Source organism: Bacillus sp. PS95 (assembly GCF_037963565.1).
Lineage (GTDB): Bacteria > Bacillota > Bacilli > Bacillales > Bacillaceae > Bacillus > Bacillus subtilis.
Genome location: NZ_CP150160.1, coordinates 567133 through 623858, shown reverse-complemented (window position 1 = coordinate 623858; position 56726 = coordinate 567133). Strand labels below are relative to the sequence as shown.

The following is a 56726-nucleotide window of genomic DNA, read 5'->3' as shown; positions in this document are numbered from 1 at the left end:
GTCAGCTCAAAATCCTCACCGCCAAACAAAGCCCATTCTTTCCAGTTAGGATGAAGCTTAGGTAAATCAGAATGAATTGGAAGCATGCTTTCATCAATTTCAATTGAAACACAGCTGGCTTCTGCAATCTCGTTCAGTTCACTAGCCAATCCGTCACTAACATCATTTAAAGCTGCCCGTTCAAGACTCGAGCATAATCTGCCGACACTTACTCTTGGCTCAGGCCGTTTATGCCTGTGGATAAAGTAATCCGTGTCAATAGAAGAATTTTGAGGATGAGTCTCCTCTAATAATAAAGAAAGTCCTGCTGCAGAAGAACCGATTTCACCGGTTACAAACACAATATCATTCGGTTTTGCTAAGCTGCGCAAACAGGCCTGTCCCTTTTCAATTTCACCGATCACAGTGACTGTAACGACTAATTTGTCAGCGGTAGAAACTGTATCGCCGCCAATCAGATCCATATGATATAGTTTCGCCAGTTCATTCATTCCTTCATACATCGCCTTGATTTCAGATTCAGTCCATTTTGAAGGTACCGCAAGTGATACCAAATAAAATTTCGGAATGCCTCCCATCGCGGCAATATCACTTATATTAACGGCTAACGCCTTATACCCGATATCTTCAGGTGAGGAATAGTGTAATTTGAAGTGCACGTCTTCTACCATAGTATCAACACAAACAATTTCCTGAACGCCGTGTTTCGCAGTGTAGAGCGCTGCATCATCACCTATTCCTACATCAACGGAAGAATGGTGAATGGTCCGCGGAGTAATGCTATGTATCAAATCAAATTCATCCATGAACCAAAATCTCCTTTCACCCCTGCATATGCCTATATGTGCTCTTCCTAGTTTATCGAATTTTGCTGGAATATCCAAGATGTTCCCGATATAAAGAAAGCTTGGCTATGACACCAAGCAGAAGATACAGTAAAAGAAAACACAAAAAAAACGAAAACATGATCGTTTCGTTTACATTAATGGCGGTCCGGACGGGACTCGAACCCGCGACCTCCTGCGTGACAGGCAGGCATTCTAACCAACTGAACTACCGGACCATATTTGTATAAGATTATTTTAGTTGTACCCTTAGGGCACTCCTTATTTAATCATATATTTGGTTGCGGGGGCAGGATTTGAACCTGCGACCTTCGGGTTATGAGCCCGACGAGCTACCGAACTGCTCCACCCCGCGATGATAAAAGTAATGCTTGGCGGCGTCCTACTCTCACAGGGGGAAACCCCCGACTACCATCGGCGCTGAAGAGCTTAACTTCCGTGTTCGGTATGGGAACGGGTGTGACCTCTTCGCTATCGCCACCAAACAAATTGAGAGTGTTCTCTCAAAACTAGATAACAGGTGTGACATCATTCAAAAATATGGTTAAGTCCTCGATCGATTAGTATCTGTCAGCTCCATGTGTCGCCACACTTCCACCTCAGACCTATCAACCTGATCATCTTTCAGGGATCTTACTTCCTTGCGGAATGGGAAATCTCATCTTGAGGGGGGCTTCATGCTTAGATGCTTTCAGCACTTATCCCGTCCGCACATAGCTACCCAGCGATGCCCTTGGCAGAACAACTGGTACACCAGCGGTGCGTCCATCCCGGTCCTCTCGTACTAAGGACAGCTCCTCTCAAATTTCCTGCGCCCGCGACGGATAGGGACCGAACTGTCTCACGACGTTCTGAACCCAGCTCGCGTACCGCTTTAATGGGCGAACAGCCCAACCCTTGGGACCGACTACAGCCCCAGGATGCGATGAGCCGACATCGAGGTGCCAAACCTCCCCGTCGATGTGGACTCTTGGGGGAGATAAGCCTGTTATCCCCGGGGTAGCTTTTATCCGTTGAGCGATGGCCCTTCCATGCGGAACCACCGGATCACTAAGCCCGACTTTCGTCCCTGCTCGACTTGTAGGTCTCGCAGTCAAGCTCCCTTGTGCCTTTACACTCTGCGAATGATTTCCAACCATTCTGAGGGAACCTTTGGGCGCCTCCGTTACCTTTTAGGAGGCGACCGCCCCAGTCAAACTGCCCACCTGACACTGTCTCCCCGCCCGATAAGGGCGGCGGGTTAGAAGGTCAATACAGCCAGGGTAGTATCCCACCGATGCCTCCACCGAAGCTGGCGCTCCGGTTTCCAAGGCTCCTACCTATCCTGTACAAGCTGTACCAACATTCAATATCAGGCTGCAGTAAAGCTCCACGGGGTCTTTCCGTCCTGTCGCGGGTAACCTGCATCTTCACAGGTACTATAATTTCACCGAGTCTCTCGTTGAGACAGTGCCCAGATCGTTGCGCCTTTCGTGCGGGTCGGAACTTACCCGACAAGGAATTTCGCTACCTTAGGACCGTTATAGTTACGGCCGCCGTTTACTGGGGCTTCAATTCGCACCTTCGCTTACGCTAAGCGCTCCTCTTAACCTTCCAGCACCGGGCAGGCGTCAGCCCCTATACTTCGCCTTACGGCTTCGCAGAGACCTGTGTTTTTGCTAAACAGTCGCCTGGGCCTATTCACTGCGGCTCTCTCGGGCTTGCACCCTAACAGAGCACCCCTTCTCCCGAAGTTACGGGGTCATTTTGCCGAGTTCCTTAACGAGAGTTCTCTCGATCACCTTAGGATTCTCTCCTCGCCTACCTGTGTCGGTTTGCGGTACGGGCACCTCTCACCTCGCTAGAGGCTTTTCTTGGCAGTGTGGAATCAGGAACTTCGCTACTATATTTCGCTCGCCATCACAGCTCAGCCTTATGGGAAACGGATTTGCCTATTTCCCAGCCTAACTGCTTGGACGCGGATATCCAATACCGCGCTTACCCTATCCTCCTGCGTCCCCCCATTGCTCAAATGGTGAGGAGGTGGTACAGGAATATCAACCTGTTGTCCATCGCCTACGCCTTTCGGCCTCGGCTTAGGTCCCGACTAACCCTGAGCGGACGAGCCTTCCTCAGGAAACCTTAGGCATTCGGTGGAGGGGATTCTCACCCCTCTTTCGCTACTCATACCGGCATTCTCACTTCTAAGCGCTCCACCAGTCCTTCCGGTCTGGCTTCACAGCCCTTAGAACGCTCTCCTACCACTGTTCGAAGAACAGTCCGCAGCTTCGGTGATACGTTTAGCCCCGGTACATTTTCGGCGCAGAGTCACTCGACCAGTGAGCTATTACGCACTCTTTAAATGGTGGCTGCTTCTAAGCCAACATCCTGGTTGTCTAAGCAACTCCACATCCTTTTCCACTTAACGTATACTTTGGGACCTTAGCTGGCGGTCTGGGCTGTTTCCCTTTCGACTACGGATCTTATCACTCGCAGTCTGACTCCCAAGGATAAGTCATTGGCATTCGGAGTTTGACTGAATTCGGTAACCCGGTAGGGGCCCCTAGTCCAATCAGTGCTCTACCTCCAAGACTCTTACCTTGAGGCTAGCCCTAAAGCTATTTCGGAGAGAACCAGCTATCTCCAGGTTCGATTGGCATTTCACCCCTACCCACACCTCATCCCCGCACTTTTCAACGTGCGTGGGTTCGGGCCTCCATTCAGTGTTACCTGAACTTCACCCTGGACATGGGTAGATCACCTGGTTTCGGGTCTACGACCACGTACTCATGCGCCCTATTCAGACTCGCTTTCGCTGCGGCTCCGCATCTTCTGCTTAACCTTGCACGGGATCGTAACTCGCCGGTTCATTCTACAAAAGGCACGCCATCACCCGTTAACGGGCTCTGACTACTTGTAGGCACACGGTTTCAGGATCTCTTTCACTCCCCTTCCGGGGTGCTTTTCACCTTTCCCTCACGGTACTGGTTCACTATCGGTCACTAGGGAGTATTTAGCCTTGGGAGATGGTCCTCCCGGATTCCGACGGAATTTCACGTGTTCCGCCGTACTCAGGATCCACTCAGGAGAGAACGAAGTTTTGACTACAGGGCTGTTACCTCCTATGGCGGGCCTTTCCAGACCTCTTCATCTACCTCGTTCTTTTGTAACTCCGTACAGAGTGTCCTACAACCCCAAGAGGCAAGCCTCTTGGTTTGGGCTAATCCCGTTTCGCTCGCCGCTACTCAGGGAATCGCATTTGCTTTCTCTTCCTCCGGGTACTTAGATGTTTCAGTTCCCCGGGTCTGCCTTCTCATATCCTATGAATTCAGATATGGATACCACTCCATTACGAGTGGTGGGTTTCCCCATTCGGAAATCTCCGGATCAAAGCTTGCTTACAGCTCCCCGAAGCATATCGGTGTTCGTCCCGTCCTTCATCGGCTCCTAGTGCCAAGGCATCCACCGTGCGCCCTTTCTAACTTAACCGTTAAAAAGAATCACTATGTGATATCTTGTGTTACTAATTGAATGTGATGTCTACTGTTATCTAGTTTTCAAAGAACACGTTTCGAAGGAATGATCCTTCAAAACTAAACAAGACAGGGAACGTTCTGTTTATAAGACCCAAGGTCTTATATTCCGTATAATATCCTTAGAAAGGAGGTGATCCAGCCGCACCTTCCGATACGGCTACCTTGTTACGACTTCACCCCAATCATCTGTCCCACCTTCGGCGGCTGGCTCCTAAAAGGTTACCTCACCGACTTCGGGTGTTACAAACTCTCGTGGTGTGACGGGCGGTGTGTACAAGGCCCGGGAACGTATTCACCGCGGCATGCTGATCCGCGATTACTAGCGATTCCAGCTTCACGCAGTCGAGTTGCAGACTGCGATCCGAACTGAGAACAGATTTGTGGGATTGGCTTAACCTCGCGGTTTCGCTGCCCTTTGTTCTGTCCATTGTAGCACGTGTGTAGCCCAGGTCATAAGGGGCATGATGATTTGACGTCATCCCCACCTTCCTCCGGTTTGTCACCGGCAGTCACCTTAGAGTGCCCAACTGAATGCTGGCAACTAAGATCAAGGGTTGCGCTCGTTGCGGGACTTAACCCAACATCTCACGACACGAGCTGACGACAACCATGCACCACCTGTCACTCTGCCCCCGAAGGGGACGTCCTATCTCTAGGATTGTCAGAGGATGTCAAGACCTGGTAAGGTTCTTCGCGTTGCTTCGAATTAAACCACATGCTCCACCGCTTGTGCGGGCCCCCGTCAATTCCTTTGAGTTTCAGTCTTGCGACCGTACTCCCCAGGCGGAGTGCTTAATGCGTTAGCTGCAGCACTAAGGGGCGGAAACCCCCTAACACTTAGCACTCATCGTTTACGGCGTGGACTACCAGGGTATCTAATCCTGTTCGCTCCCCACGCTTTCGCTCCTCAGCGTCAGTTACAGACCAGAGAGTCGCCTTCGCCACTGGTGTTCCTCCACATCTCTACGCATTTCACCGCTACACGTGGAATTCCACTCTCCTCTTCTGCACTCAAGTTCCCCAGTTTCCAATGACCCTCCCCGGTTGAGCCGGGGGCTTTCACATCAGACTTAAGAAACCGCCTGCGAGCCCTTTACGCCCAATAATTCCGGACAACGCTTGCCACCTACGTATTACCGCGGCTGCTGGCACGTAGTTAGCCGTGGCTTTCTGGTTAGGTACCGTCAAGGTACCGCCCTATTCGAACGGTACTTGTTCTTCCCTAACAACAGAGCTTTACGATCCGAAAACCTTCATCACTCACGCGGCGTTGCTCCGTCAGACTTTCGTCCATTGCGGAAGATTCCCTACTGCTGCCTCCCGTAGGAGTCTGGGCCGTGTCTCAGTCCCAGTGTGGCCGATCACCCTCTCAGGTCGGCTACGCATCGTTGCCTTGGTGAGCCGTTACCTCACCAACTAGCTAATGCGCCGCGGGTCCATCTGTAAGTGGTAGCCGAAGCCACCTTTTATGTTTGAACCATGCGGTTCAAACAACCATCCGGTATTAGCCCCGGTTTCCCGGAGTTATCCCAGTCTTACAGGCAGGTTACCCACGTGTTACTCACCCGTCCGCCGCTAACATCAGGGAGCAAGCTCCCATCTGTCCGCTCGACTTGCATGTATTAGGCACGCCGCCAGCGTTCGTCCTGAGCCAGGATCAAACTCTCCGATAAATGGATCACAGGTTAAGTTCACCGCATCCTGCGGCGACACCTGTGTGACCTGCGTCGTGCAGACCCTAGTTTGACTGACTACGCACATCGCTGTGCGATTTATAAAAATGAATTAACAGGTACGTTTTGTCTTGTTTAGTTTTCAAAGATCATTCAATAATGGAGCGGGTGATGAGAATCGAACTCACGACATCAGCTTGGAAGGCTGAGGTTTTACCACTAAACTACACCCGCGTAGTATCTTATATTGGCGCGCCCGAGAGGAGTCGAACCCCTAACCTTTTGATCCGTAGTCAAACGCTCTATCCAATTGAGCTACGGGCGCTTATCAAGCGACTTAACTATCATACTATCATTTGATGGTGAAGTCAAGAAGTTTTTTTAAAATGTTTTTTCGAATCTTTTTCAATTCGACTTTTCTTATTATACACATTTTTAAAATCTTGTAAACACCTTAGAAAAACTTTTTTGTTTTTCGTTTTGTTTCACGCTGTTCATCAGCGACGTTTAATAATATACCATGCCTATTTTATTTGGTCAACACTTTTCCTGTATTTTTTATTCTCTTCTTTCACCCCTTCTCATGTATATATTTTATCTCATCTTACAAATAATATAAGAAAATCTCTTAAGAAGAAATGAGGCGTGTTATGTATTACTACAAAGAGGAACTGATTAATATCATTAAACCGGACAAGCCAGACCCGGCAGCTGCTAAGGTCCTGCAGGAGATACTAGGCGGTCATTACGGAGAAATGCGTACAATGATGCAGTTTTTTTTCCAAAGCTCTAATTTCAGAGGAAAGCAGAAACAGTACCGCGATCTGCTTCGCGGCATTTTTTTAGAGGAGATTGCCCACGTTGAACTGGTTCAAAACACAATCAATGCTTTATTAGATGAATCAGGCGGTGAAGGTGTCGGCAGTCAAGGTGCAGATCAAGCACCACTTAATGAAGCCGTTAAACATGCTAATCCTCATCATTATATTATTGGTGCGCAAAGTTCCCTTCCCGTTGATGCAGGGGGCAATCCGTGGAACGGGTCGTGGGTGTATAACCACGGAAACTTAATTACTGACCTGCTGGATAACCTGCTTCTTGAGTCGACAGGTGTGCTGCAAAAAACAAGAATTTATGAAATGAGCTCTAATCAGACGTTCCGCGAAACACTTGCTTTTCTGATTGTACGCGACAATGCTCACCAGAATGCATTCGCGAAAGCGCTCGAGACATTGGGCGTTGAGTGGGCGAAGCTCCTCCCTGTACCGAATTATGACATTAATAAATATCCTGAGTGCAGAAAGTATGTCGAATTAGGCTACCATAATGCACAGTTTAACTTTAGGTTGGATGAAACGAGAATCGGTGAAATCTATCAAGGGAAATCTCCAAGCCGAAATGGCGGAGAGTTACAAGTAATAGATCCTCCGGCAGGGTTTCCCGTACCAGTGCTTCCTGAAATACCGAATGAACACAGTCCTGGGTTAGGCGATATGAATGCTTAATCCAGTGGGAAGGTGCTCAAGAAACTTCTTGAGCACCTTCTTATTGTACATTACTGATTCATTCAACGATTGGCGTTAAAGAATCGCCGTTCCATATTTCTCCCTTGTTGAGTGTCCAGCTGTCATGATATAAAGCCGAAGCACCCTTGTTTACAGCTGGGCTCCATTCATCATTCCATGCCAGAAAGTAAATGGTTTTAGGATATTTTTGTTTTATAGCATTGATAAATAGGCTGTAATCAAAGCTGCCGTTTGCTGGTTGCGGGCCGACTTCTGTAAAAGCAAATGGTTTATTAAGCGCTGTTAGCTGATCGTATCCATTGATCGAGTAGGCATCTTGAAAATACGCATCTAATCCGACAATATCCACGTAAGACGCTCCCGGGTAAAAATCAGTTTTAAAATCTCGGTTGGCGTCGGGTGAGTAAACCCAAATCAAATGATCAAGTCCTCTTGTGTCGGTCATATAATGATAGATTTTCTTGTAGAGCTGTTTATATAGAGAGATTCTTTCATTATCCTTTTGGTTATATGATGTAAGTCCCCACCAAAACCATTCGCCGTTCATTTCATGCAGTGGCCTGAACAGAACAGGCACACCTTGGTTCTCCAGCTCTTGAAGTCCGTCAGCAATTTTGCTGAGCATGGCATTTAGCCGCTTTCCTTCTGCTGTTGAAGAATCTAGTATTTTTTTATACTGATCGTTTGTAATCGGTGTTTTAAAATGCCCTGACTGAAAAGCAGGGTTCGCCAGGTGCAAACTGATTTGCGGAATTCCGCCATTTTTCCAATACGAAATTAAATCACCGTTGCAGCTTACATCTATTGAATCTTCAATTTTAGCTGTTTCAAGCCACCCTCTGGCATAATCGCAGCCGTAAATAGCAGGCGATTGCCCGGTGGCGCTTCGGATTCTATCAGCCTCAGCCACAGAAAATGTGTCATGACTGTAACCTCCGAACGCTCCGGAAAGGACTCTGTTTTCCGTTCGGTTCGGCAGGTGTGCAAGCCAGTTCATCACTGCTTTTGTTGTCTGCTGGGCATTAGGATTCACAGGCGACACAGTATGCGCTTCAATTGGTTTTGCTAAAACAGCAGACGCAAGTAAAAATATAATGAGCAAAGAGATCGTATGTTTCTTAAACAAATGCAACTCCCCCATTCATTAAGGATGAGATATCATGAATTCACATGTGCCTTCTATTGAAAACTCGCCAAAATGCGCAGGCAAGACAAAGTGTGAGCCTGCATTGCATTCATACTGAATACCATTATTTATGATTCGTCCTGATCCGCTCAGAACACTCCCCAGCAAATAGGTTTGATGTGAAGGAAAAGCAGCTCGGCCGCTAATCTTCCATTTGTACACTGAGAAATAATCTGATTGCACATAAACAATGATCTCAGCGTTACCAACTTCTTTTACTTCCGGTGTATGCACTTTATCGATATGCGGTATCGTTATGACTTCCATGGCTTTTTCTATATGAAGAGTTCTTTTTTGGCCCTGGTCATTACAGCGGTCATAATCGTATACGCGATACGTTGTATCAGAGTTTTGCTGGATTTCAAGGACAAGGGTTCCCTCACATAATGCATGGAGTGTACCGCTTGGCACATAAAAGAAATCTCCGGGCTTGATTTTGATTCGCCTCAGCAGCCCGTTCCAATCACCGCTTTCTATTCGTTGTTTGAATTCCTCCTTTGTGCTTGCGTGATGTCCCAAAATCAGTTCGGCGTCATCTTTGCAATCAATGATATACCAGCACTCCGTTTTACCAAGGTCGCCATTTTCATGCAGTTTTGCATAATCATCATCAGGATGGACTTGCACGGAGAGATCCATATTGGCGTCCAGCAGCTTTACCAGCAGCGGAAACACCTTACCATCCGGAAACCCGAATATCTCTGGGTGATCTTGCCATACTTGATCTAGTGTCTTTCCTGCCAGCGGGCCGTTCTTTACAGCCGACGGGCCATGGGCATGTGCAGAAACGGCCCAGCACTCACCTGTTTTTTGTGAGGGTATTGCGTAGCCAAAAGCGTCACGAAGCTTCGTCCCTCCCCATAGTCTTTCTTTAAAGACAGGCTCTAAAAATAATGGATGCGTCATGATCGCACCTCCCCGGATGCTGCCTCTGCTTGTAAGGCCTGATGCGCTAAAACTAGCGTGCCGATGATTCCGGCGTTACTGCCTAAACGTGGAGGTACAATATAATCACTTATATCATCTGACAATTCAGAAAAATCTAAGTAGTTGTTCATGATTTTCGGTACATATTGATAGATATAAGAAAACACTTGTTTCTGTTGCATGACGCCGCCGCCAAGAATGATTTTTTTAGGTGCAAGGATCAAAATATACTGAGCCAGTGCTTGGGCAATATAGTACCCTTCCAGTTCCCAGACTTGTGCTATACCTGATAAATCCGCGGCTTTTTTTCCCCAGCGCGCTTCAATGGCGGGACCGGAAGCCAAGCCTTCAAAGCAATCTCCATGATAAGGACACTTCCCTTGGTATGCGTCATCCGGGTGCCTCCGGATATAAATATGGCCCATCTCTGGGTGCGACAGCCCCTGAAGGAGCCTGCCCCCTACAATTGCGCCCGCACCGATGCCAGTACCAATCGTTATATACAGGCAGCTGTCGAGACCCTTCGCTTCACCGAAAAGGAATTCACCCAGCGCCGCAGCGTTGACATCTGTACTAAATCCGACTGGGATTTTCATTTCGTTCTTAACGGTTTGCAAAAAGGGGTAGTGTCTCCAGCCCGCTTTCGGCGTGGCCATAATGGTACCGTATGTTTGACTGGTTTTATCGTTATCAACGGGGCCAAAGGAGCCGATGCCGATCGCCTGTAATGAAAATTGGCGAAAATATTGAATCACTTTCTCTATCGTTTCATCCGGCATCTTTGTAGGGAATTCTATTCGGTCAATGATTGTTCCATCTTCTTTACCGACAGCACAAATAACCTTTGTGCCGCCTGCTTCAATACCGCCAAGCATGCAGATGGCCTCCTTGTTGTCTCCGCAATCAGCGCCGTATGTTTACAGAAGTCACAACAAACTTGTCATGCCGATGACGTGAAAAGGAATATTCAAATGGAATCCCGGTATCTAAGAAGCCCACATGTTCCACTTCAAGAATTGGATCATCCTGTTTACAGCCCAGATGCTGCTGGTCAATATGATCAGATTTGCAGGCTCTGATTTTCCGATGCGTTCCGGCGATTTTGAGCTGTAGCACATTTGTAATGTGATTGTAGATCGAATCATGAAGGACATCGTCATTAATGCCCGGTATTAAATGAGTCGGCATATATGTTTTTTCTAATACATAGGGTTCACCTTCTACAATTCGCAGCCGAACGACATAATAAACCGGTGTTTTCTGATCAATAGACAAATGGGCGGCCACTTCCTCAGTGGGAAATTGCACTTCAAACTGAATGACCTTGCTTTGGATTTTTTTATCTTTCAGCAAGTTGGTCAATCCGAGAATCTCATTGCTGACTACATGTACATGGTCATCCTGTATTGCAGATTGAATAATAAACGTGCCATGGCCTCGTTTTCTGAACAGCAGACCCTCGGCAACTAAATTATCCAAGGCTCTCTTCATCGTCATGCGGCTTGAGTTAAATTCTTTTGCAAGAGATACTTCATCAGGAATGGGCTGATCGATCGGATATACGTTATTTTTAATTCTATTTCTCATTTCATTTGCAATAATTTCGTATTTATTCATTGGCATCCTCCGGCAGCTGTTAGAGTCTGATATCACATAAGCTTTTACGGATATCATAAGTTCTTTTCCCTATTTCATCAATGTTGCGGATTTTCGTCATCTCTATTCGTTATGATGATTGCCGGAAGATCTTGGCCTTTAGGAAAATCTAGAAACCGCTATGTTCAGCAACCTTTTTGAACCATTTTCCGCTCTTTTTGACGGTTCTTTCTCCGTCTTTCTCAAGATTGACTGATACAAACCCGTATCGGTTTTTATAGGCATTTGTCCAAGACCAGTTGTCCATGAACGTCCATAAGTGATAGCCTTTTACGTTTGAGCCTTCCTGTATGGCGCGGTGAATCCATTTGAGGTGCTCTTTTATAAATTCAATCCGGTAATCATCTTGAATGATGCCTTGTTCATCTCTGAAGCGCTCTTCACCTTCAACCCCCATGCCGTTTTCAGAGATAAAACACTCGATGTTGCCGTAGTTTTCTTTTAAATTGATCAAAATATCATAAACGCCTTTTTCATAGATCTCCCAGCCGCGATGCGGATTCATTTTGCGGCCCGGCATGACGTAGGGGTCAAAATATCTGTCCGGTAAAAAAGGAGCGTCGGGATTCGGAAGATGTTCTTTCGCTTTCACACGTCTCGGCTGGTAATAATTCACTCCCAACAGGTCAACCGTGTTCTTTTTGATAATGTCAAGATCTTCAGCGTTGTAATCAGGCATAAAGCCTTCATGCTTCAAAATGTCAACCAGCTCTTTTGGAAATTCGCCTTTGACAGATGGGTCTAAAAAGGATCTGTTAAAAAACGCGTCTGCGATTTCCCCGGCTTTCACATCCGCCGGATGGCTGCTTCTCGGGTATGATGGGGTCAAATTTAAAATGATTCCGATTTTTCCGTCCTGCTCCATCTCCCTGTAAGCCTGAATCGCACGGGCACTTGACAGCATCGTATGAAATCCAACCTGGACAGCCTCTTTAAAGTCGACCTTGTTTGGATAATGAAAATCATATAAGTAGCCGCCTTCTACGGGAACGATTGGTTCATTATGCGTGAACCATTTTTTCACTCTGCCGCCAAACAAACGGAAGCACGTTCTCGCATAGTTTTCATACGCGTCAACCGTCTCTCTGTTTACCCAGCCGCCGATTTTTTGAAGCGCCATCGGCATATCGAAATGAAACAAATTGACAAAAGGTTCAATTCCGTTAGCGATTAACTCATCAATGACATTGTTATAGAAATTTACGGCTTTATCGTTGATCTCGCCTGTTCCGTCTGGTATTAAACGCGACCAGGAAATCGACATCCGGAACGAGTTGTGGCCAAGCTCCTTCATCAGCCTGATATCTTCTTTATAATTGTCGTAAAATTGGGATGTGTCTGCGGGGCCGACATGATCAAAAAAACGATGCGGTTCTTTTTCAAACCAATAATCCCATATATTCTGGCCTTTTCCGTCTCTGTCGGCGGCACCCTCCATTTGTGTTGCTGAAGCGGATGATCCCCACCAAAAATCCTTTGGAAAGCGATATTGTTCTGTATGTGCCAAGTCTCTCTCCCCTTATGTCACATTTTTATGCTGTTATCATTTTGCTGAGCAGCTGTCTCCTGCACAGCCTGTTCTTTTTCTTTTGCCAGATTTAATTTATCCATTGCTTTTAGGAACGGAAACCAGATCACGAAGACAATCAGCAGATTGATAAGCTGCATCACGCCCCCCATGATTGAGTTCGTCGCCATGATGCCATTAATGAATAATGGAACCGTCCACGGCACTGTCACACCAGTCGGAGGCGGAACGAGCCCGGCTGACATAGCCAGATAGGTGACGAGCGTAACAACCATCGGTGCCAGCACCCAAGGCACAATAATGATCGGATTCATGACAATCGGAAGCCCGAAGATAATCGGTTCGTTGACGTTAAAAATACCGGGAGCAAGGCCAAGTTTTGATACTTGCTTCATCTGCCTGCTTTTCATGAATATGAGAATGGTAAACACAATCGCAAGCGTCATCCCTGTTCCGCCCATCCCTACTGTATAAATCTCCATAAACGGTTTTGAAATAATATGAGGGATTTCTTTTCCCGCCGTGTAAGCAGAAAGGTTTTCTACCTGCAGTGTATTCCAAATCGGGTCCATCACGGAGTTGATAATGATCTGTCCATGCAGTCCGAAAAACCAAAGAATTTGAATGAAAAACACGGCAATCAGCGTTGGGATGATACCGCTTCCAAGTCCGACAAGCGGAGCCTGAATCGCGTGATAAATGACGTCGTGCATATTTGTTTTAAAAAATAGAGTCACCATTACGTTAATCAGCAAAAATACGGTCAATGTGATAAAAGCCGGAATAAGTGCGGCAAATGATTTTGCTACAGCAGGCGGAACGCCGGCTGGCATTTTGATTGTCAGGTTTTTTTGAACGATTCTTCTGTAAATTTCGCCAGAAAGAAATGCCGTAATCATCCCAAGAAACATCCCTTTTGCACCGAGACGGTCGACCGGAATAACCCCTGTAACGGCATCTCCTGTTTCTGGCTGAACGATAAATGGCGTTAAGAGCAAAAAGGAGACCAAAGCGATCGCTCCGCCAAATACAGCTTCGACCTGATAGCTTTTTGACAGGTAATAGCCTATCCCGAACACAACAAAGACAGACATAATGCCCATAGTCGCCGTGGAGGCAATGCCGAAATGAGACTGAAACGATGTAAGCATTGAGGCGTTCATGATTTTGTTTAGAAACGGCAAATTCGTTAACACGACAAAAATGGACCCGAATATCGTAAGCGGGAAAGCCAGCATAAACGCATCACGCAGCACTTGCAAATAACGGTTATTGTTTAACCTCCCTGCAATTGGAACAAGGAATTGGCTGATTTTCTCGAACACCCTATCCACCCCGATTATTTATAGATTCTTGGTTTTAAAAATATCAAGCATCTCTTTCACTAATTCTTTCATGGATAATGTTGACATCAGGTGATCCTCCGCATGCATAAGCAACAATGAGAAAGCTTGTGCTTCTCCACCGGATTCCTTTTGTATCATTTGAAAGTGAATGTCATGGGCCGCGGATAAATCCTGCTCAGCCTTGGCAATGAGGGCATCCGCCTCATCCTTGTTCCCTTCTTTGTAGGCGCGCAGTGATTGTATAATGCAGCTGCGGGCATTGCCGCTGTGCAGGATAAGCTGAAAACTGATTTGTTCGTCTGTTAAATTCGTGATTTTCACCTGTTCCATTATTGATTCTCCATTAAGGACAATGCCTGCTCATACGCTTTTTTCCCATCTGCCATTCCGTAGGCCATCATGTCAATGACTTCAACCCGAATGTTGTATTGATCCGCTTCTTTTTGGAGTTCGCTTTTCAGAAAGCTCATTTGCGGACCGATCAAAACGGCATCCGCTTTTCTCATGTCTTCTTTTGCTTTATCCTGGCCAACAGCCCAAATCTCTGCTTCCTCACCGATAGACTGTGCGTATTCCTTCATTTTTGTCACCAATAAACTGGTAGACATTCCTGAACTGCACGCGAGTAATATTTTTTTCAACTGCTATCCCCCCTTGTTATTAAAACGCTTACGTGGATTATTATAGTCATTTATTTTTAAATGTCTATACTTTTGTAAAATAAATATAATCATATACCTGTCCGGTTCATTACTTTGTAAATTTTTCTATGGAAGATTCATTCATAATGTGGTACACTCATCAACGGAAACGAATCAATTAAATAGCTATTAACACTTGTATAACCTCAATAATATGGTTTGAGGGTGTCTACCAGGAACCGTAAAATCCTGATTACAAAATTTGTTTATGACATTTTTTGTAATCAGGATTTTTTTTATTTATCAAAACATTTAAGTAAAGGAGTTTGTTATGAATTTCAAAGTTTTCCTGCTTGCAGCTTCTACGATTGCAGTCGGATTGGTTGAGTTAATTGTGGGGGGAATTCTTCCTCAGATCGCAAATGATTTAGACATTTCCATTGTTTCAGCCGGACAGCTGATCAGTGTGTTTGCGCTGGGATATGCAGTATCTGGGCCGCTGCTTTTGGCATTGACTGCGAAGATTGAGCGGAAGCGCTTATATCTAATTGCTTTATTTGTTTTCTTCCTTAGCAATCTTGTCGCCTATTTCAGCCCTAATTTCGCAACACTGATGGTATCTAGGGTATTGGCAGCAATGAGTACAGGGCTGATTGTTGTGCTTTCTTTAACAATTGCCCCGAAAATTGTAGCGCCTGAATACAGAGCCCGCGCAATTGGAATTATTTTTATGGGATTCAGCTCTGCTATCGCATTAGGCGTGCCGCTCGGAATCTTAATCAGCGATTCCTTCGGGTGGCGGATTTTGTTCCTTGGCATCGGCCTGTTGGCACTGATCTCCATGCTGATTATTTCAATCTTCTTTGAAAGAATACCGGCGGAGAAAATGATTCCTTTCCGGGAACAACTCAAGACGATCGGTAATCTGAAAATCGCGAGTTCACACCTCGTCACGATGTTTACATTAGCTGGCCACTACACGCTTTACGCTTACTTTGCGCCGTTTTTAGAAGAGACTCTTCACCTGAGCTCTTTCTGGGTCAGCATTTGTTATTTCCTTTTCGGGATATCTGCTGTATGCGGAGGCCCTTTCGGAGGAGCGCTATCTGACCGGCTTGGTTCCTTTAAGAGCATTTTGCTGGTGACCGGTTCCTTTGCCATCATTATGTTCTTACTGCCGCTGTCTACATCGTCTATGATTTTCTTTTTGCCTGTCATGGTGATTTGGGGTCTTCTGAGCTGGAGCCTCGCCCCGGCTCAACAAAGCTATTTAATTGAAATTGCACCTGATTCGTCTGACATTCAGCAAAGCTTTAACACATCGGCCCTCCAAGTCGGAATTGCCCTTGGCTCAGCCATTGGCGGTGTTGTTTTGGATCAGACGGGTACTGTGGTGTCAACGGCATGGTGCGGCGGATCGATTGTGATCATCGCTGTCCTGTTTGCTTTCATTTCTTTAACAAGACCTGTTCAGACAGCAAAAAAATCCTCCTTGTAAAAGGAGGATTTTTTATGATTTAGCTGAAAGCTCATCTTCTGTGACCCATTTGTGGTTTTTCACTTTTTCGCCGCTTGTTGTCGATGTATAGTCAACCATGTATACAGTTGTTTTTTCCGCGGAGTTGATCTCGACTGTTGCTCCTTTCATGCCTTTCATATGAGAAGCCTCTAAAATCACCTGATCTCCGGGTTGTAACGTTTTATCTCCGGCATCTTTGATTTCTTCTTGGATCACCCATTTATGATGATCCACACGCTGTCCCCCATTAGTCGGAGTATAAGAAACCACATACGCCGTTGTATCATAGGCGCCTGTTACCGTAGCTTCGGCACCTTTCATGCCTTTCATATGAGAAGTATTGATGATTACTTGGCTGCCTACTTTGTATTTCGGATTTTTAGATTCCTGTAATCCCTCTGGAACGTCAGCTGATCCGGAATGGTCCATCTCTTCATGTGATGAGGAGTCTGAATGATTGTCATGTGTGCTTTCTTTCGTACTGTTGTTATTGCCGCATGCTGATAAAACAAAAACAAGAGATAACATCAGAATTCCCAGTGCATTTTTAGAGATTTTCATGTACATTCTCCTTTGCTTCATTTTTTTCCTGTAACTTTTGCCCGCAGACAACGAAAACATGCCCTCTCGATAATACTATACCCCCGAACGGTATGTAAATACGCTGATATTCTCATAAAGCATTCCCGCAGTTTGTCCTATTCCCCTTTGATTGCAAAGCCAAACATGAAAAAAGCCGCTGTCAGGCGGCAATTACTGATTTAAGATTTTTATATACACACCTTTTTTTGCTTTTTGATAAGCGGCCTCACCCATTTTCCTCACCTTTTCAGAAGCATCTGAGGATTTGATCCATTCGTCATCAAGAAAAATGGATGGATCGATTAGGCGCATTTTCTTCTTTTGATGGAAATCGTACTGGATGTCATCCTCTATTACTTGTATGCCGGGATGAATAGATGTAAGCAAGCTCAGAACTTCTTCATTTTTTGATGCACGCAGGATGTTCAGTACCTCTTGGTCCGTTTTCAGCAGATCCTCTGCGGATATGACATCATGCCGCAGCGCTGCCTTCAATGCTCGCGCTAAATATTCATATCCATATACATTCACAGGATTCAAAAAGAAATCAATCACTTCCTTGTAGTACACACTGACAAACCATTCGGCAGCTTCAATACTATCAAGAAACATCCTTCCGTTTCTCACAATAAGATGATCCAAAAAGGTTTGCGCTTCGTGCAGGCTAATGTGTCCATATCGGTACATATCACGCAGCGTATAGTCTGTCCGATCAGCACACAGCTCCGGTGCGGGCTGTTCGAGCAATGTCCACTTTGAATCGTCAGATAAAAGTTCTTCAGTATGATAGCCGTGTTTTTGTAGAATGTCCGGGATTTCAGAGTGAACAATGACTTGTTGAAAGATGTTTTCATGATAGTCTTCTGCTTGATTTTCAAAGACAACGTCAACCACATGAGAAAAAGCTGTGTGTGATACGTCGTGGAGCAGACCTGCAATCTGTTCTTCTATCGTTCCTCCGAGCTTTTTGATGAGGAGCATCACGCCGATGGAGTGCTCATACCTGGTCACATTCCACCTTCGATTGACTAAAAAGCTTGCTCCGCCTTGATAGATCCCTTTTAATCTTTGCACAGGAGCGCTTTTGACAATCTCTTCCAGCACACCGTCTAAATGGTGGTGCCCGTAAATAACATCGCTGATTTCCATGCCGTCACCTCAACATCTATTTTTTTTGTTATATATTGTTTATATTGATAGTACATATGCAATCTTTCAATAGAGGAGTGTTATGATGATCATCATCCCAAACAATGAGATAGCGAAACATATGTTGACCGATTTTTTTGCCAAGCATTGGGGTACACCCGAGATGGCGATTTCCAGCGGCATTTTTCGGTGTGATGAATTAGATGGATTTGCCGCAGTAAATGAAAGCGGCGAAATCATTGGCTGTATTACATACACAATAGATGGGAAAGATTGTGAAATTATTTCATTAGATAGTATGATTGAAAATAAAGGAATCGGCACAGCTTTACTTCAGCAGGTTGAAGAGAAGGCTAAACATGCACATTGTCAACGAATAAAGCTTATCACAACGAATGATAATGTAAATGCGATAGCGTTTTATCAAAAGAGAGGCTATCAATTCGCCGCAGTGTTTCCGAACGCAGTTGAAAAAGCGCGCCGACTCAAGCCGGAGATTCCCGAGGTGGCTGAAAACGGCATTTTGATTCGGGATGAAATTCTATTTTCGAAGGTAATTGATTAAACGAATAGGAGTCTTTTATGTCCAGTCATTATAAATACCCTCTCATTTTCACGGCATTCCTATTAATCGCTTTCTGCTTGATCTTTTTTTCCTATCACCTGATTCATCATGTTCGTTTGGAGTATCCGAATTGGCAGGGAGAAAGCAAAGATCAGAATTGGGAAGCTGTTTTCACAAAAAATGAAGATGCACCGAATGAATACAGCGGCAAACTTTATTGGATCGGTGATACAATTGAAATAGACAACACTTATCTGGAATCACTGATTGTAAAAAAGGATGATGAAGTTCTGCTGAGTTCTGACACGGAAATCCCGATGCATGATTATGCTGGAGGCACTTTTTCTGATGGAAGCGCAAAAGAAAAGTCCGTTTCTTTTTTAGAGCGGTTAGATGAACATGAGCTTGAAGGCCATGATATTACGATTGAAGTGAAATGGAAACAAGGTAATCATTATTCTGCGAGTCAGCTTACGCTCAATGAAAAGACCTTGTTTGATGAAAAGCAGCAATAGATGATCAAAACGAAAAATAGACAAATGAAAAGGCGTAACATATTTTATACAGCTCATATGTTATGCCTTTTTCTTCATTTCCGCCAAAAAGTGGAGCAGTCCGCCTTGTCCAGAATATTAAACGCAATCATTTTCTCAAGTAGCGTATAATCAACTGGACCGTTCCAAGGGATACGTATCAGCTGCTCGGTGTAATCATATCCGGCCTTCACAATATCATCCTCTACGTGCGCTATCGTTACTTTTTCAGGAGCGACAGCTAAATGCTTTTTAGAAACACTAAAGCCAATAATAAATGTACCGTGATCCGTAAACATCGGCTGATTCCATTTTATTTCTGTATGTAAATTTGGATATTTATTTTTTATCCAAGTTAACACCTCTTCCGTTCTTTCTCGGTGGAACGGGTCAGCAATCCCCGCTAAGTACTCAGAAAAAACGTCCATGTTGTTCCCTCCTAAAATAAAATGATGCCACTCCATATGAACTGCTCAGACATGTGCTTACACAATACCTCTTTCCAACGTAATACTTTAAATTGTTCAAGATGTAAGCGGGTTGCTTCTATGCGACTATAGCAGATTTCAGTCCGCCTATCCACGGCCAGTATCTATTCCTCTAATTTATTTCTTTAGTACTATCACTCTTTCCTTCTTTTGATAGCAGTTCATTATTCTTGTAAATCCAATCTTTAAAATCGATTAATACTAGCTTAACAGTTTAAAAATATAATTGGGTTGTCATTGAGATTTATCTATATTTAGGAGGTTATCCAGTTGAAAAAATTCCCGAAGAAATTACTGCCTATCGCGGTTTTATCATCAATTGCGTTCAGCAGCTTAGCCAGCGGCAGTGTGCCTGAAGCCAGCGCCCAGGAAAAGAAAAAGGGGAACCACGACGAAATTAAGAATGTTATTGTTCTGATTGGTGATGGTATGGGTGTGTCTTATACGTCTGCTTATCGATACTTAAAGGATAATAAAAAGACAAAAGTTGTGGAGCCTACGGCTTTTGATCAGTATCTTGTCGGCCAGCAAACAACTTACCCCGATGATCCTGAACAAAATGTAACGGATTCTGCAGCGGCGGCAACGGCTATGTCTGCGGGAATTAAAACATACAATAATGCCATAGCGGTGGATAACGACGGATCAGAAGCCAAAACGGTGCTTGAAGCTGCGAAAGAAAAAGGAAAAGCAACAGGACTTGTGGCCACTTCAGAAATTACACACGCCACTCCGGCCTCTTTCGGTTCACACGACCACAGCCGAAAAAATATGAACTCAATTGCGGATGATTATTTTGATGAGATGGTCAACGGCAAGCACAAAATTGATGTCCTTTTAGGCGGGGGAAAGAGCAATTTTGACCGTAAGGACCGTAATTTGATTAAGGAATTCAAAAAGGCGGGGTACAGCTATGTGGATAACCGCAAGGACATGCTGAAAAACAAAGACAGCCAAGTTCTCGGCCTATTCGCTGACGGCGGCCTGCCTAAAAAAATTGACCGGACGAAGGATATTCCATCACTTAAAGATATGACAAACACAGCCATTAAAAAATTAAACAAGGATAAAGACGGATTCTTCCTCATGGTGGAAGGCAGCCAAATTGACTGGGCGGGCCATGACAATGATATCGTCGGCGCCATGAGCGAGATGGAAGACTTCGAACAAGCTTATAAGGCGGCTATTGATTTCGCTAAAAAAGACAAGCACACATTGGTTGTCGCAACGGCTGACCACTCAACCGGCGGATATTCCATCGGTGCGGACGGCATCTACAATTGGTTCAGTGAACCCATTAAAGCCGCAAAACGCACACCAGACTTTATGGCAGAAAAGATCGCTGACGGCGCGGATGTTGAAAAAACGTTGAAAACATATATCGATCAAAAGAAATTGGCTTTAACAAAAGCCGAAATTCAATCTGTTGAAGAAGCGGCAAAATCGAAGGAAGTACTGGATATCGATAACGCAATCGAGAACATCTTTAATAAACGCTCTCACACTGGATGGACAACAGGCGGACATACCGGTGAAGATGTTCCCGTCTATGCATACGGTCCGTCTAGTGAGACATTTGCCGGCCAAATCGACAATACAGAAATCGCCAAAAATGTTTTCAAGGCTTTACATTACAACATTAAGATTAACGATAAGTAAAAGAATACAAGGTGTCCCGTTGCTTGTATGAAGTAACGGGATCTCTTTTTAATGGAGGAATCATCATGAGAAGAATTCTTTCAATTTTCGTTTTTGCTATCATGCTTGCGGGCTGCTCATCAAACGCCAGTACTGAAAAACAGCATGCAGGCGGGGAGAAAACAGTAAAAGCTGAGCCGCAAAGCACTTCATCCCAGAAGGACAGCACAGATAATTATCAACCTAATTCCCAGGTAACTGATGACCGGTCATTGCTTAAGGTCGGCCAAACGTTTTCAGATGATAAAGGAAAAGCTGTCTTAAAAGATATCAAACAAGTGAACAAAACCTATAAGATTGGCGACGTGGAGTTAACAGTAAAAGAAATGAAGCTGATCCACTTGCGCCCGGACTACAGCATGATTGATTACTTTCATGAGTTAACACATGATGAAGAGTTTGATTTCGTTAAGGTTTTCGTTGATATCAAGAACACCTCTACAAAAAAAGTAAATGTTGCGCCGATTGCATTGATGAAAACAAATACGGGTGAAACCTTTGATTGGAACAAAGATATTTATCTTGAAGAGTTAAACGGCGAATTGGAAGGCGGCGCCGAAAAGTCCGGAAATCTCGGCTTTATTGTGAACGCATCAAGCGGCCATGCTCATGATAAGGCCGCGGATGCTGAGAAGAAAACAAAAGAGATCAAGTGGATCGAAATCACGACAAGTGACGTCTTTGACCATAACCATAAGAAAATCAATGATGCTCAAAAAATCAAAATCAAGTTTTAAATCAAGAACTCCCGTACAAGGTACGGGAGTTCTTTTTCTTATTTGTTTTTTTGGCGAATCAACTCATCAATCCGCTCCATCACTTCTTCCATGTCCATACATTCTTTGAAGCTTTGATTGATTTTTTTAATGCCTGCTGTATACTGATCGTTGCGCAAAACCTCATCTACGGCCTGTTTTAATATTTGGGCATTGACTTCATCTTTAGAGATGACATAGCCTGCATGGAGTTCAGAGAGACGCTGCGCCACCATCGGCTGATCCTTGTCATGAGGCATGACAACCAGTGGCACGCTGAAATGAATGCCTTCGTTAACGCTGTTCATTCCGCCGTGTGTAATGAAAACATCCGATTGCTCCAGCACTTCCAGCTGAGGGACATACGGAGCAATGATAAAGTTTTCCGGCGCCTGCTTTAATTTGGTCAGGTCCGCTTTTTCTCCGGCAGCGATGACGACTTTTCCGTTAAAGCTTGAAAATGCATCAATACAAAGGTTGAAGAAATCCTCTGTATGATCCAGTACAGTCCCCATTGAAATATAAATGACCTTCTCATCTTTTAGCTGTTCAATCGGGAAATCTGTTTTTTCCGCTCTCTTTGGAAAGCTCGGCCCGATAAATAGACATTCATCCCCGAAACGATCACTTTCTGGCTGAAAATAACGGCTTGTATACACTACGTTCAATTCCCCTTTATTGTTCATGAATTGAACCAGGTTTTTCGGGGCAACACCGTACGTTTCTTTCATTTTTGCCAAAAGATCTTCGCACTCTTGATCCAATTCAAGCGGCGCTCCAGACTCCGGATGCAGCGGCAGGATTTTCAGATGCTCCTCGCCAAACAGGAAAGACGCCGATGAAGAGACCCCTGAAATATCTAAGTAATCCCTCACCAATTCCCCCGCGCCGAATTTATCATAATAAACAAAATCAAATTGAATGCTCTTAGATAAGTCTTTGACAATCTGTAAAATGTCCAATGACGTTTTGATATGGATTTTCACGAAATCAAGAATGCCATTGGGCGAACCGACATGAATAGGTGTTGTTCGCAGCAGATCCCGGTGAAGATGAACCGTTGCTCCCGCTGCTTCTAATCGTTTTTTATATTTTTCAGTGGATATATAATGGACATCATATCCCTTATCGGAAAACGCTTTTGTAATGCCTAAGGTAGGATTCACATGGCCTTCCGCAGGAAAATTCAAAATCAATACTGTCTTCATGTAGACAACTCCCTCTCAAATCGTATTCTGACTCTTTGTTTGATCAGACTACTACTAATCGTAAAATGGGAACACAACCCATGCAAGGTACAAATGAATGAACTATTCTGCTGCTCTGGACTTAATCAAAAAAAAGACACCCAAGCTCTGGTGTCTTTTTTTACACTTTTCTGATCGTAAAAAATTTCCGCAGAAGCCATGGGCCCGGTGTAAAGCCCAGCGTTAACTGCCAAGCGCCAATAGCCTGCAATCTGTATTCGCGGACGATCTGCATCTTCCGGCTCATGCTCCTGACATCCTCAAACCATACCTCATGCGTCCGCCCCTGCTGATCACTGTACCGGAAAAACGGTGATTGATATTCGGCTGAATATTGTATCGGGGCTTGGTACCTCATCGCTCTTTCGATTGCGTTTTGATTTGAAATCGCTGAAGCAACTGTGCCCGGCTGGTACGGGATGATCCAGTCGTACCCGTAGAGCGGGACTCCAATAATGATTTTTCTGCTCGGCACCTGCGCAATCGTAAACTCAATGGTTCTCCTTATTTCAGTAATCGGCGCTACAGGACCCGGCTCACTTCCGGCATGATGCCAATCATAAGCCATGATAAACATATAATTGACAACCGCTCCTATCCCCCCGTAATCGTAGCCCCTCAGCCATGGAATATTATCACTTGTTTTTGCAGGAACAGCTATCGTCAGCACATACCCTCCCGCCTGAAGGCGATCTCTCAGCTGGCGTAAAAACCCAGTGAAAAGATCGCGATCCGCGGCGCTCACCTGCTCAAAATCGATTGTGACACCGCCATATCCCCTTGTGGAAACTAAGTCATAAATGTTGTTGACCAGATTGGTTCTCGCTGTCGGATTGTTTAGCACTTGGTGAACAATCTCCGTACTGAAGCCTCCTGATGTAAGGTTCGTTATTGTTGCCAGCGGCGTGACCCGTCTTTGCCAAGTTGTCTCAATAGCAGCCGCATCATTCAATTGGTTTGCAATGTCGCCGTTCGGTGCAATATGGTATTCGAAAATCGAAATCGAAGACGAGTATGGCGCATAATCATTGATCAGCTCCCGATCGAGGTCAGGATTCCGGAGCACGTAAAAACTCAATGTCCCCGCAATGTAATTTGAGATCGAAGGAATCGTTATTTTTGCTCCCGCTTGTAAAGCATTTGGGCTGATGCCCGGATTGGCCGCTCGCAGTCGCTCTAATGGCACAAACGCTTTAGCTGCAATGGCGGTAAGCGTATCTCTCGGCTGGACTGTATATACATAAAGAGGGATAAGCAGAGCCTGCCCCGGCACGATATTCGTTTCATCTAAACCATTCACACCCCGTATTTGATCAACAGAAGCACCGTATCTTCTGCCTATCGAAAACAAAGAATCACCAGGCCCGACGATATGGATAAACATGTTTAACCCCCATTATTCGTTAGTCAAACCATCATAAAATCTTATTAACGGGGCCTCTTAGATATGTGGTGAATACATAAAAAAATACCAAGGGTTCTGCTCTCCCTTGGTACCGGATCATACAAATCAATTCTCTTTACCTTCTTCAAGCACATGCTTCAAATGCTCACAGTCATGATTGAAATGAGCCAGCACATGCTGTTTGGCTGCTTCTTTGTTTTTCTTTTTCACTTCTTCAAATATCCTGCGGTGCTCACGCAGTATCGTTTCTGCACGGTGGTCGCCGGTATAATTAAGGATTCTGCAAAAATGAATCAGGTCATTTACATGCTCAAGCAAATTTTTCAAATGTCTGTTATGGCTGAAATCAACCAGCAGCTCATGAAATTTTTGGTTTAAACGAATGATTTCCGTATCTTCCGTGCCGTTGTGAATGGCTTTCTCTGTTTCTTCAAGCTGTTTTTCGAGTATGGTCAGCTCTTCTTCGTCCGCTTCGTCTATGACTAATTCGACTGCCAGCTGCTCCAGCGGAATTCTGATTTTATAAATCTCATCTACATCTTTTGCCGTTAATGACGTGATCGAAAACCCATTTCGGTCATCCGCTTTTAACAAACCATCTTTCTCAAGCAATCGCATGGCTTCCCTTATCGGAGAGCGGCTGACGCCAAAGCTTTTCGCCAGCTGTGTTTCGTTTATCCGTTCCCCAGGCTTAAAAGTCCCGTTGAAGATCATTTTTTTTAGCTGGTTATAAAATTGCAGGTAGTAGGGAGTCGGCTTATCTAATTTAAAATCGTCCATATGTAATACCTCTTTTGAATATATTCAAGGGCTTTTCTTCATCAAAATCATATAACAGATGGTAATGGGAAGCAACAAACTGCCTTGTCAGATCCCAGAATTTGAGGTACGATATGTTTGCTGAACGACGGTCGACGGACTACTGGCAACTGAAAAAACGGCGTGTTTTTCTTCGTCAATAGGACACCATACCTCCGCCAGAATAGCGCACGATTACATTTTTTACATCTTTTCAATGGAGGAAAAAATATGCTCATTATTCTTGTTATGTTTCTTCTAGGAATTATTTTAGGCTTTATTGGCGCCGGTGGAGCCGGCTTTGTCATTGCCCTTTTAACGCTTCTTTTCCATATCCCGATTCATACGGCTTTAGGCACTTCGCTTGCCGGCATGGCTTTTACAAGCTTATCAGGGGCATACAGCCACTATCGCGAGGGTAACATTCAAATGAAAATCGGCTTAATAGTCGGAGGCTTTGCTGCGGTTGGCTCATTTTTCGGCGCCAAGCTGACATCTTTTATTCCGGCTGATTTGCTTCATTATTTGACGGCTGGAATGTTATTTTTATCAGCAATTCTCATTTTAATCAGATTATTTATTTTAAAAGAGAAGGCTCAAGTGAATCAAAGCACTCTTTCAACGTATACGAGAGCGGTCATCTTAGGAATTGCAGCCGGCGTTCTTTCCGGCACATTCGGCATCGGGTCGGCACCTTTTATTCAAATCGGTTTAATGATTATGCTGAATCTGTCCATTCGTCATTCTGTCGGAACGACGATGCTTGTGATCATCCCTCTGGCTGTAGGTGGAGGCATCGGATATATCACAGAAGGTTTTGTTGATTACGTTTTGCTTGTCAAAGTTCTGGTCGGGACAATGTGCGGTGCCTATGTAGGCGCGAAATTCACCAACCTCATGCCAAAGGTGGTTTTGAAATCAGCCATCTTTTTGACTCCGGCGATTGCAGGCCTGCTGTTGTTATTCTAAATAAAACAAAAAACCTGACGTCATGTCAGGTTTTTTTATGAATTCTGCCCTACTCGTTCTTTCGTTAATCCAAAAAACGCCAGTGAGCCGATGACAGCTGTCACAAACATGATGGCTCCCATCGGAACGGCTGTTGTCTCATTAATGCCTACAAGCGGTGACACGATTGAACCGAGGAGCAGCGGGAGCATCCCAAGCAGCGCACTTGCACTTCCGGCGCGGTGCCCCTGCTTTTCCATGGCTAGGGTAAACGTGCTGGTCAGAACCATGCCGATCGTAATCATGTAAATGAAAATGGATATGACTAATGTAGCAAGAGGACCGTGAATCATGGTCATGGTTAATAGCACAGCCGTCGCAATCATAGCCGTAATGACCGCTATACGAAGCAGGCTTTTTTCATGAATGATTCCGCCAAAGCGTCCGATGATAAAGCTGCCCGATATAATCGCCAGCCCGTTAATGCCAAAAAGAATACTAAATACCTGCGGAGACACCCCGTAGATATCCTGGTATACAAAAGGCGTACCAGACACATATGCAAAGCTTCCCCCGTGAATAAATCCGACAGTTAACGCGTACCCCATAAAGGATCGATCCTTCAGCAGGCTGCCCATCGTTTTGACGGATGTTCCGATTGAGCTTGGAATCCGTTTTTCCGGCGGAAGCGTTTCTTTTAACCTCAATGCAATCAGAAGAACTAGTAAAAATCCGATGATCATGAGGACGTGAAAAATTGTATGCCACGTTGCGAACGGCAAAAGCAAAATGGCACCGCCTGTCATAGGCGCAACCATTGGCGCCACCGAGGTAATGACCATTAACAGCGAGAAAAATTTAGAAAGCTCTCTTCCGGTAAACACATCGCGGACGATTGCGCGAGACAGCACAAGCCCTGCAGAAGCAGTGAAGCCTTGTAAAAAACGCGCAGCCACTAAAGTTGTTATATTGGGCGACAGTGCACAAAACAGAGAAGATAACGCAAATAAAAATATACAGATTAATAGCGGTTTTCGTCTTCCCTGCGCATCGCTGACCGGCCCGACAATCAGCTGGCCGATCGTAAGCCCGACCAGACAGGCTGTTAAACTTAACTGAACAAGTGAAGCACTTGCTGATAAATCTTTCGCGATTTCAGGAAAACTTGGCAAATACATATCTATATTAAGCGGGCCCAATATAGCAAGCATGCCGAGCAGAAACGCTAGTGCCAAGCGTTCTTTTCCAGTTGGATTGTGCAGCATGTTATCAAACCTTCCCTTCAACCTAGTCCCTTATATAATGGATGTCAGCTCCAACTATGGATTGAAGCTGTGAAACATTTGTATATTGTATCATAACTTTCAGCCTGTGAAAGCCGCTTGAGCACGGGCTCGGCAAAGTGATATTCCGAACACCTATAAATGGGAATGATGCAGGGAATCATCGTGACCAGCATCATCTGAAGAAGCGGCCAGCTTTTTTTGCTAAGTTCTAGCCTAGCGAATTTTATGCGCTGGGAGGTTGTTCAAAAGTGCAAATGGCTTGCAAGATGAAATCAATCGTTGTATATTAATTGACGTGTCAATCATTGATATATCAATTAATAGTTTTGACAGGAAAGAAGGGATGGGTTTTGGCGTCATTTTGTTCAGAGGAAGCCGAGATTTTATATCAGCTGCAAGGCGTGAACAAGGTGATTGGCGTGAAGTTCGAGGCATGCACGGGCATCAGCCAATCTCGTTTGGAATTGCTGACATTGCTTTATCATGCAGATGAGATCAGTCAAAGCGACCTTCAAAAGAAAGTAAATATCGATAGCGCAGCCGTTACCAGACACCTGAAACAGCTGGAAGCTAAAGGCATGGTATCAAGGCGGCGCAAGCCTGAGGACAACCGCATCACCCTTGTTCGGTTAACAGACCAAGGAAGAGAGCGAATTGAGTCTTCTAAGAAGGAAAAGGAGCGTTTCATGAAGGAAATGCTCGCAAATGTAAGCGCAGAAGAACGCCGCCTGCTCATTGATGTGCTGGCGCGCATGCGAAACAATATAAATAATATCGAAGCTTAAGAGGAGTGTATCAACATGATCAAAACAAACGATTTTATGGAAATTATGAAAGGCCGCCGTTCTATCCGCAACTATGATCCGGCAGTAAAAATCAGCAAAGAAGAAATGACAGAGATCTTAGAGGAAGCAACAACTGCCCCATCTTCTGTTAACGCGCAGCCATGGCGTTTTCTTGTCATTGACAGCCCGGAAGGAAAAGAAAAGCTCGCACCGCTTGCAAGCTTTAACCAAACACAGGTCACAACATCATCTGCTGTCATCGCTGTATTTGCAGACATGAACAATGCAGACTACTTAGAAGAAATCTATTCAAAAGCCGTGGAACTCGGTTACATGCCGCAGGAGGTCAAAGACAGACAAATCGCCGCGCTGACCGCACATTTTGAAAAGCTTCCGGCACAGGTCAACCGTGAAACGATCCTGATTGATGGAGGTCTTGTTTCCATGCAGCTGATGCTGACTGCACGCGCGCATGGCTACGATACAAACCCGATCGGCGGATACGATAAAGAAAACATCGCGGAAACCTTCGGATTAGATAAAGAACGTTATGTACCGGTTATGCTACTTTCTATCGGAAAAGCAGCAGACGAAGGCTATGCTTCCTACCGTCTGCCGATTGATACAATTGCAGAATGGAAATAAAACAAAGAGCCCGGGAATGTTTTCCGGGCTCTTTGTTTTTAAGTACAGCCGCCGTTTGATCGTCTGATCTTTTTGGGTAACACGTCTGAAGTTAGTCGTTTAGTCATGAAAAAAGAGTGATGACCATTCATCACTCTTCTCTCGATTACTCTTTTCCTTTCTTCCTGCCGAACGGCCACCAGTTTCCTTCTCCAAAGGTCGCAATGATTGCCGGGATGAAGAGCGGAAGTATGACAAGGCCGTAAAGCAAGAGCCCGATGATGATAACACTTGCCACCTGCATCAGTGTATTAACACCTGAAGGCATCATCGCCGCGAACGTACCGGCCAATATAATGGCAGCTGTAATAATGACAGATCCCATTTTGCTCATTGACCTGACGACACCTTGCTCAATGCCAAGGTGCACCTCTTCCTTAAATCGATCCAGCAAGAAGATCGAATAATCTACCCCTAACGCGATCAAGATGACAAAGCTGAAGAATGGCACTGCCCAGCTGACACCCGCGTTTCCTAAGCCGTTTACAAAAATTAATTCTGTTATGGATATCGACGTATAGTACGTCAGCAGCAAAGACGCGATCATATAAATCGGCATGATCATTGAGCGGAACAAAATGGTTAACACGATAAACAGGCCTATAATCATAATCACCATTGTTCTGGAGAAGTCCGTTGTGGACAGCTCTTTTAAGTCCGCATTCATACTCGTGACCCCGCCGTATACGATCTGTGCATCCTCCAAAGGAGTGCCGTCAACTTCGTTTGCGACAGCTTTTTTGATTTGGTTTATTGTCGCAATAGCTTGTTCTGAGTACGGATTTGAATCCAGAACGACACTTAATTGAACACCTTTGCCGTCTGCAAAGGAATACTGGTCAATTGACTTCTTAAAGTCTTTGTCCTTCATTACTTGATCAGGAATGAATATGCCTGTATCTCTTACAGTTGGACTTTTGCTCATGTCTTCTAACATATCACTGGAAGCTGTAATACCGTCAGAGACTTTCGTCAGGCCCTCATTTGCGCTTTTTACGCCTTCGGACAGCTTCTTCAGGCTTTCTGTCAGGGTTCCAGCTTGTGCCTGCTGGCCTGAGAGCTGTTGGTTCGCTTGTTCAAGGCCGGTTTGAATCTGGCCAAGCTGTCCGCTTATTGCCGTAAGCTGCTGCACGGTCTGTGCGGTATTGCCGGTTTGGGAAATCTGTTTGCTCACAAGCTGCAGCTGCTGATTGATTTTGCCCAAGCCATCTGCCGCATCGCCCAGTGAACCGCCAGACCCTCCATTTGAGGCCGAGCCGGTTTGCCCTGCCATTTGATTCAATCCGTTTTCTATATCCGTTAATCCGCTTTGGACATCGGCAATCCCTTTTACCGTCTTATCCAGCCCGTCTGATACCGATCCTAGCTGGTTATCAATATATAAATCTTTGATTTTTTCACCAGTCGGCTGCGTAATGGTCATAACAGAGTCAACATGATCAACTTTCTCGATCGCTTTGCTGATATTTCCTAGATAGGGGATTGTATCAGCTGTTGTAAGATCTTTGTCTCCTTTTACGACAACATTGATCGGGAACGCTTTTCCTTCCCCGAATCCATCCTTAATGGCCTCGAGAGCTTTTATAGATTTATAATCGCTGCTGATTTCCGCAGTTGAGTCGAATGAAATCTGGTCATCATAGGTCAAGATGAACGGAAGCGTAATCACCATCGTGATGACAATGAACAGAAACGGACGCGCAACGGAGTGTCTGCCGAGAAACGCCCATAGTTTGTTATCACTGTGTGACAGCACTTTCTTAGAAGGCCAGAATAATTTTTCTCCCAGCGTCACCATAAATAATGGCAGCAGTGTGTAGAGGATGATCATTAAAATTCCCACACCGACTGCTACCCCTACTGCGGATTGGAAAATCGCAAACTTCGCAAATCCTAAGGCAGAAAATCCGATCAATACCGCAAATCCGCTGATAAATAAGGTTTTTCCCCCTGTGTGGTAAGCGGTAAGCGCCGCTTCTTTTTTATCATGCCCGTTTGCCAATTCTTCACGGAATCGTGTAAGAAGCAGTATGCAGTAATCTGTTCCAATGCCGAACAAGATCGCGACTAAGAAGGTTTGCGTAAACGTCGAGATAGGAAAATCAACATTGTATACAAGGATGCCCAGTATGGATTGACTGATCAGATAAGAAAAACCGACAACCACAATCGGGATAAAAGGCGTCACAACAGATCGGAACACGATCAACAGTAAACCGATGATCAGGCAGACTGTTATCACTTCCGTTTTCTTAAGCCCTTCCTCTGAGCTGTGAGCGAAATCCTGGTTGATAAGGGAAGCTCCCGTAATATATGCCGTCAAATCATCAGGAACGATTTGATAAATCTCGTCCGCAATTTTTTCCGCCTTTTTATCAGAACCTGTAATCGTGACAGGCATGAGAACGGTTTTCTTGTCTTTCGACATCAACTGGTCTTTGACTTCTTTTTCCGCTGACAGAGGAGATGTTACCTCTTCTACACCGTCGATCTTTTTGATTTTATCGATCATTACCCGAAGCTGATTCTCTGTTTCTTTCTTTAGAGCATGGTCTAATGTAAAGACGACACTGATCGAATTATTGTCTTCTCCCGCTTGTTTTAAAATGGCGTTTGCCCTTTCTGAAACAGCATCAGCGGGAAGCTGGGCCTGCCCCTTTTGATTGGCCAGCTCCGTTAAGTTCGGAGAAAACAAACTCAAAACGACGGTAAGTGCTAATACTATGGCTGCAATTGCCCACTTGAATTTGATGATTGCTCTCATTCGGCAGAATCTCCTCCTTTAAATTTGCTTTTTAAAATGGTGAATATCTCGATGATGGAATGTAAGTGTTCTTCATCTATATCATCAATCAGCGGTTTGAGCGCGTTAAAGATGGCAGAATCTAATTCTTCTAGTATGTGTTCACCACTGGGTGTAATGTTAATAAGCTTAGAGCGCCTATCACTTTTTTCCGGACCGTCGTCCCATTGAACCAATCCCTTTTCGAGCAGCTTTTTCAGTCTGTTAGAGATCGCGCTTTTATGTACATTTTGGTACATGGCCAGGCTGCCGGGAGAGGTTGGGCCCTTGACTTTTAAAATTTTCAACAGGTCTGCCTGTTCCCTTGAGATATGCTTGAAGACATCCTGATTGATTTCACGATGCACAAATTCTGTCCCTTCAAGCAGGACTTCCACAAACAGGTTTATCGCCTGACATAGCTTTTGTTCATTCAATATCTTCCCCTCCTCATTATAGTTTACCCCGCTAAACTTTATGTTCAATGTCAATTAGTTTATTCCCCTAAACTATATATGTCAACAAATTTTATTCACGAGCACTCTACACAAGAACACACGTTCGTGTATAATAGAAGCTATACACACGAAAGGGGGAATTTTAACATGTCAGATTTGGCATTCAAATTGTATGAATATAACGTCTGGGCCAATCAACAAATATTCAACCGATTAAAAGAGCTTCCAAAAGAGATATACCATCAAGAAATTCAAAGCGTGTTTCCGTCAATATCCCATGTATTGTCTCATGTTTATCTTTCTGATCTCGGCTGGATTGAAGTGTTTTCCGGCAAAACCTTGAGCGATGCGTTGGCTTTAGCTGAACAGCTTAAAGAACAGACAGAGGCTAAAGAAATAGAGGAAATGGAAGACCTTTTTCTGAGGTTATCCGAGCGCTATATACTATTTTTACAGCAAAAAGAACAGCTCAATAAGCCACTCCAGATTCAAAATCCCTCAAGCGGAATCATGAAAACAACTGTTTCCGAACTGCTTCCCCACGTTGTCAACCACGGGACATACCACCGCGGCAATATCACAGCAATGCTGCGGCAGGCAGGCTACGCATCCGCACCGACAGATTACGGGCTCTACCTGTTTATGAAAAAAACTGAAAAAGCATAAAAAAGCGGCTCCCTAAATGGAGCCGCTTTTTTCGGGAAATAGTCCAAATCACATTAAAATTCTTTTCATCAATCCTTTTTTAGTAAAAAAGATAGAAATTTTAGTGTTATAATAATCATTAAAAATAGATTGCTGACTCAATAAACAATTTTCAATGGAGGAACACATAAAGTGACAGACGACATGACGAAAGACAATATAAATCAGCAAACGTTGCAGAGAGGCTTGAAAAACAGGCATATCCAGCTCATCGCCATCGGCGGAGCCATTGGGACAGGCTTATTTCTCGGCTCGGGCAAATCGATTCATTTTGCCGGACCTTCGATTTTATTTGCTTATATGATCACAGGGATCATTTGCTTTTTAATTATGAGATCGCTGGGTGAACTGCTGTTATCAAACTTGAACTATCACTCTTTTGTGGATTTTGTACAAGACTACCTAGGCGATATGGCAGCATTTATCACCGGCTGGACATATTGGTTCTGCTGGATTTCCATTGCGATGGCTGATCTGACAGCAGTCGGGCTCTACACTCAATATTGGCTCCCGGGTGTGCCGCAATGGGTGCCTGGCTTAATCGCTCTAATTATTTTACTGATTATGAACCTGGCGACAGTCAAGCTGTTTGGAGAATTAGAATTTTGGTTTGCTTTGATTAAAGTCATTGCTATTTTGGCGTTAATCGTCATTGGCCTTGTGATGATTTTCAAAGGCTTTTCCACAAGCTCAGGAGTGTCCAGCTTCACAAATCTCTGGAGCCACGGAGGCCTGTTCCCGAATGGCATGCACGGGTTTATCCTCTCGTTCCAGATGGTTGTGTTTGCTTTTGTCGGCATTGAGCTTGTCGGGCTTACAGCCGGTGAAACAGAAAATCCTGAAAAAGTAATCCCTAAGGCGATCAACAATATTCCTGTCCGTGTGTTGCTTTTTTATATCGGGGCTCTTCTCGTGATTATGAGCATCTATCCTTGGGATGTCATCAATCCCAGCGAAAGCCCATTCGTACAAGTATTTGTCGCGGTTGGCATCGTCGGGGCTGCAAGTATTATCAACTTTGTTGTATTGACTTCCGCTGCTTCAGCATGCAACAGCGCTGTATTCAGTACAAGCCGTATGGTCTATTCCCTGGCGAAAGATCACAATGCGCCTGAGTCAATGGCGAAACTGACTCAGCGTAAAGTGCCAAGAAATGCTTTATTCTTTTCAGCTATCGTGATTTTAATCGGTGTTACGTTAAACTACATCATGCCAGAAGGCGTATTCACCCTGATCACAAGTATTTCAACCGTATGCTTTATCTACATTTGGGGAATTACGGTCATCTGCCATATGAAATACCGCAAAACAAGACCTGAATTAGCGAAAACAAACAAGTTTAAGCTTCCGCTTTATCCGTTTACAAATTACCTGATTCTTGCGTTCCTGGCGTTTGTTCTGGTTGTGCTGGCACTGGCACAGGATACTCGTGTTTCCTTATTTGTCACACCGGTTTGGTTTATTTTGCTGATTGTGATTTATAAAGTGAGAAAAGCGAAGCATCAATAACACTCGAAACTCCTGCCTCAAAAATGAGAGCAGGAGTTTTTTTGATGAAAATGACCTTTGCTTTTGAATTTGAAGGTATGCTATAGTGTTTGTAATCAAAACAAGAAGGGATGATGGGTGGACAATGATTAACTAATCTTATTTTTACCGTTTGAAATCAATATTTCAAATCAAAAAATAGGATTAGTCTGCCCATTTTCTATATATACGACCTGCTATTTATAAAAAATAGCTTATTTGATCATGCACAGGCACGGCTAATCCTTCCAACACATTTGGGAGGATTTTTTTATTCTCCCTTTAAAGCGAGGGATATGGATGAAAGAGATCGTAACATTAACAAACGTTAGCTATGAAGTGAAGGATCTGACTGTTTTTAAAAATATAAATGCCAGTGTTCAGCAAGGAGATATCATTGGAATTATCGGCAAAAACGGCGCTGGGAAATCTACGCTGCTGCACCTCATTCACAATGACTTAGCCCCTGCACAAGGTCAAATCCTTCGAAAGGATATAAAACTGGCTTTGGTTGAACAGGAAACAGCGGCATATTCCTTTGCGGATCAGACACCTGCCGAAAAGAAGTTACTGGAGAAATGGCATGTGCCTCTTCGTGATTTTCATCAGTTAAGCGGCGGTGAAAAACTAAAAGCGCGGCTGGCGAAAGGACTATCAGAGGATGCAGATCTGCTGCTGTTAGATGAACCGACAAACCACCTTGATGAAAAAAGCCTGCAATTTCTCATCCAACAGCTGAAACATTATAACGGCACTGTGATTCTCGTTTCTCACGATCGATATTTTTTAGACGAAGCCGCAACAAAAATATGGTCGCTTGAGGATCAGACGCTGATTGAATTCAAAGGGAATTACTCCGGGTATATGAAGTTCCGGGAGAAGAAAAGACTCACCCAGCAGCGTGAATATGAAAAGCAGCAAAAAATGGTTGAACGGATTGAAGCACAAATGAATGAGCTCGCTTCTTGGTCGGAAAAAGCCCATGCTCAATCGACGAAAAAGGAAGGGTTTAAAGAATATCACCGGGTAAAAGCGAAGCGTACGGATGCCCAGATAAAATCCAAGCAGAAGCGGCTTGAAAAAGAGCTGGAAAAAGCAAAGGCGGAACCCGTCACCCCAGAATATACAGTCCGCTTTTCAATCGATACAACCCACAAAACAGGAAAACGTTTTTTAGAAGTTCAGAATGTAACGAAAACGTTTGGAGAAAGGATCCTCTTTAAAAACGCAAACTTTACGATTCAGCACGGCGAAAAGGTTGCGATCATAGGCCCCAATGGCAGCGGAAAAACGACATTACTGAACATCATTCTGGGACAGGAAACAGCAGAAGGAAGCGTATGGGTGTCGCCGTCCGCAAACATCGGCTATTTAACGCAGGAGGTGTTTGATTTGCCTTTAGAACAAACACCGGAAGAGTTATTTGAGAATGAAACATTCAAAGCAAGGGGGCACGTTCAAAATCTGATGAGGCACTTAGGTTTTACAGCCGCCCAATGGACTGAACCGATCAAGCATATGAGTATGGGTGAGCGTGTAAAGATCAAGCTGATGGCATATATTCTGGAGGAAAAAGACGTGCTGATTTTAGATGAGCCGACAAACCATCTCGACCTGCCGTCACGCGAACAGCTGGAAGAAACACTGTCACAATACAGCGGCACATTGCTGGCGGTTTCACATGACCGATACTTTCTCGAAAAAACAACAAACAGTAAACTCGTCATCTCGAACAACGGCATCGAAAAGCAGTTAAACGACGCTCCTTCAGAAAGAAATGAGCGGGAGGAGCTTCGGTTAAAGCTTGAGACAGAAAGACAAGAAGTGCTGGGAAAGCTCAGTTTTATGACGCCAAATGATAAAGGGTATAAGGAGCTTGATCAGGCTTTCAATGAGCTTACGAAACGAATAAAAGAGCTGGATCATCAAGACAAAAATGACTGAGGGAGAAAGTTCAAGCGGCATTGCAAAGGACAACAGCTGTTGTCCTTTTTCTTTATATTTTCAAGCCTTCCCATGACCATAATGTTTCTAATGATGACTTATAGTACCCTGCCACTGCTTCCGGATAGGCATGTTGTGTTTGGGTAACGTAAGCGACTTTTCAGCATAGCTGTTTCCGCATACGTATATTGGTCATGGCATAACCCATCTTCTGATAAAGATAGACGGCTGTCTCGTTGTGCGCAAATACATGTAGAGCCAGCCTTTCCGCACCAAGCTCTCTTGCTCTTTCATCAAGCGTTTGAAGCGCCAATTGAGCAAGTCCTTTTCCGCGAAAGGCTTCATACAATCCAAAGGAATAGATAAACGCTTCCTTTTGCGGATGAAACGGATCAGCATACAGCCAGAGCCAGCCCATTCTTTCCCCTTGGTCATTTGTGATGTTCCAAAAATAATGATTGCTGCTGTCTCGCCCATTCGGAATCATGTTCTCATATGCCTGCTCCGATTTCTCAAATGCCTCTTTTTCCGTCCAAGTTCCTGACGTTATGTTTTGTTTCGCATAATTTTGCACGGACATCACTCGAAAGGCTTCGAACTCTTCCTCAGTCATGTCTTCCAAAGTGCTTGCCATCCTGTATTCCTCCTTTATAAAAAAAGCCCAGCTGATGCCGGACGAATAACGCAGAAATGGATCTCTATTTTACTGCTTCAGTTAATTCCTGGACTTTCTATTATTCGATAAGAACAGGAGATTTCCTGCAAATGGGCTTGTTCTTAAACATTAGTGAAAAGCTTACGTGTAACTCCCCATGATGATCATGATAGAAACAATCAAACAGATCATCGCTGGTATCGCCATGATGGCCGATTGTCTTGCTCGAAACATATGCGCATGAATGGCTCCCGCCATGAGAACGACAAACAGAACACCTGCTCCAATCGCTGCATTCCGATTCCAAATTCCCGCTGTCATAGCAAGTGCCCCGGCTATTTCAAGAATGCCAGTAACAGTCAGAAACCATAATGGATATTGATAATGCCGCCAATGCTCAACTTGAAAGGGAACGCGGCTTACCTTTATGATGCCTCCCGCAAGCATAAAAACTGCCAAACTGACTTTCAGAATAATAGATATCATCTTACATCATTCCCTTTCGGAAGCATCCCGTATATCAAAAGATTCACAACCTCTGCTGCGAGGCTTGCCGGATCTTTGATTCCGGTTAACAAAAATGAATCGGTTAAATGTTCAATCATGCCGACCAAACACTCAGCGACAGTTTCCATATCCAGTTCAGAGTGAAAATAGCCAAGCCGCTGTTCTGCTTCTAAGTTCTCTTTCAAAACCATCGCCAAGTCTTTTTTCATTTGTTTTGCTTCCGGGTTGAGAAAAAAGCCGATCTTGGTTAAATCCTTGTCCTCAGCCAGACATTGAAAAACAGATTCCACAGCAGACAGCACCCGTTTTGTCACATCCTCCGTGTTTAATCCGTTTTCCAGAAGAAGTGACTCTGTCAGCTTTCTTACTCGGAAGTGAAAATCGGTGATTAACTCCTCAAAGATGGCTTCTTTGCTTTGAAAGTACAGGTAAAATGAAGGCTGTGTGAACCCAGCTTTTTTTACAATCTCACTTATCTTCGTGTCATGGAATCCCCGAATCGAAAATTCATTAGCGGCAGCTTTGAGTAACCGTTTCCGGCTTTCTTCTCCTTTACGTCCTTTTTTACTTTTCAACGAGGACCACCCCCAAAAATAATACTCGAAAGTAATGTTACTCACGAGTATTATTTCATGGCATTAGCTTCATTGTCAATGATTTCAAACTGATCCTGTTTGCCAGCTTCCTTTATTAAAAGGTCTCATGCATTTCGAATAACCGAATCAATTCATTGCTTCCTATATCAATGGCTTTTCATTCACTGATAATTGAGCATCACTCCGGGGCCAGATAGAGTTTTGCCCGTAAATGCAAGGAACAATTGGGTGCAGCGGCGCATAATGTACTGTACAGAAAGATGGAAGGGTGTGATGGGATGCCGTCTACAGTAATCAACCTATATTATTTGAAGATCAACAGTATTTCGGGCAATGGTTCAATTACAATAGGCGAAGCTGCTTATAACAGCCCTACCAACAATCAAAAATCTCAAGGGACCAACTCTTCTTTCGGTGATACATCACCTACAGAATCCGTAATGGAAAACTTCTTAAACGATCCTGATGTAAATGACCAGACATCTATCGGCAACTCTGATACATCCAACGTTAATGCTCCTCCGATTGCACCACCGCCAATTTTAGATTAAAGGGGTTTCGTCTATGCCATATCAAATTAATATCGCAAATATTAAGATCAACGGCGTCACGCAAAACGGAAATATAGATGTCGGTCCGACTGTGCACAACAGCCATACTGCGAACAGCAAATATTTTGGAGCAAACTTTTCCTTAGGGGATCTTTCGCCTACGTCTTCACTTTTGAACACTGGAAATATTGATTCAGACGTTAGTGACCAAGACCAAATCGGAAACCCTTCTGCGCCGATTTCAAATCAAATTTAAGGAGAATCTCATATGGATTTCGAAAAAATTCGAAAGTGGCTTGAGATTACGAATGAATATAAACAAAGTGACTTTTGGACAAATGTGCTCAAATATAAAGCCCCGGAACATTTTTTTGATTCCGAAGCTTCTACGTTTGTTTACGACTTTTATCAAGATGAGGAATATAATTTTATCATTGTGGAAATGCCCGGTGTGTATGAGGAAGAATTAACGATCCGTTTACTGTCTAAAACCCAGCTGCTGATCAAAGGAACGATCACGCCTGTTTTTCCAGCCGAAATGGAAGTGCTGCGTGAACGGTATTACGGAGAAATTGAGCGAATCATTCAGCTTCCCGAAGCCGCTGAAACTCATTTGTTACAGATTCAGCTGTTAAACGGGCTTCTGCACATTTCGTACCCAAGACAAGTTGAAACCATTGCGTTCAATAAGGGGCTTTAAGATTGATTGTTCCTTCATTCCTTATCCATAGGGACTGATATATGGTCTTTATATTGATCCACATAAATATCCCCATTACCCAGCAGCACTGCGTACACGGTCTCTTTCACCTTTATGTCTCTTTTTCGCAATTCTTCCAAAAGCCAGGATTCCGTCAAACGATTCTGCTTTAAATTATTCTCAATGATTTCTCCGTCCATAATAAGTTCTATCGGAAGCCTTTGTTCTTGGTTTACCGCAATCATTAAATCCTGTTTGGTCACATGCCGGAATTGCGGTTTTCTTAACACAGTCAGCTGACCATTCGTTTCAAGAATGGCAAAAAGAACTTCTTCGATATTAAATATTTCTTTTTCCCGTAATTGCTGATTTAAATAATCAAGTGTGTAACGCATTTTCCTCATATTTGATTCAAGTATCTTCCCGTTTTGAATCAGCACTGTTGGATCTCCGGCAAAAAATTTCCTCAGCTTCCTGTTCTTTATCGACAGAAACGAAATTAGAAAAATGGTTAGCACAAAAATACTAAACGAAATGGCCATATTGTGCGGTTTTATTGAAGTATTGTAAGCTAATCCGGCAGCAATCGCCCCTAGTGTGATCGCCGCAATAAAATCAAAAATCGTCATTTGAGAGATTGTCTGTTTGCCTAAAATTCGTTCTGCGATTAACAGCAAGCCAAAGCTGGCAACCGTTCTAATGACAACTTCAAGTTCAATCATGTTATGGCGCTCCCCGCTTCCCAGATTGTTTCGGCCAAAAAACTCCTGTTGCTATCATTGTTTGGCTTAATATATCCATCTATACCAAAAATATTGTTCGGTTCAGGACAGAATGAACCGACTGCCTTTCGGATATATTAAATTGCGATTGGCCGGAAGAAAAGCCAATCCCATGACAAATCTAATTCATCATTGGTCAGGTGGTAGCATGAATTTCACTTGGGAATCTCTTGTTCTCATTGTAGCCGGGGTCATTTTGCTGAGAATTTCAGGAAGGAAATCAATCGCACAAATGACGTCAACTCAAACGGTTGTCATGATTTCGATCGGAACTATTATCGTTCAGCCAATCATCGAGTACAGCCTCTTCAAAACATTAATTGCAGCGGCAATTTTCACAAGCACACTCATCGTTATGGAATGGATCCAAATGAAATCGAACACCATTGAAAAGATGTTAACCGGAAAAGCAAAAATCGTCATTGAAAACGGACAGCTTCATATCGAAAACTTAAAGAAGATGAGACTTACAGCTGACCAGCTTGAAATGCAGCTAAGGCTTCACGGCGTTACGGCTATACAAGATGTCAAAATTGCGACATTAGAGGCAAACGGGCAATTAGGAATAGAATTAACTGATGACGCCAAGCCTTTAACAGTCAGGGATCTGAAAAAACTCATTCACCCCGATTTCATAAATAAGGATGGACAAGCCCAGTCTGGCAATCAGAATATTTTTGATGAAGTTGGTAAAAAAAATAAAAAAAACGTCCCTAAAAAGCTGCATTAACAAAAGGCGCTTGTGGCATTTTGCAGGTTTTTGTCTCTTACTGAAAGTTTTTGCCGTTTTGTTTAAGCAACTGCTGCTCACACACCATATTGTATAAACAGTCATAACAGAGAGGAGAGATGAATGATGAAATTCCCAGTTTATATTCATTCGATATCCGGGAACAGCGTTTTTAATAACGGATTTGCAGTTTCCATCAGCCCGTTCTCTGTGTCTAAAACAACAGAGGGTTCCGGTGGGAGTAATACAGGTTTGGTTTTTGAATCCAATACTTTAAGCCAAACAAGCTCCGCCAATCAAGCCCAAAATGTAACATATGCGATCCAAGAGCTGCTTTCCAAGCTTTTAGCGTAAAAATTAAGAAATAAACACTTCATGAGGTGCCGTATGGCTTTTCCAATTATTCACACGAACTTTTGGGATGCTGTGATAGCTGTTCCAATCATCATATTGATAACCCAAATCCTCAAAATATTATTGAAAATCCCCAAAACTTTTGTACCGTCAGTTGCCTTAATAACAGGCCTTGTCATTTCTGTTTTCATAAGCCATCGACACAGCCTCTTTTCTGGCGTATTTATGGGCTGGTTTTATGGCTACGCTGCTATAGGCTCCTACTCATCATTAAAAACGACCATCTTATCCTTCAGGCAAACGAAAAACGATACATCAAATTCATAGATGACATATAACGATCTGCCGCCTCTTTATCAGGCGGCTTTATTTCTGCTGATAGGTTGATCATCTTCAAAAGAGATGCTCATTCACTCGCTATTATTTTTACCATTATGTTGATGCAATGATATAAAAACGCAATATCATAGAAGTAAATAGACTGCCAGCGTCCTCTATGACGGCTACTTCTGAGTGAAAGGAGTTTTTGAAGCATGCGATCTCAAATCAACATCTCAAATCTCACGATAAATGGAATGACACAAAACGCCAATACAGATATCGGACAAAACTTGCAAAACAGCCATACTGCGAACAGCAAAAATTACGGAGTGAATTTCACATTAGGAGATTACTCTCCTTCTCATTCAATTATTATTTCAGCAAGTTGTGATAATGATACAAGTGATCAAGGGCAGGTTGATAACCCTTCTTCGCCTAGTGAAGAATAAAAAAAGAACTCATTTGAGTTCTTTTTTTGCCTTATTTCTTTATTCACCTTCATATAATCGATAAACCCTTTTCAGCTTTTGTTCAAGCTGTTCAAAATGAACAAAACGGGCTTCTCTTAGAAACTCAGTCCCATCAATGAACAAAAGAAGCACAGGAACGGTGAAAACTGAAAATCTGCCAGCGACCTCTGCTACATCGTCAGCATTGATATGCCCCAATTTGATGTTTGGAAACTGATCCAATACTATTCTGAGCTGGGGCAGGACTGCGTGACATACTGTACAGGCAGGCCTTGATATATAAATAAAACTGAATTTGTGCTGTTTGATAAAATTATCTATAGAATCTAATGAATGTAATTCTGTCATCTCTTTCATCCATTTACTCCTTCAAATAGGTCTGTCTTTTATAACCAAGCTCATCAATACGTATCATTCACTATACTGATTTATATTTATTATATCCGCTTTTTTACTTTGCAGAGTACCTGCAAGCTTGCCGAAAATGTCAAAATAAAAGAACAGTTACTGACAAGCAGCAACTGTTCTTACATACTTTCGTATTAAAAATGCAAAGCGTAAGCTCCTGAACCGATGAGTGCAACCCCTATGGAAACTGCAATGAGCACCAGGTTATATTCAAAACCTCCGGCGCCATTCGCAAAACCTTTCGCTCCATGGACTTTTACGATAGCACCTAACATGATGATCGTTATGATAGCAGCTCCAAGCGGGAGGAATACGCCTAAAATAAATAGAATTCCGCTTACTAACTCCCCAAGACCTGATAGAGCGGCCGCAACGTTTCCTGGTTTCACCCCAATTGATTCGAACCATTGTCCGGTTCCTTTAATCCCGTATCCGCCAAACCAGCCGAATAATTTTTGTGTGCCATAAAACAAAAACACCACACCAATCATTATACGAATAAGCAACAGTCCTGCATCTTCCATTTGTATCTCTCCTCATCTTTAATTTTATCTAATTCTTTGCTGACGGTATCCAGCAATCATCAATTGAATATATGTTTCTTTATTTTTTATGTGTCAAATCAATCTAACTCTCTTACTTCAAACGGCAGCAGCCCTTGTTCAATTTGTGTGCGATGCGGTTCATATTGCACAGGCAGCATCAGTTTTTCGCCCATTGTTTCCTGTGTTTCATCATGTGCAAAGCCTGGGGGATCAGTTGCGATTTCAAACAGGATTTCCCCGTGTTCCCTGAAGTAAATGGCATTAAAGTAGTTTCTATCCCGAACAGGAGTTACACCATATCCGTGCGAAGCAATATATCTTTGCCAATCTAACTGATCTTCATCATCGTTAGCCCGCCAAGCGATGTGATGCACCGTTCCGGCCCCCATTTGCCCGCGGCCAATAGGCGTTAACTTAAGGTCAATCACATTTCCGATATCACCGGCGGAACGATAACGAACGAAGTCTCCTTCTTTGCCGACTCGCTCCAGCCCCATGATGTTTTCTAAAAGGTCAGCGGTTTTGTCAGGCTGCGCTGATAATAGGGTTGCACCCCCAAAACCTTTAATGGCAACATCGGGCGTTACATCTCCGAAAGTCCACGTATTAGCCTCTCCTTCTTCTCTTTCCACGATTTCTAAGTGCAGTCCATGAGGATCATCAAATTCTACATATTGTTCCCCAAAGCGCTCGATTTTGGTGTATAGAACGTTGAACTTTTCTAGTCTCTTTTCCCAAAATGCCATAGCCCCTTTCGGCACGACATACGAAGTCACGCCAACTTGACCGTCTCCAATGACGCCTTGGCGGGCTCCGGCCCACGGAAAGAAGGTAATGATTGTTCCCGGCTTCCCGCCTTCATTCCCAAAATAAAGATGATACGTACCTGGGTCATCAAAATTGACAGTTTGCTTGACCAAACGAAGCCCAAGCACTCCTGCGTAGAAATCTGTGTTCTCTTGAGGGTGACCGACAATCGCTGTAATATGATGAATTCCCATCGTTTTTTTAGCCATTTTTATCCGCTCCTTTTACATATACTCAACAAACTCATTCACAGGCTTCCGGTAGCCGCGCGGTCTTCTGCTCTCTGTTTTTTCTTTTCCAATCGTAATCATCATGACAACTTCAAATTGGTCGTCTATGTTCAAAATCCGTTTTACGGCTTCCGCATCAAAGCCGATCATCGGGCAGGTATCCCAGCCTTTTTCCTTAGCACTCAGCATAAACATCATCGCAGAAAGTGAAGCATTCCTTATCGCCTCATCTCTTTTAAATTGTTCTCCCCTGTTTTCATAAAACGAAACGGTGTCGTGCACCATGTGGTCATACTCTTGCTTATTTAATATCCCCAATACCTTTAAACCTTCATAGATATCAGCCGCTTGTTGATATGCCTGCTTATCCCCTAATACCAAGAGAACGGCAGAAGAGCTAACCACTTTATATTGTCCGTTTGCGGCCTGCTTCAGTTTTTCTTTTACGTCCTGGTCAAGAACCGTCACATATTTTGTATGCTGCAAATTAAAAGCCGATGGCGCCAATGCAACCAATTCAAACATTTCATTGAGGTCTTCTTTTGTGATTGGATGACCTGAAAGAAAATTGCTTGCAGATCGTCTTTCATTGACTAACTGTATAAATTCAGCCATTACGATACACTCCCTTTTATCTCGAATTCGAGATATTTTATTATAAAAAATCCATATTGAATATTGTGTAAAAGAAATGACAACGGATTGAACACTTAGAGATGCGCTTGATCGCTGATCTTTCCGACCAAATATCTCAAATTAAAATATCTTGAATATGAGATAATAGTAAAATACAGATCTTCTCATGTCAATAGGTTTTTGAAAATTAGGTGGAAATTTTTCACTGACGGCAGCATTTTAATAGCGAATCATCACTGTTGTTACATAAGAACTCATTTGTTTGCTGTATGACCTTTTTAGCATAGCTCCAACTTTTTTTCTGTCACCTTATTTATTAGTAAACAGGAAACAACGTTGCTATAGACCCACTCGAAATTGAATTGGTATGATAAACGATAAACAAAGTGATTACACAGGAAAGGATACGGAGAGCGTATATAGAGCACTCCTATTTTTTTGTGCAGTTTTATAGGAGGAAAAAATGGCAAGTGAAAGAGAACAAATAAGCAGAAAAGTTGCTTTGATTGCATTGATCGCCAATCTGATCTTAATGGCAGGAAAGGTCTTTTTTGGGCTGGTAGGCGATAGTGAAGCCGTGTTTGCAGACGGAATACATTCCGCGGCAGATGTCGTTGCTTCGATTGCAGTCTTGGCAGTGATCGGAATTTCCAATAAACCGCCCGATCAAGACCATCCTTTTGGTCACGGAAAAGCTGAAGTCATTAGTGAGGCGATTGTAGGAATTATCTTAGTGATCGTATCCGTTTATATCCTCATAGAAGCGATTCTGTCCTTTGTTAAAGGGCCAAGCGTTCCCCAATACAGCGCATTGTTTGCGGCTCTGATTTCGTACGTGGCTAAGGAAATCTTATATCGTTATTCTATAAAGCAAGGGGAAAAATGGAACAGCAAAGCGATTATAGCGATTGCGTACGATCATAAAGGCGATATCGTTGCCTCTCTTGCCGCTTTTATCGGCGTCCTGTTGGCTATCATCGGAAACACCCGCGGATGGTCCTATCTGTTGTACGCCGATGCCATTGCCAGTGCAATCGTTGCTTACCTCATTTTTAAGATTTCAATGGAATTAATCAGGCCGTCTGTTGATGTGCTCATGGAAAAGAGTGTTGATCCCGAGCTGATAGAGGAATATAAAGCTGTTATTTTTCAATGTGATCAAGTAAAACGAATTGATAGAATCCGCGCGCGAGAACATGGCCACTATAAATTGCTTGATGTCCGTTTATCTTTGGATCATGATTTGACAATTAAGCAGGGACACGACATCGCCCGCGAAATTCGAAATGAAATCAAAAGACAGTTTTCAGATGTAGAAGAAGTGCTCATCCATGTAAATCCTTATTTCGAAGAGTGAAAAGCTCCTTTTTAGAAGGAGCTTTTTCTTTATGATGCAAACTTTACCTTTAGAACTCGCCGTACTATATAATGTGTGTATATCAATCATAGGCACAGAAAGGTTGTTAGAATGAAGGAATTTTTTTCGATTGGAGAAGTGTCAAAGTTATTCAATGTGAAAATCTCTGCTCTTAGGTATTATGATGAAATCGGTCTTTTGAAGCCGGAATATAAAGACGAGAAAACGAACTATCGATATTATTCCACCCAACAGTTTGAGCGGCTGGATACTATCAAGTATTTGAGGGCCTTAGGTCTGCCAATCCATAAGCTGCTTGATTTTTATAACTCTCAAAATACAAATACCCTTCTTCATCTACTAAAAAGCCAGCAAGCTGAAATTGATCGCAAAAAGAAAGAATTGGAACGCATCGAACGAAAGATCTCCCGACGCATCACACATATAGAAGATGCCGTTAACATGCCGTTACATCAAATTTCAAAAATCAAACTTCCCGCAATGCGTGTGGCTTACTTGCAGCATGAATATGTTCTCGGCCATGATATCGAACATTCGTTAGCTGAATTGAGAACCCACCTGAATGTAAACGAAGATATATTCATAGGCAAGATCGGTTTATCCATTTCTGCAGCAAATGTGAAAGCAAAACAGTTTGACAAATATTCCAGTATATTTATGATTCTTGAAGATGAAAATGAAAAAACTTCTTCAGAAATCATCTTTCCTTCAAGAGAATATCTGCAAATTAGGTTTAAAGGGTCACATCCAGAAGCCGAACCATACTACAAAAAATTACTGGCATATATGAAAGAACATCATTATGAAGTAGCAGGGGACTCAATCGAAATCACACTCATTGATTATGGCATTACGAATAACCTAGATAATTACGTGACTGAAATCCTGCTGCCCATCAAATAATCTCATGAATATGTTTTGATCTCCCTTGACTCTCTACTAACTAGAGGGTTTATTTTTTATGCAGGAATGATTTTTGGAGGAGAAAGCTGATGTTTGGAACGATTTTTAACACAGTGATGATCATTGCAGGAAGCATAATCGGGGGGATATTCAAAAAAGGCATTAAAGATGAATACCAGGATATTTTGATGCAGGCAATGGGATTCGCTGCAGTCGCGCTGGGGATCAACGCCATTACACAGCATTTGCCTGATAGTAAATATCCCATTCTATTCATCGTGAGTTTAGCCATTGGAGGTTTGCTAGGCCAGATCATCAATTTAGAATTACGATTCAACAAGCTGGTGAACAAATTTTCTAAAAGTAATTTAGCAGAGGGCTTATCTACTGCGGTCTTATTATTTTGTATAGGTTCGCTGTCAATATTGGGCCCTGTTGAAGCCGCTTTGCATGGAGATTATACATACCTCCTGACAAACGGGATGTTAGATGGGATCACCTCCATTGTGCTCGCTTCAACTTTTGGTTTTGGAATAGCGGCTGCAGCCATTGTATTATTTGCCTGGCAAGGCTCCATCTATTTATTTGCTAAAGTAATGGAGAGCGCAATCAATACAGACCTTATTAATGAAATCACAATTGTGGGAGGCATACTCATCCTCAGTTCAGGTCTAAGCATTCTTGGAATCAAGAAGTTCAAAACATTGAATTTGCTGCCTTCCCTCTTGATCCCTCCTGTTGTGATTTTTGTGATTCATGCATTTGGATTGCGGTTTTAATGAAGCGGCCCCACAAAGGAGGTTAATATTCTGTTATATTGATTTTCAATAATCTGTTCCAATCGTTTTATTTCCTTTTCATCTTGGATTTGACGTCTAATAACAACTGTATTATATTGTAAATAAAGTCTGTTATATCAAAATCAGATTCCCCATCACGAAACGGCACATTCATTTAAACAATGTTGGGAGGGGCATTTGTATGTCAAACCATTCATCTAGTATTCCCGAATTAAGTGACAACGGTATCCGCTATTATCAAACTTATAATGAAAGCCTTAGTCTTTGGCCGGTCCGTTGTAAATCATTCTATATATCTACTCGTTTTGGTCAAACACATGTGATTGCAAGCGGCCCAGAGGATGCCCCGCCGCTTGTATTACTCCACGGAGCATTATTCAGCTCGACGATGTGGTATCCCAACATCGCCGATTGGAGCAGTAAATACAGAACTTATGCAGTTGATATCATAGGTGATAAAAACAAGAGTATTCCTGAGAATGTAAGCGGTACAAGAACGGATTACGCCAATTGGCTTCTTGATGTGTTTGACAATCTGGGGATCGAAAAGTCCCACATGATCGGACTTTCGCTTGGCGGTCTCCATACGATGAATTTCCTTTTACGTATGCCTGAGAGAGTAAAAAGCGCAGCTATACTGAGTCCGGCAGAAACGTTTTTGCCATTTCATCACGATTTCTACAAATACGCTCTTGGCCTTACAGCGTCAAATGGAGTTGAAACATTCTTAAATTGGATGATGAATGATCAGAATGTGCTGCACCCGATTTTTGTGAAGCAGTTTAAGGCAGGGGTAATGTGGCAGGATGGATCAAGAAATCCAAATCCTAATGCCGACGGATTTCCGTATGTTTTTACCGATGAGGAATTACGTTCAGCAAGAGTTCCTATCCTATTATTACTTGGTGAACATGAAGTCATCTATGATCCCCACTCAGCCCTGCACCGAGCCTCTTCATTCGTTCCTGATATTGAGGTGGAAGTCATTAAAAATGCCGGACATGTTTTATCGATAGAACAACCCGCTTACGTAAATGAACGTGTAATGCGTTTTTTCAATGCAGAAACAGGCATTTCACGGTAAGGGCTTATAAGATAGTGATTTGCATTCATAAAGTCCTGCAATATGCTTCTAGCCGGGCATTTCAAAAAATAGAGTCCCTCTTACGGACTCTATTTTTCTTGGACAAAACCCACAGCTGGTTTTGTGTGTTTGTTTCTTTAGGTTTCTTATATGATCAGTTGGTTTATTCTTAGAATTATCAAGAACCTAGGCATCACGGAGAGAAGGCAGCGTCAAAAAAATCATTTGATGTGCTTTATCACTTCTCCTGGAATGCCTGCTAGTATAATGCAGCTTCTGCCAATATGAAACAAAGTTCCATCCATATCGAAAATGAGTGATTGCGCCATAAGCGTCTCCTTTTAACTGCCGACTTCATCTTCTAAATACTACCATAAGCAAAAGAGCAGATCATAAAAGATCTGCTTTTTCTATTACACACTGATTTGTTTCTTTTGTTCATGATCTATTTCTGGCTGTATTTCCTTTGTCAGTTGATGCCCTTCTATATCCACGTTCGGAATAATCTTGTCTAACCATTTCGGCAAATACCAGGCTGCATTCCCCATCAGCTTCATGACACTTGGAATCAGTGTCATTCTTACAATAAAGGCATCAAAGAGCACACCAAAGGAAAGTGCTAATCCGTTGGCTTTAATAGAAGCTTCGCCTGCAAAGATAAATCCTGCAAAAACGAAGATCATGATCAAGCCGGCTGCTGTAACAACAGGACCACTGTGTTTTAATCCAGCCTGAATGGCTTGTACTGGATTCTTTGTTTTTACATATTCTTCACGCATTCTGCTGACAAGGAATACTTGATAATCCATGGCTAACCCGAACAGAATCCCAATAGATAAAATCGGCAGGAACGCGAGTATCGGCCCTCTTTCAGGTATTTTGAAAAAGTCGATGAGATTCCCGTCTTGCAAGACAAATACACAAATCCCAAGAGTGGCTGTCATCGTCAACATGAAACCTGCAACAGCAACAAGCGGCACAAGCAGCGAACGGAAAACGATGGTCAGCAATACAAACGCAAATCCAACAATAAGTACAGCAAACACCGGTATCGCATCATTCAGGCGATCTGAAATGTCAATATTCACTGCAGTCGATCCAGTAACAAGCAAATCTACTCCGTTTTTATCTGACAAACTGCGTACATCGTGTACCAAATCTTTCGTTGTGACATCATTTGGACCTGTTTCCGGAACGACCGTAATGATGGCAAAGTTCCCTTCTTTATTAGGCATTGCAGGGGTGACACTTGCTACATGGTCTAAACCCTTTATTTCTTTCACTGCATCTGCGAAAGCCTCCGCCTTATTTTCTGTAGCATTTGTGGCATCCGCTACGATTGTTAATTGGCCATTAAACCCTTCTCCAAAGCCTTCGGCAAGCAAGTCATATGCCCGGCGATCCGGATTATCCTTAGCTTTCATCCCAGCATCAGGCAAGCCCAGTTCCAAATGCATAGATGGGATACTAATGACGATCAAAATCAGAATGCTGCATACACTTAGCATGATAGGATTTTTGGTGACAAAGCGTCCCCAGACATTTGTTTCAGTGCTTTGTTTTTCTATTTTCTTGTTTGATTTCGGAATCATCCGCTTCCCTGCAATTGATAAGACCGCAGGCACAAGTGTGATGGAAGCCAAAACAGCCATCAGTACACTAAGCCCTGCTGTCAGCCCCATCGCAGACATAAAAGGAATGTTAACGACAGTTAATCCGCAAAGTGCAACGATAACAGTAAGTCCGGCAAAAACGACTGCGCTTCCCGCTGTTCCCACGGCTCTCGCAATTGATTCATTCTTTTGTATGCCTTCGCCTAAAAACTGGCGGTGTTTCGTAAAAATAAATAAAGCATAATCAATACCAACAGCAAGGCCAATCATTCCGGCTAATGATAGACTGACGGAAGCAATATCAAATACTTGTGTCCCAATCAAAACCAGTCCAATACTTACACCTAAACCAATCAGTGCAGTTAAAATCGGCAAGCCTGCTATTAATAAAGAACCGAATGTAATGGCTAAAACGACAAAAGCCAAGATAATGCCGACAATTTCAGAGACACCGCCTATCTCCATCTCCGCTCCCGGTACATCTCCGCTTAGCTCAGTTTGCAATCCTTCATCATCAGCCATTTTCAAACTGTCTTTTAAGTGTTTGATAGAGTAATCCTTTATATCATCTGCTGATGATTTATACTTGATATCAGCATAGGCAACTGTGCCATCTTTCGCGATTGTCCCTGTCACAAAAGGACTTGCAATCGAGTCAACAGAATCATCTTTACTGATTTCTTTGAGCGTATCTTCTATTGCTTTTTTTTCTGGCTTCCCAGTAAGTTTCTCCCCATCACCAGCACCGAAAATAACCCGTATGCTCCCTTTATCAGGACCATGAGGAAATTCTTTTTGAATCACATCCATCGCTTTTTCCGAAGGTGTGTCAGGTATGGACATATCCTCAGAAAAACTTGGTTTCAAGGTGACTGCAAGGCCTATCGCAGCAACTAACACAACGATCCACGCACATATTGCTTTTATGCGATTGCGAGCAACCCATCCTCCTAATGTATATAACATTTTTGACATGATAATCTCCTTTCAACACATTGCTTGATCACATTCTTTCTCATTGTAGTTGACAATGAAATGAAAAAAACGTACATTCGGGCATGTACGTTTGGGCAATTTTCAAATATGCAGTTTAGTTGTCTATTGTCAGAATACCTTTTTGCATGGCAATCGTTACTGCCTCAGTTCTTGAATTCGCGCCTAATTTATTGTAAATGGACGTTAATCTTGACTTTACTGTTCGCTCAGAGACGCCCAAATCAAAGGCAATCGCTTTGCTTTTAAGACCTTTAGCAATTGCTTTTAGAACAATGACTTCCTTTTCTGTCAGCTGCGTCTCATTGCGCTGCTTTTTCATCCGCTCAAATTGGATTTCTTGCAGACGTTTGAGGATATCAGGCTGCAACAGCACATTTCCTCTGATCGCTGCATCCATTGTGTGAAAAAGGGTTTCTGAACTCGTATCCTTTAACAGATATCCTTTCGCTCCTAATTCAATCCCTTCGATCATTAAGTGATCTTCATTATATGTAGTCAAAATAATGATGGGGATATCGTGTTTTTCTTTTATTTGTTTAATGGCCTCTAACCCGCTCATCTCCGGCATATACAAATCCATCAGAATGATATCCGGTTCTAATTCATCTGCAAGACGGACTGCGACTTTTCCATTTTCCGCCTCTCCTATAATGGTGTATTGATCATTCGTTTCAATTAAAAGCTTCAGACCTTCCCTCACGACAAGATGGTCATCAACGATTAAAACCTTATTCATCTTGCATCTCTCCCTGAATTGGTACAGTGATCTCAATTTGTGTTCCTTTCAATTTTGTACTCTTGATATTGAATTGGCCATTTATTGCCCTGACGCGTTCTTGTATGCCAAGAAGCCCATAATGTCCTCTCTTTTTCTTTCCTTTTTCAACATCAAATCCCTTGCCGTTATCTTTAACTGTTAAATGGAGCCTTCCCTTTTCATCATCCCAAATGGATATCCAGATTGTTTTCGCCTCAGCATGCTTTGCCGCATTCGTCATGCATTCTCCAATGATGTAATAACAGTTTTCAGCTGTACGCACATCCAGCACCTGATGCAATCTGTAATCTAATAAACAAGCCATGCCTGTCGACTCTATAAAATGATCCATTAGCGAGGTAATTCTTTCTTTTAAAACACCGATTTCTTCTGATTTGCTGCGGAGATCGTCAATAGCTGAACGTGCATCAGCTAATGTGCTTTTTACTCTTTTCATCGATTGTTGTATGATTTCCTTCGCTCTCTCTGTGTTGCCTTTGGCGAGATGAACATGAATCGCATCCAGCTGCATATTTAAACTGACAAGACCTTGAGCAAGCGTATCGTGTAAGTCTCGGGCCATCCGCTGTCTTTCGTTCTGCAGCGTCAGCTGTTCTACCTGCTGATGAGCCAGCTCCAGCCTTTCAAGAGTCAATTGAGCTTTTATTTTTTCATCGACTTGGGCAAAAAATGTTGCGGCATAAGTGATGATGACAATCATGATCGGCGCAGCAATAACAATAAAATGCAAAACTTCACCTTTATGAAGGTGATACGCCGAATTTATGACCAGCAGCAGCAATAGATAAAGAATGAGAAAAGTCCTTCTTCTGTCTGCCATTCCTATGATTTGTCCAATTAAAAATGCATAAAGGCCGATAATGACAAGTATAAAGAAGCCAGTCATGAGATTAGCAAGTGCAAAGGTGATCAAACCTTGTACCGCGAAATACAGAATCACTCTTTTCTTAACCCAGCGATATGAGTGCCAATGAAGCAAAGCAAAAATGGCGATTAATATGGTAAACGCATAAAGCAATAAAATGGACCAGCCCCCAGAAACAAATTGCAGCACGATAGAGGCTATATAGATCATGAGAATAAAAGCCAGGCCCGGCACTCTGAGTGCAAGCATGTTTAATGCCCGCCTATCATGTGAGTAATATTTATCTTTGAAAGGATTCCTTATAAGCAAACCTTATCCACTTCCTTTACCTGTTTCACCGAATAGAGATTCATGAAAATCGAACTCATATTTCAACGTGCAAACATACATGTATCCAATCATTTTATAGGAAGAGAAGGAACACAACAATATCAGGTGCAGGGAAACATTAGAGTTTCCAACAAGTGATCATTGCCCAAACGTACATGAACGTTCTGCCTCTATGTACGTTTTATCTTTTCAAATTTACCTTTAAAATCATAAGGAACTTACTATTCATTGAAGGAATGATCATCATTGAAATCGATTGATCTCACAATTTTATCATTAAAGAGAAAAGGAATCCGGACCGAAAAGGTATTAAAAAATCAGAACCCTGATCGATTAAGCCATATGACAGACAAAAATGCGCAACCAAAAAGCAAGGAAAAAGAGGAATGAACATGTATTGGTTTCTAGGTGCTTTATTATATTTTCTGATCGGTACTTATATATTCATTAGAGTCACTAGAGACAGCCAATCAGGCTCATGGATACTGCTTGCATTAGCAGCTCCACTCATCATTGCTGGCTACCCTTATTTTTATTCAAAGAAGCTTCTTTCCAAAAGACGCTGAAACAGCTGTCATTCAAACCGCACATTGGTAAAATGATCAATACCGGGATACAATCTAGGTATTCTATGGAAAGGAGTCTTGCCTTATGAGTCAAAGAGTGTCCTACTATGAGATTGCACCTGAAGGTATGAAAATCATGATGGATATGGAGAAATACACGAAACAATCCTCAATTAACCGAACGACGAGAGAACTAATCAAAATCAGAGTCTCTCAAATGAACGGCTGTGCCTTCTGCATAGATATGCATACGTCCGATGCCCGCAAAATGGGAGAAACTGAACAGCGAATTTACTGTTTACATGCTTGGAATGAATGTGATTTTTACTCACCTGAAGAGAAAGCGGCTCTCGAACTATCTGAACACATCACGCTCATTCCATCTAAAAGGGTTCCTGATGAGCTATATCATCGGGTGCGGGAACATTATGATGAAAAACAATATGTTGACCTTGTTCTGATCATTAATCAAATAAACAGTTGGAACCGCATCTCTATTGCAATGGGGAATCGAGCTGCTTCAAAATAAGAAGAAGGAGTAAGATTAGAACAAATCTTACTCCTCCTAGATATCGTGCCTCATCATCTGATGTTTCCGCTTCAAAATCCTAAATCTTCACGTTTAGGTGCTTTTCAAACGCGATTTTCCCGCTTTGTGTAATCCTAATCGCTCTCGTTTTAGGCATACGAACGATCCATTCTTCTTCTAACATGCGCACCAATAGGGCGTTTCCTAATGCTCCTGCAATATGATGCTGCCGTTCACTCCAATCCAAACAGCAGCGGGCAAAGGCTCTCCTCTTATTCCGTTGTTGCTCTTCATTGATGCCTAACTTCGAAAAAAATAAAGCACCCTCTGAAGTCACCTCAAAGTTTAAATCAACTTTTTTTAACAACCCCTGCTCAACTAGTGAATGTGCCATTTGCACGCCCACATAACCTGCCAAATGATCATAACAGGTCCGGGCGAAATGCAAGTCCTTTTTCTCTTTTGACTCTTTTAAAGATTTGACTTTTGCTTTAGGCGCAATATGAAGCAATTGTTCGATCACATTTGCAGCATCTGAGTCAGCCAATCTGTAATACCGATGTCTCCCATGCTTCTCTACGCTAATCAGCTTTGCTTCAAGCAATTTATTCAGGTGAAAACTGGCGGTTTGAGGTTTAATGTTAGCGAGATATGCAAGCTCTCCCGCAGGGTGTATCCTTCCATCCATCAGACTGAGAAGAATGGAAGAACGCGAGGGATCTGATAGCAACGAAGAGATTTTTGCAATATTAGGATTCATGATTTTCCTCCTTACATTCATATTTCGATGATAGTTGAAATGTTAATCCTTTACAATATAAATGTAAGCGTGACAAGGAGGAAAAAACGTTGGACATCAAAAAACAAGACACTCGTCGATTTAAGGAAATCAAACCCAAGATCATGTATTATGGTACCTCGACATTTCTTCTAACCACATTGAATGAGGATGGAACCACTAATATTAGTCCTATGTCTTCTTCTTGGGCTCTTGGACATTATATAATCCTTGGAGTAGGACTGGGAGGAAAAGCCATCGACAATTTGGAAAGACACAAAGAGTGTGTCATAAACTTGCCTGGCCCGGAATTATGGGAAAACGTTGAAAGAATTTCATCTTATAGCGGAAAAAAAAGCATACCGCCTTTAAAGAAGCAGCTCGGATTTACATATAAAAAAGAAAAATACGAGGCAGCAGGGTTAACGCCTTTACAATCAAAAACAGTATCACCAACACGAATCAAAGAATGCCCTATCCAAATAGAAGCCGAAGTGAAACACATTCGGCTTCCAGAATATGAATCGTCATTCGCAATTGTAGAGACGCAGGCACTACATTTTCATGCCGAGGAAAGTATCATTCTGGACGAAAACCATATCAACCCTTCCAAATGGAGCCCGCTTATCTATAATTTCAGACACTACTTTGGTTTAGGAAGAGAAGTCGGAAAGACTTTTCGTTCAGAGACATGATCATTTTAAGACCGAACCATGATTTGGTCTATTCTAGTAACCCTTGTTATTATCAGATCAAGCGATCATTAGGCTTGATCTCTTTTTTAGTGAAACATCCATTTAAGGATATAAAAGTTACCTGCTTGCCAATTCTTTAATCATTAAACCCAACTCATAAATCCCCTTTTGAAGGTCTTCAAGAGATGCATAAGCATATGATAAGCGAATATAATTCCCTTTTTCCTGAGCATAGATACTGCCGAGATTGAGCAGAATCCCTTTTGATAAGGCTTTAGTATAAAGTAATTTCATTGATATGGAAGGCAATATTTTTATCCAGACAAAAAACCCTCCTTTTGGGATATTCCATGTCGCCACATCTTTCAAATGAGTTTCTAAAGCACTCAAGGCCAATTCTCTTCTCACCTTTAATTGC

Annotated in this window: 58 protein-coding genes, 4 tRNA genes, 3 rRNA genes and 1 riboswitch (2 of these 66 only partly in view); of the genes, 27 read left to right on the top strand and 38 right to left on the bottom strand. The window is 43.1% G+C overall.

From position 1 onward, the window contains the following. From thiL to NSQ12_RS03280, 8 genes are all read right to left on the bottom strand, one after another. Nucleotides 1-806 carry the 5' portion of a thiamine-phosphate kinase gene (thiL, locus tag NSQ12_RS03315; protein WP_064671828.1) on the bottom strand. 172 nt of this gene lie to the left of the window's left edge, so the window shows 806 of its 978 coding nt (coding positions 1-806); the start codon lies at nucleotides 804-806; the stop codon falls past the left edge of the window. 180 nt (nucleotides 807-986) lie between these two features. Then, nucleotides 987-1063, bottom strand: a tRNA-Asp gene (locus tag NSQ12_RS03310). Nucleotides 1064-1123: 60 nt separating this feature from the next. Then, nucleotides 1124-1200: transfer RNA gene (locus NSQ12_RS03305), tRNA-Met, on the bottom strand. Between the two features lie 14 nt (nucleotides 1201-1214). Continuing rightward, a 5S ribosomal RNA gene (gene rrf / locus NSQ12_RS03300) occupies nucleotides 1215-1330 on the bottom strand. 55 nt (nucleotides 1331-1385) lie between these two features. Beyond that, a 23S ribosomal RNA gene (locus NSQ12_RS03295) occupies nucleotides 1386-4313 on the bottom strand. 170 nt (nucleotides 4314-4483) lie between these two features. Beyond that, nucleotides 4484-6033: ribosomal RNA gene (locus tag NSQ12_RS03290) — 16S ribosomal RNA — on the bottom strand. Together the 16S, 23S and 5S rRNA genes with 4 tRNA genes alongside form the textbook arrangement of a ribosomal RNA operon. Nucleotides 6034-6193: 160 nt before the next feature. Then, nucleotides 6194-6267 (bottom strand) — tRNA-Gly (locus NSQ12_RS03285). Nucleotides 6268-6281: 14 nt separating this feature from the next. Further along, a tRNA-Arg gene (locus NSQ12_RS03280) sits at nucleotides 6282-6358 on the bottom strand. A gap of 325 nt (nucleotides 6359-6683) precedes the next feature. On the opposite strand from NSQ12_RS03280, the gene NSQ12_RS03275 reads away from it, so the two are divergent. Beyond that, nucleotides 6684-7538 (top strand): manganese catalase family protein, encoded by an 855-nt coding sequence (locus NSQ12_RS03275; RefSeq protein ID WP_021481617.1) that lies wholly within the window; start codon nucleotides 6684-6686, stop codon nucleotides 7536-7538. A 58-nt stretch (nucleotides 7539-7596) separates the two neighbouring features. Here the strand turns inward: NSQ12_RS03275 and gmuG are convergent, their stop codons facing one another. The 8 genes from gmuG to NSQ12_RS03235 form a co-directional block, all read right to left on the bottom strand. Further along, nucleotides 7597-8685 carry a mannan endo-1,4-beta-mannosidase gene (gene gmuG, locus NSQ12_RS03270; protein ID WP_160221386.1) on the bottom strand — a complete coding sequence of 363 codons (1089 nt, stop codon included), beginning with the start codon at nucleotides 8683-8685 and terminating at the stop codon, nucleotides 7597-7599. An 18-nt stretch (nucleotides 8686-8703) separates the two neighbouring features. After that, the gene (gene manA, locus NSQ12_RS03265; protein WP_041850757.1) at nucleotides 8704-9651 is read right to left on the bottom strand and encodes a mannose-6-phosphate isomerase, class I; all 948 of its coding nucleotides are present in this window, start codon (nucleotides 9649-9651) and stop codon (nucleotides 8704-8706) included. Continuing rightward, nucleotides 9648-10547: a fructokinase GmuE gene (gmuE, locus tag NSQ12_RS03260; RefSeq protein WP_014479017.1), complete on the bottom strand. Its 900-nt coding sequence runs from the start codon at nucleotides 10545-10547 to the stop codon at nucleotides 9648-9650. The genes manA and gmuE overlap by 4 nt, the downstream gene beginning before the upstream one ends. A gap of 28 nt (nucleotides 10548-10575) precedes the next feature. Next, on the bottom strand, nucleotides 10576-11289 hold the full coding sequence (gene gmuR, locus NSQ12_RS03255; RefSeq protein ID WP_015715336.1) for a transcriptional regulator GmuR: 714 nt from the start codon (nucleotides 11287-11289) through the stop codon (nucleotides 10576-10578). Between the two features lie 148 nt (nucleotides 11290-11437). Continuing rightward, a complete protein-coding gene (gmuD, locus tag NSQ12_RS03250) occupies nucleotides 11438-12835 on the bottom strand; it encodes a 6-phospho-beta-glucosidase GmuD (protein WP_327839295.1) in 1398 nt (465 codons plus the stop codon). A gap of 17 nt (nucleotides 12836-12852) precedes the next feature. Next, nucleotides 12853-14181 carry a PTS cellobiose transporter subunit IIC gene (gene celB / locus NSQ12_RS03245; protein WP_129092939.1) on the bottom strand — a complete coding sequence of 443 codons (1329 nt, stop codon included), beginning with the start codon at nucleotides 14179-14181 and terminating at the stop codon, nucleotides 12853-12855. A gap of 18 nt (nucleotides 14182-14199) precedes the next feature. Continuing rightward, the gene (locus NSQ12_RS03240; protein WP_024571325.1) at nucleotides 14200-14532 is read right to left on the bottom strand and encodes a PTS lactose/cellobiose transporter subunit IIA; all 333 of its coding nucleotides are present in this window, start codon (nucleotides 14530-14532) and stop codon (nucleotides 14200-14202) included. After that, nucleotides 14532-14843 (bottom strand): PTS sugar transporter subunit IIB, encoded by a 312-nt coding sequence (locus NSQ12_RS03235; protein ID WP_014112863.1) that lies wholly within the window; start codon nucleotides 14841-14843, stop codon nucleotides 14532-14534. The genes NSQ12_RS03240 and NSQ12_RS03235 overlap by 1 nt, the downstream gene beginning before the upstream one ends. 176 nt (nucleotides 14844-15019) lie before the next feature. After that, a riboswitch (purine riboswitch) is annotated at nucleotides 15020-15119 on the top strand. A 55-nt stretch (nucleotides 15120-15174) separates the two neighbouring features. On the opposite strand from NSQ12_RS03235, the gene pbuE reads away from it, so the two are divergent. Further along, nucleotides 15175-16341, top strand: coding sequence for a purine transporter PbuE (gene pbuE, locus NSQ12_RS03230; protein ID WP_003234105.1), 1167 nt, complete (start codon nucleotides 15175-15177; stop codon nucleotides 16339-16341). A gap of 12 nt (nucleotides 16342-16353) precedes the next feature. Here the strand turns inward: pbuE and NSQ12_RS03225 are convergent, their stop codons facing one another. Together NSQ12_RS03225 and NSQ12_RS03220 are read right to left on the bottom strand one after the other, a co-directional pair. After that, a complete protein-coding gene (locus NSQ12_RS03225) occupies nucleotides 16354-16974 on the bottom strand; it encodes a YdhK family protein (protein WP_120363279.1) in 621 nt (206 codons plus the stop codon). A 141-nt stretch (nucleotides 16975-17115) separates the two neighbouring features. Then, nucleotides 17116-18093 carry an HD domain-containing protein gene (locus NSQ12_RS03220; protein WP_120363278.1) on the bottom strand — a complete coding sequence of 326 codons (978 nt, stop codon included), beginning with the start codon at nucleotides 18091-18093 and terminating at the stop codon, nucleotides 17116-17118. An 82-nt stretch (nucleotides 18094-18175) separates the two neighbouring features. Between NSQ12_RS03220 and NSQ12_RS03215 the strand changes: the two genes are divergently transcribed. Together NSQ12_RS03215 and NSQ12_RS03210 are read left to right on the top strand one after the other, a co-directional pair. Then, nucleotides 18176-18658 carry a GNAT family N-acetyltransferase gene (locus NSQ12_RS03215; protein WP_010886425.1) on the top strand — a complete coding sequence of 161 codons (483 nt, stop codon included), beginning with the start codon at nucleotides 18176-18178 and terminating at the stop codon, nucleotides 18656-18658. A 17-nt stretch (nucleotides 18659-18675) separates the two neighbouring features. Next, nucleotides 18676-19173: a YdhH/YoaO family protein gene (locus NSQ12_RS03210; protein WP_003234115.1), complete on the top strand. Its 498-nt coding sequence runs from the start codon at nucleotides 18676-18678 to the stop codon at nucleotides 19171-19173. Between the two features lie 74 nt (nucleotides 19174-19247). Here the strand turns inward: NSQ12_RS03210 and fra are convergent, their stop codons facing one another. After that, the gene (gene fra / locus NSQ12_RS03205) at nucleotides 19248-19619 is read right to left on the bottom strand and encodes an iron chaperone frataxin (protein WP_038828161.1); all 372 of its coding nucleotides are present in this window, start codon (nucleotides 19617-19619) and stop codon (nucleotides 19248-19250) included. Between the two features lie 330 nt (nucleotides 19620-19949). On the opposite strand from fra, the gene phoB reads away from it, so the two are divergent. After that, entirely contained in the window at nucleotides 19950-21338 is a 1389-nt protein-coding gene (gene phoB / locus NSQ12_RS03200) for an alkaline phosphatase PhoB (protein WP_101172158.1), read from the top strand. 65 nt (nucleotides 21339-21403) lie between these two features. Continuing rightward, nucleotides 21404-22114 (top strand): membrane lipoprotein lipid attachment site-containing protein, encoded by a 711-nt coding sequence (locus NSQ12_RS03195; protein WP_339175895.1) that lies wholly within the window; start codon nucleotides 21404-21406, stop codon nucleotides 22112-22114. Between the two features lie 38 nt (nucleotides 22115-22152). Here NSQ12_RS03195 and NSQ12_RS03190 read toward each other — a convergent pair whose 3' ends face one another. The 3 genes from NSQ12_RS03190 to NSQ12_RS03180 form a co-directional block, all read right to left on the bottom strand. Next, a complete protein-coding gene (locus NSQ12_RS03190) occupies nucleotides 22153-23340 on the bottom strand; it encodes a glycosyltransferase (RefSeq protein ID WP_116316451.1) in 1188 nt (395 codons plus the stop codon). 160 nt (nucleotides 23341-23500) lie between these two features. Then, nucleotides 23501-24763: a glycoside hydrolase family 18 protein gene (locus NSQ12_RS03185; RefSeq protein ID WP_003234126.1), complete on the bottom strand. Its 1263-nt coding sequence runs from the start codon at nucleotides 24761-24763 to the stop codon at nucleotides 23501-23503. Between the two features lie 126 nt (nucleotides 24764-24889). Next, entirely contained in the window at nucleotides 24890-25564 is a 675-nt protein-coding gene (locus tag NSQ12_RS03180; RefSeq protein ID WP_003234129.1) for a GntR family transcriptional regulator, read from the bottom strand. A 249-nt stretch (nucleotides 25565-25813) separates the two neighbouring features. Here NSQ12_RS03180 and NSQ12_RS03175 point away from each other — a divergent pair, with 249 nt between their 5' ends. Further along, on the top strand, nucleotides 25814-26551 hold the full coding sequence (locus NSQ12_RS03175; protein ID WP_003234130.1) for a sulfite exporter TauE/SafE family protein: 738 nt from the start codon (nucleotides 25814-25816) through the stop codon (nucleotides 26549-26551). Between the two features lie 35 nt (nucleotides 26552-26586). Here NSQ12_RS03175 and NSQ12_RS03170 read toward each other — a convergent pair whose 3' ends face one another. After that, entirely contained in the window at nucleotides 26587-27795 is a 1209-nt protein-coding gene (locus NSQ12_RS03170) for an MFS transporter (RefSeq protein WP_339175892.1), read from the bottom strand. Nucleotides 27796-28106: 311 nt separating this feature from the next. On the opposite strand from NSQ12_RS03170, the gene NSQ12_RS03165 reads away from it, so the two are divergent. Next, nucleotides 28107-28601 (top strand): MarR family transcriptional regulator, encoded by a 495-nt coding sequence (locus NSQ12_RS03165; protein WP_015252703.1) that lies wholly within the window; start codon nucleotides 28107-28109, stop codon nucleotides 28599-28601. Between the two features lie 15 nt (nucleotides 28602-28616). Beyond that, nucleotides 28617-29246: a nitroreductase family protein gene (locus NSQ12_RS03160; RefSeq protein WP_003234135.1), complete on the top strand. Its 630-nt coding sequence runs from the start codon at nucleotides 28617-28619 to the stop codon at nucleotides 29244-29246. 145 nt (nucleotides 29247-29391) lie between these two features. Here NSQ12_RS03160 and NSQ12_RS03155 read toward each other — a convergent pair whose 3' ends face one another. Beyond that, nucleotides 29392-32049 (bottom strand): MMPL family transporter, encoded by a 2658-nt coding sequence (locus NSQ12_RS03155; protein ID WP_327839297.1) that lies wholly within the window; start codon nucleotides 32047-32049, stop codon nucleotides 29392-29394. Then, nucleotides 32046-32504 carry a MarR family transcriptional regulator gene (locus tag NSQ12_RS03150; RefSeq protein ID WP_042977030.1) on the bottom strand — a complete coding sequence of 153 codons (459 nt, stop codon included), beginning with the start codon at nucleotides 32502-32504 and terminating at the stop codon, nucleotides 32046-32048. Before NSQ12_RS03150 ends, NSQ12_RS03155 begins: the two co-directional genes overlap by 4 nt. A gap of 168 nt (nucleotides 32505-32672) precedes the next feature. Between NSQ12_RS03150 and dinB the strand changes: the two genes are divergently transcribed. The 3 genes from dinB to vmlR all read left to right on the top strand — a co-directional run bounded on the left by dinB (nucleotide 32673) and on the right by vmlR (nucleotide 36701). Continuing rightward, nucleotides 32673-33191 carry a damage-inducible protein DinB gene (gene dinB, locus NSQ12_RS03145; protein ID WP_120363273.1) on the top strand — a complete coding sequence of 173 codons (519 nt, stop codon included), beginning with the start codon at nucleotides 32673-32675 and terminating at the stop codon, nucleotides 33189-33191. 171 nt (nucleotides 33192-33362) lie between these two features. Further along, complete coding sequence (locus tag NSQ12_RS03140) at nucleotides 33363-34739, top strand: amino acid permease (protein ID WP_014475969.1); 1377 nt, start codon at nucleotides 33363-33365, stop codon at nucleotides 34737-34739. Between the two features lie 318 nt (nucleotides 34740-35057). Further along, entirely contained in the window at nucleotides 35058-36701 is a 1644-nt protein-coding gene (vmlR, locus tag NSQ12_RS03135) for an ABC-F type ribosomal protection protein VmlR (RefSeq protein WP_227058623.1), read from the top strand. A gap of 160 nt (nucleotides 36702-36861) precedes the next feature. Here vmlR and NSQ12_RS03130 read toward each other — a convergent pair whose 3' ends face one another. From NSQ12_RS03130 to NSQ12_RS03120, 3 genes are all read right to left on the bottom strand, one after another. Further along, a complete protein-coding gene (locus NSQ12_RS03130; RefSeq protein ID WP_227058622.1) occupies nucleotides 36862-37335 on the bottom strand; it encodes a GNAT family N-acetyltransferase in 474 nt (157 codons plus the stop codon). A 162-nt stretch (nucleotides 37336-37497) separates the two neighbouring features. Beyond that, nucleotides 37498-37842, bottom strand: a complete 345-nt coding sequence (locus NSQ12_RS03125) for a DoxX family protein (protein WP_015715317.1) — start codon at nucleotides 37840-37842, stop codon at nucleotides 37498-37500. After that, nucleotides 37839-38438, bottom strand: coding sequence for a TetR/AcrR family transcriptional regulator (locus NSQ12_RS03120; protein ID WP_131227149.1), 600 nt, complete (start codon nucleotides 38436-38438; stop codon nucleotides 37839-37841). The genes NSQ12_RS03125 and NSQ12_RS03120 overlap by 4 nt, the downstream gene beginning before the upstream one ends. Before the next feature lie 299 nt (nucleotides 38439-38737). Here NSQ12_RS03120 and NSQ12_RS03115 point away from each other — a divergent pair, with 299 nt between their 5' ends. From NSQ12_RS03115 to cotP, 3 genes are read left to right on the top strand one after another with little or no spacing between them, the layout of a single operon-like run. Further along, on the top strand, nucleotides 38738-39010 hold the full coding sequence (locus NSQ12_RS03115) for a spore germination protein (protein WP_003243854.1): 273 nt from the start codon (nucleotides 38738-38740) through the stop codon (nucleotides 39008-39010). 13 nt (nucleotides 39011-39023) lie between these two features. After that, nucleotides 39024-39266 (top strand): spore germination protein, encoded by a 243-nt coding sequence (locus tag NSQ12_RS03110; RefSeq protein WP_003234151.1) that lies wholly within the window; start codon nucleotides 39024-39026, stop codon nucleotides 39264-39266. 12 nt (nucleotides 39267-39278) lie between these two features. Continuing rightward, nucleotides 39279-39710 carry a spore coat protein CotP gene (cotP, locus tag NSQ12_RS03105; protein ID WP_015715315.1) on the top strand — a complete coding sequence of 144 codons (432 nt, stop codon included), beginning with the start codon at nucleotides 39279-39281 and terminating at the stop codon, nucleotides 39708-39710. A gap of 14 nt (nucleotides 39711-39724) precedes the next feature. Here the strand turns inward: cotP and NSQ12_RS03100 are convergent, their stop codons facing one another. Further along, nucleotides 39725-40432 (bottom strand): DUF421 domain-containing protein, encoded by a 708-nt coding sequence (locus tag NSQ12_RS03100; RefSeq protein ID WP_003234156.1) that lies wholly within the window; start codon nucleotides 40430-40432, stop codon nucleotides 39725-39727. 208 nt (nucleotides 40433-40640) lie between these two features. On the opposite strand from NSQ12_RS03100, the gene NSQ12_RS03095 reads away from it, so the two are divergent. The 4 genes from NSQ12_RS03095 to NSQ12_RS03080 all read left to right on the top strand — a co-directional run bounded on the left by NSQ12_RS03095 (nucleotide 40641) and on the right by NSQ12_RS03080 (nucleotide 42346). After that, nucleotides 40641-41222 (top strand): DUF421 domain-containing protein, encoded by a 582-nt coding sequence (locus tag NSQ12_RS03095; protein ID WP_003234158.1) that lies wholly within the window; start codon nucleotides 40641-40643, stop codon nucleotides 41220-41222. Nucleotides 41223-41345: 123 nt separating this feature from the next. Further along, nucleotides 41346-41576: a spore germination protein gene (locus tag NSQ12_RS03090; protein ID WP_029317348.1), complete on the top strand. Its 231-nt coding sequence runs from the start codon at nucleotides 41346-41348 to the stop codon at nucleotides 41574-41576. 33 nt (nucleotides 41577-41609) lie between these two features. After that, nucleotides 41610-41903 (top strand): hypothetical protein, encoded by a 294-nt coding sequence (locus NSQ12_RS03085; protein ID WP_009969672.1) that lies wholly within the window; start codon nucleotides 41610-41612, stop codon nucleotides 41901-41903. Nucleotides 41904-42109: 206 nt separating this feature from the next. After that, nucleotides 42110-42346: a spore germination protein gene (locus tag NSQ12_RS03080; protein ID WP_003244342.1), complete on the top strand. Its 237-nt coding sequence runs from the start codon at nucleotides 42110-42112 to the stop codon at nucleotides 42344-42346. A 39-nt stretch (nucleotides 42347-42385) separates the two neighbouring features. Here the strand turns inward: NSQ12_RS03080 and NSQ12_RS03075 are convergent, their stop codons facing one another. From NSQ12_RS03075 to NSQ12_RS03060, 4 genes are all read right to left on the bottom strand, one after another. Then, entirely contained in the window at nucleotides 42386-42724 is a 339-nt protein-coding gene (locus tag NSQ12_RS03075; RefSeq protein WP_024572376.1) for a thioredoxin family protein, read from the bottom strand. 185 nt (nucleotides 42725-42909) lie between these two features. Further along, nucleotides 42910-43299: a DoxX family protein gene (locus NSQ12_RS03070; RefSeq protein WP_003234169.1), complete on the bottom strand. Its 390-nt coding sequence runs from the start codon at nucleotides 43297-43299 to the stop codon at nucleotides 42910-42912. Nucleotides 43300-43397: 98 nt separating this feature from the next. Further along, nucleotides 43398-44336: a ring-cleaving dioxygenase gene (locus tag NSQ12_RS03065; RefSeq protein ID WP_163138434.1), complete on the bottom strand. Its 939-nt coding sequence runs from the start codon at nucleotides 44334-44336 to the stop codon at nucleotides 43398-43400. Nucleotides 44337-44351: 15 nt separating this feature from the next. After that, nucleotides 44352-44972, bottom strand: coding sequence for a nitroreductase family protein (locus NSQ12_RS03060; protein ID WP_015252716.1), 621 nt, complete (start codon nucleotides 44970-44972; stop codon nucleotides 44352-44354). A 484-nt stretch (nucleotides 44973-45456) separates the two neighbouring features. Between NSQ12_RS03060 and mneP the strand changes: the two genes are divergently transcribed. The 4 genes from mneP (at nucleotide 45457) to NSQ12_RS03040 (ending at nucleotide 49158) form a co-directional block, all read left to right on the top strand. Continuing rightward, complete coding sequence (mneP, locus tag NSQ12_RS03055) at nucleotides 45457-46350, top strand: manganese transporter MneP (protein ID WP_015252717.1); 894 nt, start codon at nucleotides 45457-45459, stop codon at nucleotides 46348-46350. Between the two features lie 111 nt (nucleotides 46351-46461). Next, nucleotides 46462-47274 (top strand): MerR family transcriptional regulator, encoded by an 813-nt coding sequence (locus NSQ12_RS03050; RefSeq protein WP_327847348.1) that lies wholly within the window; start codon nucleotides 46462-46464, stop codon nucleotides 47272-47274. 89 nt (nucleotides 47275-47363) lie between these two features. Next, nucleotides 47364-48053 carry a DUF554 domain-containing protein gene (locus NSQ12_RS03045; protein WP_015252719.1) on the top strand — a complete coding sequence of 230 codons (690 nt, stop codon included), beginning with the start codon at nucleotides 47364-47366 and terminating at the stop codon, nucleotides 48051-48053. Between the two features lie 202 nt (nucleotides 48054-48255). Continuing rightward, on the top strand, nucleotides 48256-49158 hold the full coding sequence (locus NSQ12_RS03040; RefSeq protein ID WP_339175882.1) for a carboxylesterase: 903 nt from the start codon (nucleotides 48256-48258) through the stop codon (nucleotides 49156-49158). Nucleotides 49159-49571: 413 nt separating this feature from the next. Here the strand turns inward: NSQ12_RS03040 and NSQ12_RS03035 are convergent, their stop codons facing one another. From NSQ12_RS03035 to ydfH, 3 genes are all read right to left on the bottom strand, one after another. Further along, complete coding sequence (locus tag NSQ12_RS03035; protein ID WP_339175880.1) at nucleotides 49572-51746, bottom strand: MMPL family transporter; 2175 nt, start codon at nucleotides 51744-51746, stop codon at nucleotides 49572-49574. Between the two features lie 115 nt (nucleotides 51747-51861). Then, nucleotides 51862-52503 carry a two-component system response regulator YdfI gene (gene ydfI / locus NSQ12_RS03030; protein WP_003234184.1) on the bottom strand — a complete coding sequence of 214 codons (642 nt, stop codon included), beginning with the start codon at nucleotides 52501-52503 and terminating at the stop codon, nucleotides 51862-51864. Further along, on the bottom strand, nucleotides 52496-53719 hold the full coding sequence (gene ydfH, locus NSQ12_RS03025; RefSeq protein WP_032678641.1) for a two-component system sensor histidine kinase YdfH: 1224 nt from the start codon (nucleotides 53717-53719) through the stop codon (nucleotides 52496-52498). Before ydfH ends, ydfI begins: the two co-directional genes overlap by 8 nt. Before the next feature lie 267 nt (nucleotides 53720-53986). On the opposite strand from ydfH, the gene NSQ12_RS03020 reads away from it, so the two are divergent. The 3 genes from NSQ12_RS03020 (at nucleotide 53987) to NSQ12_RS03010 (ending at nucleotide 54835) form a co-directional block, all read left to right on the top strand. Continuing rightward, entirely contained in the window at nucleotides 53987-54130 is a 144-nt protein-coding gene (locus tag NSQ12_RS03020; protein ID WP_003243880.1) for a hypothetical protein, read from the top strand. Then, nucleotides 54127-54306: a hypothetical protein gene (locus NSQ12_RS03015; protein ID WP_010886421.1), complete on the top strand. Its 180-nt coding sequence runs from the start codon at nucleotides 54127-54129 to the stop codon at nucleotides 54304-54306. The genes NSQ12_RS03020 and NSQ12_RS03015 overlap by 4 nt, the downstream gene beginning before the upstream one ends. An 85-nt stretch (nucleotides 54307-54391) precedes the next feature. After that, nucleotides 54392-54835: a carboxymuconolactone decarboxylase family protein gene (locus NSQ12_RS03010; protein ID WP_014475936.1), complete on the top strand. Its 444-nt coding sequence runs from the start codon at nucleotides 54392-54394 to the stop codon at nucleotides 54833-54835. Nucleotides 54836-54914: 79 nt separating this feature from the next. On the opposite strand, the gene NSQ12_RS03005 is transcribed toward NSQ12_RS03010, so the two are convergent. Beyond that, nucleotides 54915-55595 carry a winged helix-turn-helix domain-containing protein gene (locus NSQ12_RS03005; protein ID WP_339175877.1) on the bottom strand — a complete coding sequence of 227 codons (681 nt, stop codon included), beginning with the start codon at nucleotides 55593-55595 and terminating at the stop codon, nucleotides 54915-54917. 89 nt (nucleotides 55596-55684) lie between these two features. Here NSQ12_RS03005 and NSQ12_RS03000 point away from each other — a divergent pair, with 89 nt between their 5' ends. Continuing rightward, complete coding sequence (locus NSQ12_RS03000) at nucleotides 55685-56308, top strand: flavin reductase family protein (protein WP_015252724.1); 624 nt, start codon at nucleotides 55685-55687, stop codon at nucleotides 56306-56308. 117 nt (nucleotides 56309-56425) lie between these two features. Here the strand turns inward: NSQ12_RS03000 and NSQ12_RS02995 are convergent, their stop codons facing one another. Next, nucleotides 56426-56726 carry the 3' portion of a PLP-dependent aminotransferase family protein gene (locus NSQ12_RS02995; protein ID WP_249852790.1) on the bottom strand. 1148 nt of this gene lie beyond the right edge of the window, so only the last 301 of its 1449 coding nucleotides appear in the window; the start codon falls outside the window, past its right edge; it ends in the stop codon at nucleotides 56426-56428.

What these genes read in the sequence shown, in the direction of transcription:
- NSQ12_RS03240 (WP_024571325.1), bottom strand. Translation starts at nt 14,532, where the DNA reads ATGGAACAGGTGAAAATCACGAATTTAACAGACGAACAAATCAGTTTT.
- NSQ12_RS03125 (WP_015715317.1), bottom strand. Translation starts at nt 37,842, where the DNA reads ATGATATCTATTATTCTGAAAGTCAGTTTGGCAGTTTTTATGCTTGCG.
- NSQ12_RS03180 (WP_003234129.1), bottom strand. Translation starts at nt 25,564, where the DNA reads ATGGACGATTTTAAATTAGATAAGCCGACTCCCTACTACCTGCAATTT.
- NSQ12_RS03175 (WP_003234130.1), top strand. Translation starts at nt 25,814, where the DNA reads ATGCTCATTATTCTTGTTATGTTTCTTCTAGGAATTATTTTAGGCTTT.
- NSQ12_RS03110 (WP_003234151.1), top strand. Translation starts at nt 39,024, where the DNA reads ATGCCATATCAAATTAATATCGCAAATATTAAGATCAACGGCGTCACG.
- NSQ12_RS03095 (WP_003234158.1), top strand. Translation starts at nt 40,641, where the DNA reads ATGAATTTCACTTGGGAATCTCTTGTTCTCATTGTAGCCGGGGTCATT.
- NSQ12_RS03035 (WP_339175880.1), bottom strand. Translation starts at nt 51,746, where the DNA reads ATGTCAAAAATGTTATATACATTAGGAGGATGGGTTGCTCGCAATCGC.
- NSQ12_RS03155 (WP_327839297.1), bottom strand. Translation starts at nt 32,049, where the DNA reads ATGAGAGCAATCATCAAATTCAAGTGGGCAATTGCAGCCATAGTATTA.
- NSQ12_RS03070 (WP_003234169.1), bottom strand. Translation starts at nt 43,299, where the DNA reads ATGGAAGATGCAGGACTGTTGCTTATTCGTATAATGATTGGTGTGGTG.
- gmuE (WP_014479017.1), bottom strand. Translation starts at nt 10,547, where the DNA reads ATGCTTGGCGGTATTGAAGCAGGCGGCACAAAGGTTATTTGTGCTGTC.
- NSQ12_RS03185 (WP_003234126.1), bottom strand. Translation starts at nt 24,763, where the DNA reads ATGTTTATCCATATCGTCGGGCCTGGTGATTCTTTGTTTTCGATAGGC.
- NSQ12_RS03100 (WP_003234156.1), bottom strand. Translation starts at nt 40,432, where the DNA reads ATGATTGAACTTGAAGTTGTCATTAGAACGGTTGCCAGCTTTGGCTTG.
- cotP (WP_015715315.1), top strand. Translation starts at nt 39,279, where the DNA reads ATGGATTTCGAAAAAATTCGAAAGTGGCTTGAGATTACGAATGAATAT.
- NSQ12_RS03045 (WP_015252719.1), top strand. Translation starts at nt 47,364, where the DNA reads ATGTTTGGAACGATTTTTAACACAGTGATGATCATTGCAGGAAGCATA.
- NSQ12_RS03275 (WP_021481617.1), top strand. Translation starts at nt 6,684, where the DNA reads ATGTATTACTACAAAGAGGAACTGATTAATATCATTAAACCGGACAAG.
- fra (WP_038828161.1), bottom strand. Translation starts at nt 19,619, where the DNA reads ATGGACGTTTTTTCTGAGTACTTAGCGGGGATTGCTGACCCGTTCCAC.
- NSQ12_RS03195 (WP_339175895.1), top strand. Translation starts at nt 21,404, where the DNA reads ATGAGAAGAATTCTTTCAATTTTCGTTTTTGCTATCATGCTTGCGGGC.
- NSQ12_RS03005 (WP_339175877.1), bottom strand. Translation starts at nt 55,595, where the DNA reads ATGAATCCTAATATTGCAAAAATCTCTTCGTTGCTATCAGATCCCTCG.
- NSQ12_RS03215 (WP_010886425.1), top strand. Translation starts at nt 18,176, where the DNA reads ATGATGATCATCATCCCAAACAATGAGATAGCGAAACATATGTTGACC.
- vmlR (WP_227058623.1), top strand. Translation starts at nt 35,058, where the DNA reads ATGAAAGAGATCGTAACATTAACAAACGTTAGCTATGAAGTGAAGGAT.
- NSQ12_RS03010 (WP_014475936.1), top strand. Translation starts at nt 54,392, where the DNA reads ATGAGTCAAAGAGTGTCCTACTATGAGATTGCACCTGAAGGTATGAAA.
- NSQ12_RS03085 (WP_009969672.1), top strand. Translation starts at nt 41,610, where the DNA reads ATGGCTTTTCCAATTATTCACACGAACTTTTGGGATGCTGTGATAGCT.
- NSQ12_RS03190 (WP_116316451.1), bottom strand. Translation starts at nt 23,340, where the DNA reads ATGAAGACAGTATTGATTTTGAATTTTCCTGCGGAAGGCCATGTGAAT.
- NSQ12_RS03170 (WP_339175892.1), bottom strand. Translation starts at nt 27,795, where the DNA reads ATGCTGCACAATCCAACTGGAAAAGAACGCTTGGCACTAGCGTTTCTG.
- NSQ12_RS03090 (WP_029317348.1), top strand. Translation starts at nt 41,346, where the DNA reads ATGATGAAATTCCCAGTTTATATTCATTCGATATCCGGGAACAGCGTT.
- gmuR (WP_015715336.1), bottom strand. Translation starts at nt 11,289, where the DNA reads ATGAATAAATACGAAATTATTGCAAATGAAATGAGAAATAGAATTAAA.
- manA (WP_041850757.1), bottom strand. Translation starts at nt 9,651, where the DNA reads ATGACGCATCCATTATTTTTAGAGCCTGTCTTTAAAGAAAGACTATGG.
- mneP (WP_015252717.1), top strand. Translation starts at nt 45,457, where the DNA reads ATGGCAAGTGAAAGAGAACAAATAAGCAGAAAAGTTGCTTTGATTGCA.
- NSQ12_RS03210 (WP_003234115.1), top strand. Translation starts at nt 18,676, where the DNA reads ATGTCCAGTCATTATAAATACCCTCTCATTTTCACGGCATTCCTATTA.
- NSQ12_RS03060 (WP_015252716.1), bottom strand. Translation starts at nt 44,972, where the DNA reads ATGGCTGAATTTATACAGTTAGTCAATGAAAGACGATCTGCAAGCAAT.
- NSQ12_RS03050 (WP_327847348.1), top strand. Translation starts at nt 46,462, where the DNA reads ATGAAGGAATTTTTTTCGATTGGAGAAGTGTCAAAGTTATTCAATGTG.
- NSQ12_RS03075 (WP_024572376.1), bottom strand. Translation starts at nt 42,724, where the DNA reads ATGAAAGAGATGACAGAATTACATTCATTAGATTCTATAGATAATTTT.
- NSQ12_RS03015 (WP_010886421.1), top strand. Translation starts at nt 54,127, where the DNA reads ATGAACATGTATTGGTTTCTAGGTGCTTTATTATATTTTCTGATCGGT.
- NSQ12_RS03130 (WP_227058622.1), bottom strand. Translation starts at nt 37,335, where the DNA reads ATGGCAAGCACTTTGGAAGACATGACTGAGGAAGAGTTCGAAGCCTTT.
- NSQ12_RS03065 (WP_163138434.1), bottom strand. Translation starts at nt 44,336, where the DNA reads ATGGCTAAAAAAACGATGGGAATTCATCATATTACAGCGATTGTCGGT.
- dinB (WP_120363273.1), top strand. Translation starts at nt 32,673, where the DNA reads ATGTCAGATTTGGCATTCAAATTGTATGAATATAACGTCTGGGCCAAT.
- NSQ12_RS03040 (WP_339175882.1), top strand. Translation starts at nt 48,256, where the DNA reads ATGTCAAACCATTCATCTAGTATTCCCGAATTAAGTGACAACGGTATC.
- pbuE (WP_003234105.1), top strand. Translation starts at nt 15,175, where the DNA reads ATGAATTTCAAAGTTTTCCTGCTTGCAGCTTCTACGATTGCAGTCGGA.
- ydfI (WP_003234184.1), bottom strand. Translation starts at nt 52,503, where the DNA reads ATGAATAAGGTTTTAATCGTTGATGACCATCTTGTCGTGAGGGAAGGT.
- NSQ12_RS03160 (WP_003234135.1), top strand. Translation starts at nt 28,617, where the DNA reads ATGATCAAAACAAACGATTTTATGGAAATTATGAAAGGCCGCCGTTCT.
- NSQ12_RS03115 (WP_003243854.1), top strand. Translation starts at nt 38,738, where the DNA reads ATGCCGTCTACAGTAATCAACCTATATTATTTGAAGATCAACAGTATT.
- NSQ12_RS03080 (WP_003244342.1), top strand. Translation starts at nt 42,110, where the DNA reads ATGCGATCTCAAATCAACATCTCAAATCTCACGATAAATGGAATGACA.
- NSQ12_RS03220 (WP_120363278.1), bottom strand. Translation starts at nt 18,093, where the DNA reads ATGGAAATCAGCGATGTTATTTACGGGCACCACCATTTAGACGGTGTG.